60 protein-coding genes, 1 riboswitch and 1 other annotated feature (2 of these 62 only partly in view) are annotated in these 57,671 nt (G+C 40.7%); of the genes, 34 read left to right on the forward strand and 26 right to left on the reverse strand.

Going from position 1 to position 57,671, the window contains the following annotated elements:
- Window positions 1–249 carry the final stretch of an ABC transporter permease subunit gene (locus R2B72_RS00315; RefSeq protein ID WP_318614087.1) on the forward strand. The gene continues 549 nt to the left of window position 1, outside the view, so 249 of the gene's 798 nt are visible here — the last part of the coding sequence; the start codon falls outside the window, past its left edge; it ends in the stop codon at window positions 247–249.
- Window positions 250–264: 15 nt separating this feature from the next.
- Window positions 265–1,062 carry an ABC transporter permease subunit gene (locus R2B72_RS00320; RefSeq protein ID WP_318614088.1) on the forward strand — a complete coding sequence of 266 codons (798 nt, stop codon included), beginning with the start codon at window positions 265–267 and terminating at the stop codon, window positions 1,060–1,062.
- Between the two features lie 41 nt (window positions 1,063–1,103).
- Here R2B72_RS00320 and R2B72_RS00325 read toward each other — a convergent pair whose 3' ends face one another.
- Both R2B72_RS00325 and pepF read right to left on the reverse strand, forming a co-directional pair.
- Entirely contained in the window at window positions 1,104–2,267 is a 1,164-nt protein-coding gene (locus tag R2B72_RS00325; protein ID WP_318614089.1) for a pyridoxal phosphate-dependent aminotransferase, read from the reverse strand.
- A gap of 115 nt (window positions 2,268–2,382) precedes the next feature.
- Window positions 2,383–4,197: an oligoendopeptidase F gene (gene pepF / locus R2B72_RS00330; protein ID WP_318614090.1), complete on the reverse strand. Its 1,815-nt coding sequence runs from the start codon at window positions 4,195–4,197 to the stop codon at window positions 2,383–2,385.
- Window positions 4,198–4,322: 125 nt separating this feature from the next.
- On the opposite strand from pepF, the gene R2B72_RS00335 reads away from it, so the two are divergent.
- Window positions 4,323–4,847 carry an AAA family ATPase gene (locus tag R2B72_RS00335; RefSeq protein ID WP_318614091.1) on the forward strand — a complete coding sequence of 175 codons (525 nt, stop codon included), beginning with the start codon at window positions 4,323–4,325 and terminating at the stop codon, window positions 4,845–4,847.
- Between the two features lie 14 nt (window positions 4,848–4,861).
- On the opposite strand, the gene R2B72_RS00340 is transcribed toward R2B72_RS00335, so the two are convergent.
- The gene (locus tag R2B72_RS00340) at window positions 4,862–5,161 is read right to left on the reverse strand and encodes a hypothetical protein (protein ID WP_318614092.1); all 300 of its coding nucleotides are present in this window, start codon (window positions 5,159–5,161) and stop codon (window positions 4,862–4,864) included.
- A gap of 66 nt (window positions 5,162–5,227) precedes the next feature.
- On the reverse strand, window positions 5,228–5,671 hold the full coding sequence (locus R2B72_RS00345; RefSeq protein WP_318614093.1) for a hypothetical protein: 444 nt from the start codon (window positions 5,669–5,671) through the stop codon (window positions 5,228–5,230).
- Between the two features lie 123 nt (window positions 5,672–5,794).
- On the opposite strand from R2B72_RS00345, the gene R2B72_RS00350 reads away from it, so the two are divergent.
- A complete protein-coding gene (locus R2B72_RS00350; RefSeq protein WP_318614094.1) occupies window positions 5,795–6,514 on the forward strand; it encodes an AAA family ATPase in 720 nt (239 codons plus the stop codon).
- Between the two features lie 44 nt (window positions 6,515–6,558).
- Window positions 6,559–7,041 carry a PaaI family thioesterase gene (locus R2B72_RS00355; protein ID WP_318614095.1) on the forward strand — a complete coding sequence of 161 codons (483 nt, stop codon included), beginning with the start codon at window positions 6,559–6,561 and terminating at the stop codon, window positions 7,039–7,041.
- Window positions 7,042–7,318: 277 nt separating this feature from the next.
- On the opposite strand, the gene R2B72_RS00360 is transcribed toward R2B72_RS00355, so the two are convergent.
- Entirely contained in the window at window positions 7,319–8,593 is a 1,275-nt protein-coding gene (locus R2B72_RS00360) for an erythromycin esterase family protein (RefSeq protein WP_318614096.1), read from the reverse strand.
- A 145-nt stretch (window positions 8,594–8,738) separates the two neighbouring features.
- On the opposite strand from R2B72_RS00360, the gene R2B72_RS00365 reads away from it, so the two are divergent.
- The 6 genes from R2B72_RS00365 to R2B72_RS00390 all read left to right on the forward strand — a co-directional run bounded on the left by R2B72_RS00365 (window position 8,739) and on the right by R2B72_RS00390 (window position 13,012).
- Window positions 8,739–8,978, forward strand: coding sequence for a hypothetical protein (locus tag R2B72_RS00365; RefSeq protein ID WP_412177760.1), 240 nt, complete (start codon window positions 8,739–8,741; stop codon window positions 8,976–8,978).
- Window positions 8,979–8,991: 13 nt separating this feature from the next.
- A complete protein-coding gene (locus R2B72_RS00370) occupies window positions 8,992–9,372 on the forward strand; it encodes a DnaJ family domain-containing protein (RefSeq protein WP_318614099.1) in 381 nt (126 codons plus the stop codon).
- Window positions 9,373–9,390: 18 nt separating this feature from the next.
- Window positions 9,391–10,653, forward strand: coding sequence for a beta-N-acetylhexosaminidase (nagZ, locus tag R2B72_RS00375; protein WP_318614101.1), 1,263 nt, complete (start codon window positions 9,391–9,393; stop codon window positions 10,651–10,653).
- A gap of 60 nt (window positions 10,654–10,713) precedes the next feature.
- On the forward strand, window positions 10,714–11,040 hold the full coding sequence (locus R2B72_RS00380; protein WP_318614102.1) for a DUF4870 domain-containing protein: 327 nt from the start codon (window positions 10,714–10,716) through the stop codon (window positions 11,038–11,040).
- Window positions 11,041–11,162: 122 nt separating this feature from the next.
- Complete coding sequence (locus R2B72_RS00385) at window positions 11,163–12,386, forward strand: dicarboxylate/amino acid:cation symporter (protein WP_318614354.1); 1,224 nt, start codon at window positions 11,163–11,165, stop codon at window positions 12,384–12,386.
- A gap of 113 nt (window positions 12,387–12,499) precedes the next feature.
- On the forward strand, window positions 12,500–13,012 hold the full coding sequence (locus R2B72_RS00390) for an N-acetyltransferase (RefSeq protein ID WP_318614355.1): 513 nt from the start codon (window positions 12,500–12,502) through the stop codon (window positions 13,010–13,012).
- A 41-nt stretch (window positions 13,013–13,053) separates the two neighbouring features.
- Here R2B72_RS00390 and R2B72_RS00395 read toward each other — a convergent pair whose 3' ends face one another.
- A complete protein-coding gene (locus R2B72_RS00395) occupies window positions 13,054–13,428 on the reverse strand; it encodes a helix-turn-helix domain-containing protein (RefSeq protein WP_318614103.1) in 375 nt (124 codons plus the stop codon).
- A gap of 189 nt (window positions 13,429–13,617) precedes the next feature.
- Here R2B72_RS00395 and R2B72_RS00400 point away from each other — a divergent pair, with 189 nt between their 5' ends.
- The gene (locus tag R2B72_RS00400; RefSeq protein WP_318614105.1) at window positions 13,618–14,838 is read left to right on the forward strand and encodes an MFS transporter; all 1,221 of its coding nucleotides are present in this window, start codon (window positions 13,618–13,620) and stop codon (window positions 14,836–14,838) included.
- Entirely contained in the window at window positions 14,838–15,665 is an 828-nt protein-coding gene (locus R2B72_RS00405) for an aldo/keto reductase (protein ID WP_412177762.1), read from the forward strand. Before R2B72_RS00400 ends, R2B72_RS00405 begins: the two co-directional genes overlap by 1 nt.
- A gap of 107 nt (window positions 15,666–15,772) precedes the next feature.
- Here the strand turns inward: R2B72_RS00405 and R2B72_RS00410 are convergent, their stop codons facing one another.
- Both R2B72_RS00410 and R2B72_RS00415 read right to left on the reverse strand, forming a co-directional pair.
- On the reverse strand, window positions 15,773–16,789 hold the full coding sequence (locus R2B72_RS00410) for an HAAS signaling domain-containing protein (protein ID WP_318614106.1): 1,017 nt from the start codon (window positions 16,787–16,789) through the stop codon (window positions 15,773–15,775).
- Entirely contained in the window at window positions 16,776–17,123 is a 348-nt protein-coding gene (locus tag R2B72_RS00415) for a PadR family transcriptional regulator (protein ID WP_318614107.1), read from the reverse strand. Before R2B72_RS00415 ends, R2B72_RS00410 begins: the two co-directional genes overlap by 14 nt.
- Before the next feature lie 167 nt (window positions 17,124–17,290).
- Here R2B72_RS00415 and R2B72_RS00420 point away from each other — a divergent pair, with 167 nt between their 5' ends.
- Together R2B72_RS00420 and R2B72_RS00425 are read left to right on the forward strand one after the other, a co-directional pair.
- On the forward strand, window positions 17,291–17,884 hold the full coding sequence (locus R2B72_RS00420) for a YitT family protein (RefSeq protein ID WP_318614108.1): 594 nt from the start codon (window positions 17,291–17,293) through the stop codon (window positions 17,882–17,884).
- Between the two features lie 155 nt (window positions 17,885–18,039).
- Entirely contained in the window at window positions 18,040–20,289 is a 2,250-nt protein-coding gene (locus R2B72_RS00425) for an EAL domain-containing protein (protein WP_318614110.1), read from the forward strand.
- A gap of 70 nt (window positions 20,290–20,359) precedes the next feature.
- Here the strand turns inward: R2B72_RS00425 and R2B72_RS00430 are convergent, their stop codons facing one another.
- Complete coding sequence (locus R2B72_RS00430; RefSeq protein WP_318614112.1) at window positions 20,360–21,274, reverse strand: ketopantoate reductase family protein; 915 nt, start codon at window positions 21,272–21,274, stop codon at window positions 20,360–20,362.
- Between the two features lie 159 nt (window positions 21,275–21,433).
- On the opposite strand from R2B72_RS00430, the gene R2B72_RS00435 reads away from it, so the two are divergent.
- A complete protein-coding gene (locus R2B72_RS00435; RefSeq protein WP_318614113.1) occupies window positions 21,434–22,648 on the forward strand; it encodes an MFS transporter in 1,215 nt (404 codons plus the stop codon).
- A 113-nt stretch (window positions 22,649–22,761) separates the two neighbouring features.
- Window positions 22,762–23,940 (forward strand): MFS transporter, encoded by a 1,179-nt coding sequence (locus R2B72_RS00440; RefSeq protein ID WP_318614115.1) that lies wholly within the window; start codon window positions 22,762–22,764, stop codon window positions 23,938–23,940.
- A 57-nt stretch (window positions 23,941–23,997) separates the two neighbouring features.
- Here the strand turns inward: R2B72_RS00440 and R2B72_RS00445 are convergent, their stop codons facing one another.
- A complete protein-coding gene (locus R2B72_RS00445) occupies window positions 23,998–24,423 on the reverse strand; it encodes a dual specificity protein phosphatase family protein (protein ID WP_318614116.1) in 426 nt (141 codons plus the stop codon).
- Between the two features lie 25 nt (window positions 24,424–24,448).
- Window positions 24,449–25,159 carry a metallophosphoesterase family protein gene (locus R2B72_RS00450; protein ID WP_318614117.1) on the reverse strand — a complete coding sequence of 237 codons (711 nt, stop codon included), beginning with the start codon at window positions 25,157–25,159 and terminating at the stop codon, window positions 24,449–24,451.
- Between the two features lie 445 nt (window positions 25,160–25,604).
- Here R2B72_RS00450 and R2B72_RS00455 point away from each other — a divergent pair, with 445 nt between their 5' ends.
- Entirely contained in the window at window positions 25,605–26,156 is a 552-nt protein-coding gene (locus R2B72_RS00455) for a hypothetical protein (protein WP_318614118.1), read from the forward strand.
- Between the two features lie 50 nt (window positions 26,157–26,206).
- On the opposite strand, the gene R2B72_RS00460 is transcribed toward R2B72_RS00455, so the two are convergent.
- Window positions 26,207–26,821, reverse strand: a complete 615-nt coding sequence (locus tag R2B72_RS00460) for a DUF3298 and DUF4163 domain-containing protein (RefSeq protein WP_318614119.1) — start codon at window positions 26,819–26,821, stop codon at window positions 26,207–26,209.
- Between the two features lie 148 nt (window positions 26,822–26,969).
- Here R2B72_RS00460 and R2B72_RS00465 point away from each other — a divergent pair, with 148 nt between their 5' ends.
- The gene (locus R2B72_RS00465; RefSeq protein ID WP_318614120.1) at window positions 26,970–27,401 is read left to right on the forward strand and encodes a YkvA family protein; all 432 of its coding nucleotides are present in this window, start codon (window positions 26,970–26,972) and stop codon (window positions 27,399–27,401) included.
- A 52-nt stretch (window positions 27,402–27,453) separates the two neighbouring features.
- Here R2B72_RS00465 and R2B72_RS00470 read toward each other — a convergent pair whose 3' ends face one another.
- From R2B72_RS00470 to R2B72_RS00485, 4 genes are read right to left on the reverse strand one after another with little or no spacing between them, the layout of a single operon-like run.
- The gene (locus R2B72_RS00470) at window positions 27,454–28,284 is read right to left on the reverse strand and encodes an energy-coupling factor transporter transmembrane component T (protein WP_318614121.1); all 831 of its coding nucleotides are present in this window, start codon (window positions 28,282–28,284) and stop codon (window positions 27,454–27,456) included.
- The gene (locus tag R2B72_RS00475) at window positions 28,274–29,992 is read right to left on the reverse strand and encodes an ABC transporter ATP-binding protein (RefSeq protein ID WP_318614122.1); all 1,719 of its coding nucleotides are present in this window, start codon (window positions 29,990–29,992) and stop codon (window positions 28,274–28,276) included. Before R2B72_RS00475 ends, R2B72_RS00470 begins: the two co-directional genes overlap by 11 nt.
- A gap of 16 nt (window positions 29,993–30,008) precedes the next feature.
- On the reverse strand, window positions 30,009–30,566 hold the full coding sequence (locus tag R2B72_RS00480; RefSeq protein ID WP_318614125.1) for an ECF-type riboflavin transporter substrate-binding protein: 558 nt from the start codon (window positions 30,564–30,566) through the stop codon (window positions 30,009–30,011).
- Between the two features lie 53 nt (window positions 30,567–30,619).
- Complete coding sequence (locus R2B72_RS00485; RefSeq protein WP_318614126.1) at window positions 30,620–31,480, reverse strand: S-adenosyl-l-methionine hydroxide adenosyltransferase family protein; 861 nt, start codon at window positions 31,478–31,480, stop codon at window positions 30,620–30,622.
- Between the two features lie 79 nt (window positions 31,481–31,559).
- Window positions 31,560–31,837, reverse strand: a binding site (T-box leader).
- Window positions 31,838–32,095: 258 nt separating this feature from the next.
- Between R2B72_RS00485 and R2B72_RS00490 the strand changes: the two genes are divergently transcribed.
- From R2B72_RS00490 to R2B72_RS00510, 5 genes are all read left to right on the forward strand, one after another.
- Window positions 32,096–32,470, forward strand: coding sequence for a nucleotide excision repair endonuclease (locus tag R2B72_RS00490; RefSeq protein ID WP_318614127.1), 375 nt, complete (start codon window positions 32,096–32,098; stop codon window positions 32,468–32,470).
- 145 nt (window positions 32,471–32,615) lie between these two features.
- Window positions 32,616–33,878, forward strand: coding sequence for a hypothetical protein (locus tag R2B72_RS00495; protein WP_318614129.1), 1,263 nt, complete (start codon window positions 32,616–32,618; stop codon window positions 33,876–33,878).
- Window positions 33,879–34,150: 272 nt separating this feature from the next.
- Window positions 34,151–34,891, forward strand: coding sequence for a metal ABC transporter ATP-binding protein (locus tag R2B72_RS00500; RefSeq protein ID WP_318614131.1), 741 nt, complete (start codon window positions 34,151–34,153; stop codon window positions 34,889–34,891).
- The gene (locus R2B72_RS00505) at window positions 34,891–35,748 is read left to right on the forward strand and encodes a metal ABC transporter permease (protein ID WP_318614358.1); all 858 of its coding nucleotides are present in this window, start codon (window positions 34,891–34,893) and stop codon (window positions 35,746–35,748) included. Before R2B72_RS00500 ends, R2B72_RS00505 begins: the two co-directional genes overlap by 1 nt.
- A 33-nt stretch (window positions 35,749–35,781) precedes the next feature.
- Entirely contained in the window at window positions 35,782–36,714 is a 933-nt protein-coding gene (locus R2B72_RS00510) for a metal ABC transporter substrate-binding protein (RefSeq protein WP_318614132.1), read from the forward strand.
- A 46-nt stretch (window positions 36,715–36,760) separates the two neighbouring features.
- Here R2B72_RS00510 and R2B72_RS00515 read toward each other — a convergent pair whose 3' ends face one another.
- The 4 genes from R2B72_RS00515 to tenA are packed head-to-tail and all read right to left on the reverse strand — an operon-like array spanning window position 36,761 to window position 39,897.
- Window positions 36,761–37,750 carry an ABC transporter substrate-binding protein gene (locus tag R2B72_RS00515; RefSeq protein WP_318614134.1) on the reverse strand — a complete coding sequence of 330 codons (990 nt, stop codon included), beginning with the start codon at window positions 37,748–37,750 and terminating at the stop codon, window positions 36,761–36,763.
- Window positions 37,732–38,472, reverse strand: a complete 741-nt coding sequence (locus R2B72_RS00520) for an ABC transporter permease (protein WP_318614135.1) — start codon at window positions 38,470–38,472, stop codon at window positions 37,732–37,734. Before R2B72_RS00520 ends, R2B72_RS00515 begins: the two co-directional genes overlap by 19 nt.
- Entirely contained in the window at window positions 38,469–39,218 is a 750-nt protein-coding gene (locus tag R2B72_RS00525) for an ABC transporter ATP-binding protein (RefSeq protein WP_318614137.1), read from the reverse strand. The genes R2B72_RS00520 and R2B72_RS00525 overlap by 4 nt, the downstream gene beginning before the upstream one ends.
- A complete protein-coding gene (gene tenA, locus R2B72_RS00530) occupies window positions 39,205–39,897 on the reverse strand; it encodes a thiaminase II (RefSeq protein WP_318614138.1) in 693 nt (230 codons plus the stop codon). Before tenA ends, R2B72_RS00525 begins: the two co-directional genes overlap by 14 nt.
- 146 nt (window positions 39,898–40,043) lie before the next feature.
- Window positions 40,044–40,147: riboswitch (TPP riboswitch) on the reverse strand.
- A gap of 151 nt (window positions 40,148–40,298) precedes the next feature.
- Between tenA and R2B72_RS00535 the strand changes: the two genes are divergently transcribed.
- The 3 genes from R2B72_RS00535 (at window position 40,299) to brnQ (ending at window position 46,212) form a co-directional block, all read left to right on the forward strand.
- On the forward strand, window positions 40,299–41,456 hold the full coding sequence (locus R2B72_RS00535) for an exonuclease SbcCD subunit D (RefSeq protein WP_318614139.1): 1,158 nt from the start codon (window positions 40,299–40,301) through the stop codon (window positions 41,454–41,456).
- Complete coding sequence (locus R2B72_RS00540) at window positions 41,453–44,542, forward strand: AAA family ATPase (RefSeq protein WP_318614140.1); 3,090 nt, start codon at window positions 41,453–41,455, stop codon at window positions 44,540–44,542. The genes R2B72_RS00535 and R2B72_RS00540 overlap by 4 nt, the downstream gene beginning before the upstream one ends.
- A gap of 314 nt (window positions 44,543–44,856) precedes the next feature.
- Window positions 44,857–46,212: a branched-chain amino acid transport system II carrier protein gene (gene brnQ / locus R2B72_RS00545; RefSeq protein WP_318614141.1), complete on the forward strand. Its 1,356-nt coding sequence runs from the start codon at window positions 44,857–44,859 to the stop codon at window positions 46,210–46,212.
- 43 nt (window positions 46,213–46,255) lie between these two features.
- On the opposite strand, the gene R2B72_RS00550 is transcribed toward brnQ, so the two are convergent.
- From R2B72_RS00550 to R2B72_RS00560, 3 genes are all read right to left on the reverse strand, one after another.
- Window positions 46,256–46,918 (reverse strand): GntR family transcriptional regulator, encoded by a 663-nt coding sequence (locus tag R2B72_RS00550; RefSeq protein ID WP_318614143.1) that lies wholly within the window; start codon window positions 46,916–46,918, stop codon window positions 46,256–46,258.
- Window positions 46,919–47,009: 91 nt separating this feature from the next.
- A complete protein-coding gene (locus tag R2B72_RS00555; RefSeq protein WP_318614144.1) occupies window positions 47,010–47,582 on the reverse strand; it encodes a VanZ family protein in 573 nt (190 codons plus the stop codon).
- Between the two features lie 27 nt (window positions 47,583–47,609).
- Window positions 47,610–48,125 carry a GNAT family N-acetyltransferase gene (locus R2B72_RS00560; protein ID WP_318614145.1) on the reverse strand — a complete coding sequence of 172 codons (516 nt, stop codon included), beginning with the start codon at window positions 48,123–48,125 and terminating at the stop codon, window positions 47,610–47,612.
- A gap of 127 nt (window positions 48,126–48,252) precedes the next feature.
- On the opposite strand from R2B72_RS00560, the gene R2B72_RS00565 reads away from it, so the two are divergent.
- Together R2B72_RS00565 and R2B72_RS00570 are read left to right on the forward strand one after the other, a co-directional pair.
- Window positions 48,253–48,840, forward strand: coding sequence for a 3D domain-containing protein (locus R2B72_RS00565; protein WP_318614146.1), 588 nt, complete (start codon window positions 48,253–48,255; stop codon window positions 48,838–48,840).
- Window positions 48,841–48,998: 158 nt separating this feature from the next.
- Entirely contained in the window at window positions 48,999–49,721 is a 723-nt protein-coding gene (locus R2B72_RS00570; protein WP_318614147.1) for an SDR family NAD(P)-dependent oxidoreductase, read from the forward strand.
- 45 nt (window positions 49,722–49,766) lie between these two features.
- Here R2B72_RS00570 and R2B72_RS00575 read toward each other — a convergent pair whose 3' ends face one another.
- Both R2B72_RS00575 and R2B72_RS00580 read right to left on the reverse strand, forming a co-directional pair.
- Window positions 49,767–50,354, reverse strand: coding sequence for a class I SAM-dependent methyltransferase (locus R2B72_RS00575; RefSeq protein ID WP_318614148.1), 588 nt, complete (start codon window positions 50,352–50,354; stop codon window positions 49,767–49,769).
- 2 nt (window positions 50,355–50,356) lie between these two features.
- Complete coding sequence (locus R2B72_RS00580) at window positions 50,357–51,310, reverse strand: TIGR01212 family radical SAM protein (protein ID WP_412177765.1); 954 nt, start codon at window positions 51,308–51,310, stop codon at window positions 50,357–50,359.
- Between the two features lie 358 nt (window positions 51,311–51,668).
- On the opposite strand from R2B72_RS00580, the gene R2B72_RS00585 reads away from it, so the two are divergent.
- Window positions 51,669–52,853 (forward strand): MFS transporter, encoded by a 1,185-nt coding sequence (locus R2B72_RS00585; protein ID WP_318614150.1) that lies wholly within the window; start codon window positions 51,669–51,671, stop codon window positions 52,851–52,853.
- Between the two features lie 187 nt (window positions 52,854–53,040).
- On the opposite strand, the gene R2B72_RS00590 is transcribed toward R2B72_RS00585, so the two are convergent.
- Complete coding sequence (locus R2B72_RS00590) at window positions 53,041–53,646, reverse strand: TetR/AcrR family transcriptional regulator (protein WP_318614151.1); 606 nt, start codon at window positions 53,644–53,646, stop codon at window positions 53,041–53,043.
- Window positions 53,647–54,019: 373 nt separating this feature from the next.
- On the opposite strand from R2B72_RS00590, the gene R2B72_RS00595 reads away from it, so the two are divergent.
- The 4 genes from R2B72_RS00595 to R2B72_RS00610 form a co-directional block, all read left to right on the forward strand.
- Window positions 54,020–55,060, forward strand: a complete 1,041-nt coding sequence (locus tag R2B72_RS00595; protein ID WP_318614152.1) for a 2-dehydropantoate 2-reductase — start codon at window positions 54,020–54,022, stop codon at window positions 55,058–55,060.
- Between the two features lie 6 nt (window positions 55,061–55,066).
- Window positions 55,067–55,195: a hypothetical protein gene (locus tag R2B72_RS00600; protein ID WP_318614153.1), complete on the forward strand. Its 129-nt coding sequence runs from the start codon at window positions 55,067–55,069 to the stop codon at window positions 55,193–55,195.
- A gap of 12 nt (window positions 55,196–55,207) precedes the next feature.
- Complete coding sequence (locus tag R2B72_RS00605) at window positions 55,208–56,767, forward strand: sodium:solute symporter family protein (protein WP_318614154.1); 1,560 nt, start codon at window positions 55,208–55,210, stop codon at window positions 56,765–56,767.
- A gap of 157 nt (window positions 56,768–56,924) precedes the next feature.
- Window positions 56,925–57,671, forward strand: the 5' portion of a protein-coding gene (locus tag R2B72_RS00610) for a 3-keto-5-aminohexanoate cleavage protein (protein ID WP_318614155.1). Its footprint extends 72 nt past the window's final position; the window shows 747 of its 819 coding nt (coding positions 1–747); it begins with the start codon at window positions 56,925–56,927; the stop codon falls past the right edge of the window.

The raw sequence follows: 57,671 nt of genomic DNA on the forward strand, positions 1-57,671 counted from the left end.
AAAATTAAATCAGTGCTATCCGTGTCGCTGGGTACCGTATTTCTGCTGTTCTTCATTAGCTTATTCGGTTCTGCCACAGGTGATGGTTTACTACGCTATTTGACGCCATTTCAATACGTGGAACCGGCGTATATCTTGAGGAATCAGACGTATGAATGGGGATTTCTATTGCTTGGCTCGCTTATTTTGATTGTATCCATTGCGGTAAGTTATATCGTCTATAGAAAAAAGGATATTCCATCTGTCTGAGGGGAGGTTTTGCTGATGAATATCGTTCGACGAGAATGGAAAGCGAATACTAAATCGCTGCTAATGTGGTGTATAGGTGTAGTTGCGATGGTAGGGGGCGGAATGGGCAAGTATGCGGGATTAGGCAATACAGGTGATTCCCTTAATGAATTGATGGCACAAATGCCAGCATCTTTACAGGCGATTATGGGAACGGGTTCATTGGATTTAACGACGATAGATGGCTATTACGGTGTGTTGTATTTGTATTTGCTAGTGATGATGTCGATTCATGCGGCCATACTGGGTGCGACGATTGTGTCAAAAGAAGAACGTGATAAAACCGCGGAATTTTTATTTGTCAAACCTGTTTCAAGAGCAAGAGTGATTTCGGCTAAATTAGCTACGTCTGTCGTAATTGTATTTATTTTAAATGGCGTCACACTGCTTTCATCTATCTTATTTGTAAATCTTTTTAATGAAGGCAAGTCTATCACGACAATAATTGTGCTGTTGATGGGCGGCATGTGGGTGTTGCAACTGTTATTTTTATTTCTGGGGACTGCTGCTGCAGCGGTGATGAAAAATCCAAAGTTGTCCATAGCGACGTCAACGGGGATTTTATTGTTAACATTTATTTTATCAGTAGCCATTGATTTGACAGATAGTTTGGAAGGATTCAAGTACGTCACGCCGTTTAAATATTTTGAAGCAAAAAATATCCTAAGTGATGGTGGCTATGATATAGCTTTTGTTGGTTTGTCGGTTCTGTTGATGGTTGTATTCATCACTATCACGTATATGTATTATCGTAAAAGAGACTTATATGTGTAAATTAGGAACTGACGGACTGTATCAAATCCGTCAGTTCTTATTCATGAAAATAGATCCAATTTTTCAATGCGCGCAATGGCTTCTTTCAAGCGATCCTCGGTTTCTAATAATCCGACGCGCACATAGCCTTCGCCATGCGGACCAAAGGCATGCCCTGGTGTAACGGCTACGTCAGCTTTGTTCAACAAAATGTCTGTAAACGTTGCACTTGTATAGCCTGTCGGAACGGGTAGCCATGCGAAGAATGTAGCACTTGGGGCGACTACGTTCCAGCCAATTCGATTGCACTCCGTAATTAAAACGTTGCGTCGGCTTTCATACAGAGCAACTAGCTCATCCACGCAATCCTGACTGCCTGATAAGGCGACAGCGGCAGCACGTTGAACAGCTGGGAAGATGTCGATGAATAAATAATCTTGCAAGGTGCCAATTGCTTGAATCATATCAGCGTTGCCAACAGCAAAGCCGACGCGCCAGCCGGCCATATTATACGTTTTGGACAAGGTGTACATTTCAATGCCGACCTCTTTGGCACCATCTGCTTGTAAGAAGCTGATCGGCTTTTGACCATCGAAACCGATGCCGCCATAAGCAAAATCATGCATAATGGCGATGTCGTTGGCTTTGGCTAAAGCGACGGTTTCTTCAAAAAATGGCAGCGTGGCAGTGGCGCTTGTCGGGTTGTTTGGATAGTTGATATACAATACCTTCGCCTTTTTTTGTTCGTCGGATAGAGTGCTATAATCCGGTAAAAAGTTATTTTCCGCTAGCAAGGGAAGCGTGTCGTAGCGAATATTGGCCAAGCTGACGCCGGATAAATAATCGGGATAGCCTGGGTCAGGCAGCAATAGTAATTCTCCTTCATTCATCAAAGCGAGTGGCAGCTCGACGACTCCGGGCTTTGTACCAAATAGCACGGCGACTTCAGTTTTTGGGTCGATATCGACATTGTATTCGCGTTTGTAAAAGTCGGCAGCAGCTTGTTTGAATTCGGTAATACCTCTAAAAGGGGAGTACTTATGCATTGCTGGATCCTCGACAGCATTTTGTAATGCTTTGACGATGTGGGGCGGCGTGGGTTGGTCGGGATTGCCACGTCCTAAGTTAATAACATCGCGCCCCTCCGCAAGAGCTTGTTCAATGTTTCGGACGAGAGATGAAAAGAAGTGTGGCGGTAAATTTTTTAAGCGATTTGACAGATCCATACAATTACCTCTTTCGTATTATTAGTCCATTATTTATATGCTAGTACAAAGGGGATTACTATACATAGAAAAAGCGATTCCAGTATGATGGAATCACTTTTTCTCATGAAATGCATTAGTTAGCTGCTTCGATTTCTTCCGTCAACACAACCAATTGATCAATCAACTCACCAATATAAGCGATTGTGTCACGTAGCGGTTGGTCGGTTGTAATGTCAACACCGGCCATTTTTGCAAGATCAGCAGGTGACTTTGTGCCTCCAGCTTTTAGGACCTCCAACCATTCATCGACAGCTGGTGGACCTTCTGCTAATACGCGCTTCGAAACTTGTGTGGAAATCGTTAGTCCTGCACTGTATGTGTATGGGTACAAGCCCATATAGTAATGTGGCTGGCGCATCCATGTCAATTCAGCGCCTTCTGAAATCTCAACGTCATCTCCCCAGAATTCTTCTAGGACACCGCGTTTCAAGTTATTCAACACAGCTGCATTGACGCTACCGCCTGCATCAATACGCTCATAAACTTTACGCTGATAAGCAGCTTCGAGTAGATGCGTAACGAAATTATGGTAGTAAGTACGTGCTACGATAGAAGAAATAACCCAGCGTTTGAATTTTGGATCATCCGAGCTTTTCAATAGATGATTGGCGACGAGCATTTCATTCATCGTCGATGGTGCTTCGATGAAATAAAGAGATGGACGTGCGTTGAAAATATTTTGTTCACGGTTGGCGTTATAGAAATGCCCCGCATGTCCAAGCTCATGTGCAAGAACAAAGACGTCTTCCATGCTACCTGTCCATGAAATAAGGATATATGGGTGATTACCGTAAGGGCTCGAACAGAATGCTCCCGTTGACTTGCCTTTATTTTGCGCAAAATCAATCCAGCGTTCGTCGTAAGAACGTTGCACCATGTTCAAGTAATCATCACCCATAATCGCAAGTGAATCGTCGATATACTTTTTCGATTCCTCCACTGTAATTGTCGGCTCATACGTTGGATCCAGTGGAATTTTCAAATCAGCGAACGTCATTTTATCCAAACCATGTACTTTTTGAAGCAGTTTGGCATATTTACGCATATGCGGTGCCAGCTCTGTTGTGATCAAATCGATTTGGCGGTCATACATGGATTTATCGACTTCTTGATTAAACAATAAGTAATCGAAAATCGTGTTGTAGCCACGTAAATCAGAAGTAGTTTTTTCGATTTGCAGGTGCATGTCGTACGTTTTTGCCGTTGTATGTTGATAGTCTTTCAATTTGGCAGAGAAGGCTTCAAATGCTGCTCGACGTTTGGCGGTATTTGCTTCAGATTCCCAGTCACCTTCAAAGGACACATAGCTTAATGGATATTTTTCACCGTCTGCTTCAAAATCATCGAATGACATATCGACCATTTTTGTTGTGTTGTACAAGCCATAAGGAGCGCTGAATGTTGAAGAAAATGCAGCTAGCGTTTTCTCGACTTCGGGGTGCAATTGATGGTCTTTTTTACGGATTAATTTTTCCAAGTAGTTTTCAAAGTCGTGAGATTGTTGCATGGCTTCTTTCAATGTGGCAACAGGTAACTCGGAAAGTTCACTGTTGATGAAAGACAATTTACTATTGAGTTTTGCCGCAATGGAACCATATTTACTTGAACGCATTTGAGCCGTATCATCTGTTTGATCTGTACTGGATGCGAGACTTGTGTACGTACCGATAGGAACAATTTGCTCATAAATAGCTGCATAGCCTTGTAATGCTTCATTGACAGCTGTCGCATTAGATATGTTGCCAGCGAATTTCTCAGCAAACCCATCGACTGCTATTTCAAGAGCTGCGATTGCTGCATTATAGTCTTCCTCAGTTTTAAATAAATCCTGTAAATTCCACGTTTCTTCTATCTTTACTTCTGAACGTAGTGGCAAACTTTTAACCAAATCTCATCTCTCCCCTGTATTACGGTTATCGAACTAAATAATAGTATATAGTATAATAGATGGAAAGTAAAAATGAATCAATTTATTGTGATTATTATAGTATCGGGGCGAAGGATGTGCTTAGTATGTTTTTTCTACAAATGTCTGGATTCCCTGGTTCGGGAAAGTCAACGCTAGCTAGAAGGATAGCAAAAGCGGCGGATGCAATTATCATCGATCATGATATTGTCAAATCGACATTATTGAAGTCGTTAGAAACAACTACGTTGGATGCAAATGTTGTTGGTAAAGTAGCGTATGATATCGAATGGGCATTAATTGACTTTCATTTATCACAAGGTCATAGCGTTATATTGGATAGTCCTTGCTTCTATTCGGAAATGGTTGAAAAGGGGGTTAAACTCTCTGAGAAACATCATGCCAAGTACAAATATGTTGAATGTTATTTGAATGACTTAGAGGAGATCCAGAAGAGGTTGAAGAATCGAACGAGAATGATTAGTCAAATTCAGCAAGTTTCTTCAGAAGAGGCGTTTGTAGAATGGGTGGACAACAGTAAAAGGCCCCCAGATCTCGAATGTCTCAGAGTTGATCCTGGGAAGCCTTTAGATAGTTACATAGATCAGGTGATGTCATATATTGGTGAATGAACGATGTGAGTATCTTATTTTTGAGTGAGCCGTTCAATTTCGTCAGCTAAGATAAAGGCCAGGTCTTCGTTGCCGAAAAGTTGGAGTACATCGAGCATTGTTTCGTTATCAATGTTGATATTATCTTCAGCATCAGCTTGTTCGATAATGTTCTTCATGGCGACATTTTCCGGTTGGTGAGGATACGCGCGCTTATACAACTCATGGGGATCTAGCTGATGATTGGTACACCATTGCACAAACAAACGAATCATTAGTTGTTCGTCTTCTTGATATTTTTGAATGACTTGTTCTTCGATGTTATTAAAATCCATTATTATAGGCTCCTTTTTCTATACGCTTATGATTAGTATATAGGATGGAGCCCATTTAGGAGAAAATCAAATCTGATTACTAATAAAAAAATGCACCAACCACTTCACATCAAGTGGGCCATCAACAATCTCGTAGTATAGTGAAGAGTTTTGGATAATCAAATTTTCATTGACGAGAATGCTTAAGGTATTTCCATCTTCATCTTGCAATTGAATACTGAATTGCTTGGTTTCGTCATTCATATTTATTTCCTCGGGCTTTAATTTCCGGACGTGGTAATCTTGAAGGAAATCCAATAAGCTGTCAATTTTGGAATGCTCATCGACATGCCATGTTTCAATGCTGTTGCCTTCAGTAGCCGGTTTTGTGAAGAGTAATGTGGTGGATGTTGAATTCATCGTGCTAAAAAGTTCCGTAAACTGTTTTTCATCGTATTCATGAAAAGATAGCATCATCATATAACTGCCTCCAATGAGAATGGCAATGAGTAAAAGTGCCCTCATTTTCATCGTTAATCCCCCCTACATTTCGTTTCTTTAGTATACGCAGATGCGGGTGGTTAGTAGTGTGCTTATGATAATAAAGGGTATGATTGTTCACACGAGGAAATTAATAGTGGGGGGGATGAAAAATTGGTTTTAAGAAGAATAACACTTCTTCATGAGGAGAAATCAGCGAAAGAGGAATACCCTTTCTCGATACCTTCTATTCAATCCATGACAGAATTGGATTTGACAAAGCGAGTGACTTTTTTTGTTGGAGAAAATGGTTCTGGGAAGTCGACCTTGCTAGAGGGGATTGCAGATGTCTGTGGGTTTAACCCGGCAGGTGGCGGAAGAAATAATACGTATGATGTAGATGCGTCAGAAAGTGCATTGAGTGAACATCTACGATTGTCATGGATGCCGAAAGTAACGAATGGTTTCTTTTTACGAGCTGAATCATTTTATCATTTTGCTTCCCATATCGATCAATTAGGAGCAGAATCCCTTAAGAGTTATGGTGGGAAATCACTGCATCAGCAATCACATGGTGAATCATTTTTGTCGTTATTTTTAAATCGTTTTCAAGGAAAAGCCATTTACTTACTCGATGAGCCAGAGGCAGCCCTATCTCCCCAACGACAATTGACTTTTTTGCGTGTCATGCATGAACTTGTCCAGGAGGAAGATTGTCAATTCATCATCGCGACACACTCACCGATTATTTTTGGCTATCCAGATGCGACGATTTTGAGTTTTGATGATGGAGAAATTAAAGAGACAGATTATGAATCAACGGAACACTATCAGATTACGAAATACTTTTTGGATCACCGAAAGAAGTTTTTGAAAGATATTTTGGACGATTGAAAGAATGTTATAATAACTTTAAGGAAAATGGGATGGTGATGACGATGACGAAAGTTGTAATGCATGCGATTCAAGATGAATACGCAGATGATTTTGCTTGGTGTTTTGGCTGTGGACGATTGAATGAAGAGGGCTATCGTTTTCGGACAGGATGGCAAGGGGAGGAGACGGTGACGTTTTATGAACCATCGTCGAAGCATATCGCGATTCCAGGCTTTGTTTATGGTGGGCTGATTGCCTCGCTTGTCGATTGTCATGGGACGGGTTCATGTGCGCTGGCACTTCATCGGAAGAACGGATATGAGCCGGGTAGTGGGGAAGTGCCGCCGCGATTTGTTACGGCATCGTTGAATGTCAATTATATGAAACCAACACCACATGGAGCTTTGTTGAAAGCGGTTGGAAAAGTGGAAGAAGTTCATCCGAAGAAATTTAAAGTGTTGGTAGAAGTATTTGCAGATGACACGCTTTGTGCAACTGGGGAAGTTGTGGGTGTCGTGATGCCCGCGACATTTGTGAGTAAATAATAGTGCTATAGAAAAAAGAAAGGGCTGTCTAGATAGTCAGTTTTCACTAACTTTTTGGACAGCCCCAGCTTTCTCTATTGCCAAAAGACTACTTTCCATTCCCCGACAAACACTAGTGGAAACTTATCGATCAATTGCCGAAGGTTATCGATCAATTGCCAAGGGTTATCGATCATTTCCGCAAAGTTATCGATCAATTGGGCAGGGTTATCGTCATTTTGGGACCTTTGACTCAATGCGTGGACACGATCAAATTATTTCCAGCTCCTTTCCTTTGCTAAGTGATCATAGTTTCTTCCACCTCAAGCGGTTTCAACGCCTTGGTTTTATCAATATAAATAAATGCATCATAACGATTTCCGATTTGGGTAGGTACGTAATTACCATAGGCTTCAAATTCGGGATTGTAGACAACACCAATCGCCCGGTGACCAATCCATGGAGAAAAGTATTGTCGGTTATCTTCATTGAAAATGAATAATTTGTCGGCAGCACTTGTGTTGTGTAAAAGATCTTCCCATGAATGTTGGCGGGCAGGAGGTACCGCTATTTTTTCGAATGGAACTCCCCATTTATTAGCTGCAATGACTGTGCCCCGATGCGTACCGAACCCTACCGCATAAACCTCGCCTTGTTGGTAGTGTTCACGGAGTAGTTGCCCGACGTTTAGCATACCATCCTCTTGCATTGTCGTAGCCCGGGCATCGCCAATATGCGTATTATGTTCCCAAACGATGATTTTCGAACCGTCCCCGTAATGGTTCCGCACTTCATGAATGGCTTCAGCCATATGTTCGTCTCGAATATTCCAGGAACGCGCATTGTCTTGGAGCATAGCTCGATAATATTCTTCTGCATGTTTAGCAACTAATGCATTCATTTTTAAATTAAGATTTGCCTCTCGCTCGTCCTTATAATGGTCTTTATGCGAACGGATGGATGACAGTAAATTGCTCACTTCATCAATGCATGCTTGCGGAAAATGTGCTGTGGAAATGGCATAATGTTCCGGTAAACCATTGAAAGGTTCAAAACAGGAGAATGCCTTATGTGCTAATTCAAGATCCACGCCCGTGGGATTGCTTTCGGTTAAATACCGAATAATTTCTTCAATTGATTCCCATAGACTATACATATCAATTCCGTAAAATCCTACCTTTTGGTTTGTGGTTTTATTGCCGTTATGCATTTTCAACCAGTCCACAAAATCCGCTATTTCTTCATTGGCCCACATCCATGTTGGCCATCTGTTAAAAGCTTTTAACACTTCCGTGGTAGTTTTTTGTGCTTCTTCATACCCTTTTATATGTCGATTGACACGCTGGGCGGCGGGCCAATCGCCTTCGACTGCGAGGGCAGAAAATCCTTTTTGTTCGATTAACATTTTAGACAGCTTTGCACGAACGGTATAAAATTCAGATGTACCGTGGCTAGCTTCTCCTAGTAGGACGATTTTTGCATCACCGATGGCATCGAGTAGAGGTGTAAAATCAGTATCTGATTCAAAAGGAAGTGCATATTTTTTAACAGCTTCTTCAAGTGTGTAATTCAATAGGAGCCCCCATTTCTTTCAGCTATTGTGCAAGTATGTCCATCTATTCATTTAATAGCCGTTCGAAGTGATTGAAAATCCTATGACAGACAATTGTGGTAATATATAATTGGAATAGTATGAAACATGTAGAGGAGTGGTTCCATTGTTAGAAGGGGTAATAATCGTTGGAATGGTCATGGCTGTTCCGATTACTGCAATTATTACAGATCATAATCGCAGAGTTGTAAAGCTAAAGGCAGAATTTATTCGTGATGAGATTGAGTTGGAAAAATTGAAACAGCAAAACTTCATTGTAGAAACGGAGAAAATGAAGCTCGAATTAGAAAGAATGAAATTGGATTACACAGTTGAACAGAAGCATATTTTAGAATTGAAAAAATAAGGGGTGCTATCAGATGAAGGACGATTATTTCATTCCACCGTACAATGACCTTATGGGAGATATTCTAAAAAAGCACACGGCAGAGGGCGGCATGGATAACTTGAAGGGACAAGGGAAGCCACTATCGCAGGAGTATTTTTCTGGTGATACGTTTCAGCATTTTCAACGAATCGCGAAAGATGCAGGGTACAAACCGCATTGGCTGAAGCTGCAGCATGATATCCGCGATGAAGTGATGGCCATTGCAGCAAGTCCTTTGTCGGCAGAGCTGGAAACTCGAATTGATCAGCTAAATAGCAAAATTTTCGCATACAATCAATCATGTCCACCCCCTATGCAAAAAGGGTCTGTGTCGCTTGCGACGATTCAATCTGCAATTGAGCGGTGGCAATAAAATCGAGGGGGAGTGAGGATGAATCGTCATGGACCATTCCTTTTTGGGATTATCTGTTGTCTTATGGTACTATCAGGATGTTTTCAATCAATACTGCAAGGTAACAGTAAGGACGAAAGTGACACAGCCCCCGCGATGACTACACCTCTAAAAATAGAGCCAGTTATCGTCGAGCCACCGAAAATTGTCATATCGCCGATAGATGAAATGATTGACGAAATGACTTTAGCAGAAAAGATTGGACAGCTTCTCGTGATAGGAGTAGACGGAACGTCGTTTTCAGACGAGATGGACAATCTAATCCGAAATTATCATGTCGGTGGCGTTATTATGATGGGACGAAATGTCTCGACGATGCAGGTAATGTTGCAATTGATGAATGACATGAAAAAAGCAAATGAGCCGAACAAAATCCCTTTATTTATGTCTGTTGATGAAGAAGGGGGAAGGGTTTCGAGGTTGCCAGCTGGAATTGCTAAACTACCCGCAAGTGCAAAGATTGGTAAACAAAATGATGAAACACTAAGTTACAGTGCCGGCATTTATTTAGCTGAAGTACTTCATGAATTTGGCTACAATATGAATTTTGCCCCCGTGTTAGATATCAATAGTAATCCAAAAAATCCGGTCATTGGAGATCGGTCATTGGGAGCAGATCCTGAGTTAGTTGCTAGGTTAGGCGTTGCGACGATGCATGGCATGATGGACAATGGCATCATTTCTGTCGTTAAACATTTTCCGGGGCACGGAGATTCGGTTGTTGATTCGCATAAAGCATTGCCGAAGGTGGAAACGACGTTGGAGAGACTGCGCAATGTGGAGCTTGTACCTTTTCAAAGAGCGATTGATGAAGGTGCTGATGCTGTTATGGTCGCCCATATCTTATACCCAGCACTAGATCGAGATTATCCATCATCTATGTCGAAGGCGATTATCACAGGCTTACTACGTGACGATATGCAATTTGATGGGGTTGTTATTACGGATGATTTGACGATGGGTGCCATCATGAATGACTATACCATTCCGGAAGCGGCAGTACAGTCCTTCATCGCAGGCAGTGATTTGTTGTTAATTGTGAACGGTTATGATAATCAAATCAATACGGTCAAAGCGCTCATGACGGCAATTGAGGCAGGGGACATCACGGAACAGCGATTGAATGAAAGTGTCAAACGGATTTTGACACTCAAAGAGAAATATGATGTATCAAATGACACCGAAGAGCAAGTTGATGTCGATAAAATCAATGAAAAGTACAGCGAGTTTATAGTGAAATAAATGAAACTTCTTTTTATCTCATCCGTATAATAAGATACTAGAGAGTAGGAGGTTTTTTTTATGGAAAGTAAGGATAATTCTTTGGATAATAAAGGATTGAAAATATTGGTGCATGCGAGTGCTTTTTTCATGCCCTTCTTAGTACCGTTTATTATTTATTTGGTCGTTGCGGATTCAGCAGTGAAAAGAGTATCGATTCAAGCGATCTTGTTTCAACTTGTGATGTGGGCATTGATTGTTTTATCAACATTGCTGAGCTTCATCCTCATTGGTATTCCGTTCCTTATTATCTTTGGTTTGATGACGATTATTATTCCAATCTTGGCGATTATCAAGACGCTAAATGGCGAAACGTATAATTACCCGTTTGTCGGTAAATGGTTTTAAGTGAATAAAAAGACGCATTCCGTGATGTGATTCATGCGGAGTGCGTTTTTTGTTTAGGCATGTTCCAGTCCTGACTTGTATAAGATGAACTAAGTAAAATAAGAAGGGAGAGGAACATGAAAATTAAGTTCAATCTTGTGACGCAAATTATTATCGCATTTGTCTTAGCAATTATTTTAGGGAGTGCTTTCGGTAGTTCGATTGATTTCTTGAAACCGTTTGGGGATTTGTTTTTACGGTTAATTAAATTCATCATTGCCCCACTTATTTTATCGACATTGGTCGTTGGGGTTGCAGGAAGCTCTAATCCAAAACAGCTTGGAAGAATTGGCATTAAAACAGTTGCTTACTATTTGGTAACAACTGCGGTAGCTATCGTTATCGGTCTTGCGGTTGCATTTATGATATCTCCAGGTAAGGGCGTCACGATTTCAACAGAAGGATTGGCTATTCCTGAAGCAGCTGCAAAAGAGCCACAAAGTACGATTACAACAGTCTTGAATATTATTCCTGAAAACCCGTTCACTGCATTGGCAGCGGGAAATGTATTGCAAATCATTTTTTTCGCATTATTCATCGGTTTGGCCATCACGTTGGTTGGAGAAAAAGCGCAGCCTGTCTATCGATTCTTTGAAGGTTTTGCAGAAGTCATGTACAAAATCACGGGTATCGTTATGAAAGTGGCACCCATCGGTGTTTTGGGATTACTCGCGCCAGTTGTTGGCCAGTATGGTCTTTCCGTATTATTACCTCTCGTTAAAGTGATACTAGCCGTTTACATTGCATGTATCCTCCACGCTGCTATTGTCTACTCAGCGGCTGTGAAAACATGGGGGAAAATGAGTCCACTTAGGTTCTTCAAAGGAATTTCACCTGCAGCCCTTGTCGCATTTAGTACAGCAAGCAGTTCAGGTACATTGCCCGTAACCATTAAAAATACGAACGAAAACCTTGGCGTACCCAATAAAATCTCAAGTTTTGTTCTTCCGCTTGGTGCAACCGTTAACATGGACGGAACAGCGATTTATCAAGGGGTAGCAGTTGTTTTTATCGCACAATTTTATAACTTGAATTTGTCCTTTACTCAACTGTTGACGGTTGTTTTAATCACGATTTTGGCGTCAATTGGGACGGCAGGGGTTCCTGGAGCGGGCATGATCATGTTGGCAATGGTATTAACGTCTGTCAATATACCACTTGAGGGAATCGCACTGATTGCCGGAATCGACCGAGTTTTGGATATGATGCGTACATGTGTGAACGTTTTAGGGGATGCATCTGCTGCGGTTGTTGTGGCGGGTACGGAGAAAAAACGAAATGAAGTAGAAGTAGTTCCTGTAGATTAACTTACTTGAAAGCGGCTTATGCTAATAAAAGCGTAGGTCGTTTTTATTTATTCAAGGATGCTATACTACTTATGTAGAAAATAGAACGAAGTGAAAGGATGGATATTGTGACGATGATTCGAGTGGAACAACCGCAAGATTTTACAGCTATTAAGCAAGTGAATGATCTCGCTTTTGAGCAAGAAGGTGAGTCGAATTTAATTGCAAAACTTCGAACAACAGATACATTTATTCCTGAACTTTCATTGGTATTTGAAAACGAACAGCGCGACATAGTTGGTCATATTCTTTTTAGTTTAATTACCATTGAAACTGCACAGGGCTCAGTTGAGTCATTGGCACTAGCACCTGTGGCAGTGAAACCAGGCTCCCAAAATAAGGGGATTGGTTCGGCATTAATAAAAGAGGGATTAAAGCGTAGCCAAGGGTTGGGCTATGATTCTGTCGTCGTGCTAGGACATAGTAGCTACTATCCGAAATTTGGTTTCCAACTCGCTAGTTCTAAAGGAATTACAGCCCCGTTTGATGTGACAGATGAAGCTTTCATGGTGATTGAATTACGAACAGGTGCATTGGACGATGTACAGGGAACAGTGAACTATCCCCCAGCATTTTCAGACGTTTAAAAACGAGATTCCGCTGTCATGGAATCTCGTTTTTATGTGGTTCATGATTTCAGCTTATCATTTAAAATGCTATCCTCTAAAACCGAAAATTTATCTCCATAGATTTTCGTGATATGAACCTCTCCCCATGCACAAAGTGACTCCAATATACTTTCTAGACTTAATCCGTATTCGCTCAGTTCATACTCTACTTTTGGAGGCACCTGATTGTAAGCGATTCGGTTGATGACACCATCAGCTTCTAGCTCTCGTAATTGTTGTGTAAGCATTTTTTGTGTGATGGTAGGCATGAGACGCTTCAATTCACTTGTTCGTTTTTTACCATGTGTTAAGTGGCATAGAATGACACATTTCCACTTACCCCCGATTACTTCTAATGTTGCTTCAACAGATATATTGTACTTCTTTTTTGTCATATTTTATCCTCCTCGACTATAGGAACCTGGGAGTACCTATAACACTTTTGGGTACCTATCGTACTTTAAAGTGCGTACTTTTCTTTTGAAACCCTATGACTCATACTAACATTTGTTGATGAATGACACGATATTTTATACTTCGTGTATTCAAACATTGAACTGTAGGAAAGTGGAGGAGGAGAAAAAATGACTTTAGATAAAAAGAGAAGTATGTTTGCGCTACTTGCATTAGCCGTCAGTGCATTTGCAATTGGAACGACAGAGTTTGTTAGTGTAGGTCTACTGCCATTGATAGCCGAAGACCTAGATATATCAGTGACAACAGCAGGGTTAACGGTTTCACTGTATGCATTAGGCGTAATGGTAGGTGCACCGATTTTAACATCTCTAACTTCAACAATGCCACGAAAATCATTGTTGTTATGGATTATGGTAATCTTTATAATAGGGAACGGCATTGCGGCGAGTGCAACAAGCGTTACCGTTTTACTAGTCGCTCGCGTTATTGCTGCCTTTGCCCATGGTGTATTTATGTCGATCGGCTCGACAATTGCGGCTGATTTAGTTCCTGAAAATCGCAGAGCAAGTGCGATTTCGATTATGTTTACAGGGCTTACAGTTGCAACAATAACTGGAGTTCCATTTGGTACGTTCATTGGCCAACAGTTTGGCTGGCGCTTTGCCTTTGTGGCAATCGTAGTCATAGGGATTGTCGGACTGGTTGCGAATAGGATGCTTATCCCATCTGATTTACGACAAAGCGCTCCGACGAGCATGCGGGACCAAGTTAAGCTTGTAACAAATGGCCGGATATTGCTGGTCTTGGGCATTACAGCACTAGGGTATGGGGGAACCTTCGTCGTATTCACCTACCTTTCCCCATTACTACAGACAATCACGGGATTTACGCAAGGAACAATTGTGATGATCTTATTAGCTTATGGAGTCGCTATTGCCATCGGTAATATGATTGGCGGTAAGCTGTCGAACAAAAATCCGATTCAAGCACTGTTTTATATGTTTATTGCACAAGCAATTGTGCTAGTCATTTTGACGTTTACAGCACCGTTTAAAGTCGCTGGTTTAGTGACGATAATTTTCATGGGCTTGTTTGCATTCATGAACGTGCCGGGACTGCAAGTGTATGTCGTTATGTTAGCGGAACGCTTTGTCCCAAGCGCGGTAGATGTCGCTTCAGCAATGAACATCGCTGCATTTAATGCAGGGATTGCCATCGGCGCGTATGTAGGCGGGGTAGTAACAGATTCGATAGGACTCATTCATACCGCTTGGATTGGCGGGGGAATGGTCATGGTTGCGGCACTATTAACAGGTGTTAGTCGAATGTTGGAACGAAAAGATCAGCAGGGGTTGAAGCTGTCTAAAAAAATGGAGGTCATTCAATAATGAGAAACTTACAATCTACAACTTCATTGCATAATGGTGTGAAAATGCCTTGGTTAGGACTCGGTGTATTTAAAGTAGAAGAGGGAAAAGAGCTTGTGAATGCAGTAAAAACTGCGATTGCACATGGCTATCGTAGTATCGATACAGCAGCTATTTATGGAAATGAAGCAGGAGTTGGGCAAGGTATACGTGAAGCGAATGTTGCGAGGAAAGATCTATTTGTTACATCAAAAGTTTGGAATTCCGAGTTAGGCTATGAAGCGACAATTGCGGCATACGAAGAGAGTTTAAGGAAGCTGGAACTAGATTATTTGGATCTCTACCTCATTCATTGGCCAGTTGCTGGTAAATATAAAGAAGCATGGCAAGCATTAGAGACACTTTATAAGGAAGGAAGAGTCAAAGCAATCGGGGTTAGTAACTTCCAAATCCACCATCTTGAAGATTTGATGACAGATGCGAACATTAAGCCTATGGTTAATCAAGTGGAATATCATCCACGTTTGACGCAAAAAGAACTACAAGCATTTTGTCGGCAGCATGCTATTCAATTGGAAGCATGGGCTCCACTGATGCAAGGCCAGTTGCTCGATAATGCAGAGCTTCAGGATATTGCAAGTAAACATGGAAAATCCGTTGCCCAAATCATCTTACGCTGGGATTTACAAAATGGCGTCGTGACAATTCCAAAATCGACGAAAGCACATCGTATTGCCGAAAACGCTACTGTGTTTGATTTTGAATTAACGACAGAAGAAATGAATCGTATGGATAGCTTAAATGAGAATCACCGCGTGGGTCCAGATCCGGATCATTTTGATTTTTAATAGCTAGGATTTGAGATGTCGGTCATATATTGAATGGCTGGGGCCATACATTAATAATTTATAAAAGCAGGGTAATCTTCCATAGAAGATCACCCTGCTTTTATAAATTATTTCATCTTTGCCTTACGAAAACCTGAATAGCAGTCTAGTACACTCGTCACAATGACGGATAGCACAATAATCCCATAAATCCAGCTAATTGCGGATGGAAGATTTTCTTGGGAGTCTTCTAGAATGTTGGAAAAGTAAGTGACGAATTCAGGATTTATTAAATTGGGATTGCTGATAATGATGACGAAGGCAATAACGCTGATCAAATGGACAATTGTATTACTCATCGCAAGTTTGAACGTCCATTGACGTAGCTTGGCTTTATAGGTTAGTAAGAGTAGCTCCAGTAAGATGAGCAATGACACAAGTGGCCAGTAGGAAAGGAGAACGTCATGTTGGAAAACAGTCATGACAAACTCTAACCCACTTTGATCTTCTCTTGATTCGTAAACGCCAATGAGATGTGTAGCCTTGAAATAAACAACGGCCCAAATGATTGTCCAGAAAAAGCCAGCGCCAGCTTCACTTATTTTGATTGCTTTTTTCAGGGGAATGTTAGGAATCTTTTTCAAATCATCCGGTTTCCAGGGGGTACCTGAAAGCGTTAAAGGAACATGAACGTTTGGTGATATCGTGCGATCTAAGATGATAAATACAATGGTTACCCAAAATGCATTTTGGATAGCGGCTTCAATTACAATCCGTATTGCTTCAACGATAAAACCCGTGACATTGAGCATGGATAGTGTGTCAACATTCGAAAGTGAGGCGAATTTTTCGATGATGAATAACGAGAGAACAACAATCGATACAATAGTTAAAGTCAATTTAAGTATCGAAATATAAATATCGTAAAACTTAGGCCCGATTAGATGCATTGGCAGTTCTCGATATTGAGCGGCAAGTGTTGCGGGATTGCCAAGTTTCTCGAGTGCCTGTGTCACATTGTCCTCCGTATAATCGTCTGGTAGCATGTCTTCGATTGTCGAGCGTAATTCTAGTGCAATATCATTACGCATTTTTTCAGGTAATCTACGCGTTACCTCTCGTACATAGATTTCAATCATTTCCATCTGTTTCAGCCCCTTTTAGTACAATTCTTAATTCACTCGTCATTTTTTCCCACTCTGCTTGTAGCAGTTCAAAAACCTCGATGCCTAAATCGCTAATCAAGTAATATTTACGCGGTCTGCTTTCTGTCGTATCCCAACTACTGGATAGTAGTTCTTGTTTTTCAAGGCGTCGCAGTAAGGGATATAACGTGCTTTGATCAATTTCGATTCCAGATTTCTCAAGTAGTTGGACAAGCGAATAGCCGTATTGTGGCGTTTTTAACATACTGAGTACAGCTAATATCAATGTTCCTCTTCGTAATTCTGTCGTCAAGGAATTCAATAGATCACTCATTGGATCACCTCTCTATATAGTGTATGTCATACACTGTTATTCAGTGCGTATCAATTGAAACTAAAATTAATGGGACATGTAGTCATCACTACCCAAAAAAAGAGGGAAGTATTGCTTTGGATAAGCATATACATCATATAAAGTAATTGAAATAGGTGGGGTCATGTGTGTATTTCTTAAAAAAAGCTGTGACAATTGTTTTTGGAAGTTTGTTAGTTGCGATGGGGCTGAATGTATTTCTTATGCCTTTTGGATTATTAGATGGCGGTGCACTGGGAATTAGTCTGATTTTTCATTATGTCATGGGGGTTAAAGTGGGATTCACATTCATGTTAGTGAGTATCCCGATTTTCATACTGGCCTGGATTTTTTATCGATCATTCTTTTTTAATGGCGTCCATGGCATGCTGTTGTCATCTTTGATCATTGATGTGCTGTCTCCGTTGCAAACTATTGGAAAGGAGTTTGTAACATCGCCTCTACTAGCTGCTATTGGTGGCGGGATCATGATTGGGATAGGTATTGGTCTTATGCTACGTTTGGATACGAGTATTGGAGGAATGGATTTATTTGCGCAAATGATTGCGAATAAAATGGGAATGAACCCCGGATGGATGATTTTTTACATTGATTTACTAATTGTTACGGCAGGAAGTTTTGTCATTCCTTCAGTCCAATTGCTATTATCTATGGTGACCGTTCTATGTGTTGGAATGACAACAAGTTTAATTGTATCTAACGTAAATAAAGCGACTAACTAGTTAGGTCTAATGGATTTCTCTTAGAAGTGACTTAAAGTGCTTAAGTCTTACAGTTATGTGCAGGAAGTGTCGAACTATGTACTGCGTTTTGAAATCTTCCGTGGTATGATGGAAGAAAAGAATTGGTAATTTTTATAGGGAAAGGGGGAATGGAATTGAAAACAATCGCTGCATTCATTGCCGAAGCGAACGAATATTGCCGAAATGCAGGAATGAATCCAGATGAACTGCCTCCTACGACAATTATTACTTCCAATCAAAAACGTTTAGATAAGTCAGGCTTATACGAAGAAATTATCTCGGTCACCCGCTTTTTTAGCAAAAAAATTACCGAATTGTTAAAGGATATTCCATTACTTATTACTGTCTCTGACCAAGATGGCATTATTTTAGACATGGTGGGAGACAATCAGATAAAAAAGAAGTTGAGTGATTTGGGCATAAACCTAGGCGTTCAATGTTCAATCAGTACGATGGGGACGAATGTCATTAACCTATCACTTAATCACCATTGGGGACCTGTGGAGATTATAGGTGAGTCACATTATCACCATTACCTTGAAAAAACAGCCTGTTATGGCGTGGCATTTAAAAATACAACTACGGGTGAAGTGCTTGGTTCATTGACCATTATGACTGATTTAACACATCAAAATCCAATGGTACTGATGATATTGGCTACAATAGTGGACTCAATTGAAAGAGAACTGGTATTACGGAAACAAAACAGGCAGCTGAATATGCTGCATCAAGTGATGATGGATAATAGTCAATATGGCGTCATTACGACGGATTTAGATGGTGTCATTTTAGAATTCAATATTCGGGCCGAAATTCTCCTTCGTCAAAAAATCCGTGATATGGTCGGTAACCATGTACAAAATTTGAATGACATTGGAAAGTACATAGAAGCTGTTCTTAATGAAAAGAAACGATATGATGATGTGTATATTACGATTGGAGAAGAGGGAGATCCGTCGCGACGGTTCTGTTTATTCGATGCATTCCCAATTTACGATGATAGTTATCAAACGATTGGTGTATTTGCACAACTGCGAGATATTACAGAAGTGTACAATGTCCAACAACGTTTCAATTTCTTGGCCAATCATGATGAGCAGACAGGATTACCGAATCGTAGATTTTTGACAGCTAACTTAACGAGTCTTATTGAAGAAATGGATGGTATCGAAGTAAACGATCAACTTGCAGTTATCCATTTAGATTTGGATCGTTTTAAGATTGTAAACGATACGCTAGGGCAAAAAGATGGAGATCTCGTTCTAAAAAGAATTGCTAATCGACTGGCGAGTCATTTGGAAGAAAATGATTTTATAGCAAGAGTAGGCGGGGATGATTTCATCTTGATTGTTCCCTTAAAACAGCAGGATGAAGTTCAGCAATTTGGCGATCGACTCGTTATGCTATTTAATGAACCGTTTATTATGAAGGGCTATGATTTTCATATTACAGCCAGTATAGGGATTGCTGTTTTCCCGAACGATGGACGGACATCGGAAGAACTACTGGTCAAGGCTGATACAGCCATGTTCCAAGCTAAAAAGCAGGGGAAAAATCAGTTTGTCCTTTATTCTGATGAATTAGATCCGAAATCACATGATAAGATTTTATTAGAAGCTTCTTTGCGAAAAGCCATTGATTCTGATGAACTTGTCCTTTATTATCAACCGAAAATCAATGTCAAAACAAAAAAGATGATTGGCGTAGAAGCTTTGGTCAGATGGCAGCATCCGACATTAGGCATGCTTCCACCAAGTGAGTTTGTTCCACTTGCCGAAGAAACGGGTCTTATTAAACAAATGGATGAGTGGGTGCTACGGACCGCCTGTAATCAAAATAAGAAATGGCAGGACATGGGGATTTCTCCCTTTAGTGTAGCGATTAATCTATCTTCCAATCAATTTGCGAGTGATTTGTTACCAGACTTGGTTCAATCAGTTTTATGCGAAACTGGATTAAAACCTGAATACATAGAACTTGAAATAACTGAAACGATGACAATGGATGTAGAACATGCCATTCCAACACTGAAGAAATTGAATGAACTTGGCGTTAAAATTAGTATTGATGACTTCGGCACAGGATATAGTTCCATGAACTACTTGACCAAATTTCCGATTGATCGGTTGAAGATTGATCGATCGTTCATTTGGAATATTGAAAAGAACGTGAGTGACTCGAATATTGTTATTACCATTATCCGAATGGCTCATAATCTTGGTCTAAAAGTGATTGCAGAGGGAGTGGAGAATAAAGAGCAACTGCAATTTTTACAGGATCATGGCTGTGATGAAGTACAGGGATTCTACTTTAGTAAACCTTTAACAGTAGAAAATATTGAAGCGGGCTTTTTAGGTATGAAAGAAATAATAGTTGGGAAATGAAGAGGTTATTGTATAAACTAAAATGGAAAAACAAGACCGAGTGTGTAAGAAACTCAGTCTTGTTTTTTAGTTATCTATTCTTTTCATAAATCTTTAGTTTTGTATAGATGGTCCCTAGTATCGGGACTGGAATACTGTGTGTATGTGCATGTTGGTATAAGAATCCTTGTAGATGGTCTGCTTCTAATGGAAGGGACTTTTCCAAGTCACGTTGCATAGATGATTTCATCTCATAAGGCATCGCATTTATTTTATCGAGTAGGGTAGCGGTAATGGTTTCCTGTATAGGTACCCCCATTTTACGCATGATTGCTGCGAGTTCTTCTAATAAGGCGGCAATGGTATGGCGACCTGTCTCCAATTCTATAATCGGACCAATGGGTGATTCCATGAGTGAAGTAATTCCAGACATTGTCGTGATAAATAAATATTTATGCCACATTTCTTGAGTAATTTGCGTGCTAAGCTCGAATGAAGCATTGGCTCCTTTGAAAATGGCTTGTAGTTTTTCAATTCGTGGTGTAATTTCACCGGATCTCTCGCCGTATATCAATTGATGACTTGGGCTTTTTTGCAAAATCGCTCCATGTTCGTCAAGCGTGGTTTCGATAAAACATAGGCCTCCAATGACAGCATCTTCTCCAAAAGCTTCGATTAATTGACTGAGATGAGCAACGCCGTTTAATAGAGGTAAAATAATGGTGTCGTCCTTTACGAAAGGGCGTATATCTTCGATGGCTTGTGCGAGATGATAAGATTTTATGGAAATGATGACCAAATCAAAAACCTCGTTACTATCATGGGTGGTAATGAGACGAGGTTCAATTTCCACATTGCCATGTATACTTTCAATTTTCAATCCAGTCTTTGTTAGCAGTTCTTTCCTGCGTTCCCTAACTAGAAAGGTGACATCCTGCCCTTTTTCTAATAGCCTACCACCAAAGTACCCCCCAATTGCGCCTGCTCCGACAACTAGAATTTTCACGATTTATTCCTCCTAATCAATTACGTTTTGTCAATTCTAGTATACATGAGTTAGACTTATAAGAATATTCTTGGATGGATGTTCATCAATCGGGGTCGCCAGTTTTTTGAAAATTGGGCTATACTAATTCTAGTGCTTGATGAAAGAAAGGAAGATTAGATGACGACGATAAAAGAATCAATAACACTTGGAAATCCTGTTTATCCCATTATGTTTGCTATCGCGGGTTGTCATTTGCTGAATGATACGCTGCAAGCAGTGATTCCAGCCATTTTTCCAGTCCTTGCAGAGGAGAAGGGACTCACCTTTACTCAACTTGGTTTTATAGCCTTTGCACTGAATATGGTGGCATCTGTTTTACAACCAGTTGTCGGCTATCTTAGTGATAAAAAACCGATGCCTTATGCGTTGCCAACCGGTATGCTCTTTTCACTTGTCGGCATAGGGGGGCTTGCTTTTGCCCCGGACTACTGGATGATTGTTGTGTCAGTTATGTTACTTGGTTTTGGCTCTGCTGTTTTTCATCCGGAAGGATCACGTGTTTCGTTTATGGCTGCGGGTTCAAAACGAGGGCTTTCTCAATCTATTTACCAAGTGGGAGGAAATTCAGGACAAGCACTTGCACCATTGATAGGTGCATACATATTAGTTCCTAATGGGCAAAAAAGTGCCGCCATATTTATGATTGTTGCGGCGCTTGGTATTTTTATGTTGATGAAGATTTCGGCTTGGTATAAGGAACAGTTGGAAGAGGAAAAACTGAATAAGCGTAGAAAAGTACTGTTATCATCTATCGGGGATTTAACGAAAAAGCAAGTAGGGGTTGCGCTATCATTACTTCTTGTTATTATTTTCGCTCGCTCATTTTATGTCACAAGCATTACAAGCTTTTTCATCTTTCATTTGATGGAGAAATATAGTTTGCAAAGTGGAGAAGGACTATTATACATCTTTCTCTTTCTAGCATTTGGAGCAGTTGGCACATTTTTCGGTGGCCCAATGGCGGATAAAATCGGTCGCAAGAATGTTATTGTCTTGTCACTTGCTGTGCCAATTCCGCTTTGTATTCTTTTGCCTTACGCTCCATTATGGGCAGTGATTGTCTTGCTCATAGTGATTGGCTTTTTTATTATGCTTAGTTTTTCGGTGACGGTCGTTTATGCGCAGGAGCTTGTACCAAGTAAAATTGGCACAATGGCAGGGCTGACAGTTGGTCTTGCATTCGGCATGGGGGCGATCGGAGCTGTTGTCATCGGGATAATGATGGACCATCTCGGCATTTATACGACAATGATTATTGTGTCATTCCTGCCGATTATGGGGCTTGTTGGGCTGGGACTACCGCGTGATGGGAAAATTACGGCTGCTGGCTAATCAAGGAGAAAAAAGATGGTTTTCGTGAAATAAATAAGTAGCTTATTCTTTCGACTCTCATTATAATGGATAGTCGACGCATTTTGTGGCGTCTAGAAAGAAGGGTGAATAAATTGTCACAAGATCAAAAAAAGAAAATGCTTATATTAATGATTAATATGTTTATTGCGATAGGAAGTTTCGGTATTATTATTCCGATTTTACCCGCATATCTAGTATCAATTGGCCAAGCTGGAAAAGCAGCTGGCTTAATGATTGCCATATTTGCCGGCGCGCAGCTTATCGTGTCACCTATTGCAGGGAAGTGGGCAGATAAGTACGGACGAAGAATTATGATCATTTCAGGGCTAAGTGGATTAGCTTTGTCGATGTTTGTCTTTTACTTTTCGGACTCCATTTGGGTTCTCTATTCGTCACGTGTGATTGGTGGAGTAGGGGCAGCGTTATTAATACCCGCGATATTTGCTTATGTTGCTGATATTACAACGATGGATCAGCGGGCAAAAGGCAATAGTTATATTTCAGCAGCTATGTCACTCGGTATTGTCATTGGACCGGGGATAGGTGGATTTTTAGCAGACTTCGGTTTAAAAATGCCACTCCTTATCTCGGCAATTGTCGGCGTTGGTGCGGTCATATTTTCCGCGGTAATGCTGAAAGAAAGTAAGGATTACACTGTTGAAGCTCCTGATGTGAAATCGGAGCCGATGGTAAAAGAAATTGCACAATCATTCAGCAAGCCGTATTTTATCCCTTTAGTCATCACGCTTGTTATGAGTTTTGGTTTAATGGCTTATGAATCGGTCTTAGGCTTGTTTGTGGATAATCAATTCCAGGCGTCTCCAAAGGATATTGCAATTATGGTCACGTCAACGGGGATTATCAGTGTCATCATTCAGTTATTTGCTGTCGATAAGGTTGTACGCCGATTTGGTGAGGCGGCTGTACTCAATATTTTCCTTGGTGTCGCAGCAGTTGGCTTTTTACTGTCGATTCTTGCACCGAGCTATATTATGTTTTTCGGTGTCACGATGATTATTTTCCTAGCCACTTCTATTTTAAGACCTGTTCTGACCACGCTTATTTCTAAGTTGGCGGGGAACGAACAAGGATTTGCAATGGGCATGAACAATGCCTATATGAGTATCGGAAACGTACTTGGACCGCTTCTCGCAGGATTTTTATATGATGTGCATATTTTGTATCCATTCATCCTTGGATTAGTTGTTTTAGTTTTGACCATGTTTGTTTCGATGAGATGGAAAGGGCCAGGGAGCGCGTTATCGAAGTAATGTAAGAACAATAAATAAAATGCCAGTCTCCGTTATATTTCGGATACTGGCATTTTTTTAGTTTTTATAAATTCGTTTTAGTGCTTCTTTAAATTGTAGTTTTACATTTATTGTCGGTCGGATTGCTGTAGCTTGTTGTTCCGCTTCTTCTACGGAGTTTGCTAGCCCTAGTTCCAACAGTGTAGCTGTTGCGACAGTTCCAGCTCGTCCACGTCCTGTATTGCAGTGGAAGTAGACATTTTTACCGGATTTATAGGCATTGACGACTTCTGAAACCGCAGCTTGTATCGATTGATCTTGGTGTTCCGCATCGTCAACGATAGGTTGATGGATGCTGATTTCACTTGAAAGTGGACCTTTTACTTCTGCGCGTAGATCATAGATGACATCAATTTTTTCATTGGCAAGAAGATTTTCAATCGCATCGACCCCGCCGATGAAAATACGATTGGCAACTAGTTCTTCATAGTTTTTGTTTGTCATAGCTCATCACCTCATATGTAGTATATCATTTCTTTACATAGTGCATGACTTTAGCAGGCAGCTCTAGACAGTTTAATTGACCACCATAAACCGCTGCACCGTCAATGCCGATAATATGGTTTTCACCAAAGAAAATCGAATGGTTATTTTTGTCATTATGTAAGATGGTTGTTGGCGTATGCCCAAAAATGACAGTCTTGTCCCCCTTATAGCCATTGTAGAATTCCTCACGAATCCACATCAGGACATAGGGATCTGTTTCACCAATTGGCGTAGTCGGATGTACACCAGCATGGACAAAAATATAGTCATCATGTTCGATGATAGGGTCCAGGCTTTGAATGAATGCAATATGCCCGGCTAGTTTTTCAGAATGGAGCACAGGCTTGACGAAGGCCTCATCTTCAGGGACAATAAATTCATTTTCACTGAACCCATAGCTTTGCAAGGTGTTGCTACCCCCATTGCGATAAGCCCAATGCTTCCAAGAACGTTCATCGTCCGTTGTTAGTGCTTTGATCATCATGTCCTCATGATTACCTTTTAGGACGATGGCTCCCTGTGCTTGTAGTTCAATCACCATATCGAGTACTTTCCTCGCATCGGGACCACGATCTACATAATCCCCTAACAAAATAAGCTGATCTTGAAGTGAATTGTACTGCACATTGGATAAGAGCTGTTCAAGTAGCTCTAATTCCCCGTGGATATCACTTATAACGAGTGTTCGCTTCATCAATTTTCATCCCTTCGACAATACTTCTTATGCATTAAACGTACATTAATGGTAGAGTATTGTAAATAATTTAAAACTATTGTGTAGATATTTGATGCTAGCGAATTATTAAATTATTAAATATTTGATAGTGAATGTTCTGGTAGCAGTGCTGCATATAAAATCACTTATTTCCTGGGGAATACTGTAGATTAATTATCCAAAGAGAGAATTTTTAGTGGAAATATATTTTTTGCGATGGAGTTAATGTTGAAATGGGGGAATAGTTATTGAAAGAATGGAAGTAAGAGATTCAATTATTATTAAAAAATTAAGATATTACATTATTTATACAGATTAGGAAAGTAGCTAATAAGATTTTAGCTTTGAAAAATAGATGGGAATTATGTAACTTAGTTACGCGCAAAACGATCTACTAGGAAATTGAAGGAAGAGGTGCGTTGTCGTGAGTCGAAAACGTTTTTTATTGTCGCTCTGCTTAGTCATTGTTCTTATGTTATTACAAAAACCTATTCCGGTAGCGGCTTGTTCTTGTGCAATGATACCATCCCCCGCAGAGGGATTTTCAAATGCTCAAGCGGTATTTAGTGGCGAAGTGATTGACATAAAAGAGAATAGTGGTTATGGCAAGACTGTCCTTTTTGCTGTGAAGGAAACATGGAAAGGGACGAATGAGACGAAAGTGGCAATAAAGACAGGTTATCGCGAAATGGATTGTGGTATCGAATTTGTAGTAGGACAAGAATATTTGATATATGCCAATCTATCCGATATGTATGAGGAGCAATCATTAACTACTACCATTTGCAGTCCAACAAAAGAACTGGGAGTTGCTACTAAAGATTTAGCAGTCTTTGGTCCAGGGCAAGCTCCGAAGGATGATGTGATTTCTCTAGATAGTGGGACAACAACTTACTTAATTATCGGAGGAGTCGTATTCATCGCTGGATTGTTTGCGATTTTTGGATGGATGAGGTTTAAAAAAGCTGAATCATAATAGAAAAATCAGTTACCGAAACGATGTTAACGTTTCGATAACTGGCTTATTTAAGTAAACGCCATCATTCGATCGAGTGGGCCATTTGGTTGGATAATATCTGCAAGGTCTAAAATCGGGATTGGGAAATATGGGAATCCCCAGACGCCCGCTGTAATTTCGTATTGCTGAAAGTAGATGACGAGCGTCGTATCTCCGATATAGAAATCTTGGTCACTGCGAATTTCTTTGAATGGTGGATCTAGCAGATCGATATTCCAGTCTTTGATGCGTTGTCGAATGATATCTGATAGCTGTTTTACATAATCACTCCCTGGTTTGAATAAATCTTTCAACTCGTACTGTTTTCCAGTCTTTGTATCGAACGTCAGTGATTTAATAACAGTCGTACCATGCGCGCCACCAGTGAATGAATAGACAATCAGATTCAAACTGAGGAGACCACGCTGGTTGGTTTTGAGTTCAAAGTAGGCCACTAATTCCACAAGACTGGGTTCATAGTAACTTTGCTCAACGAGTAGTTTGTTTAAAGTTGTAACAATGGCATGGTTGATGGTGCTTTGGACATTGATATTAGGTAAGTGGACAACAACAGGGTAATAGACAGTCACTTTTGGTGAGGCATGGGGTAATTTCTTCGATACAATTGACACAGGAAGCTCCATAACAGATACCCTCTCTTTTCACTAGAATAGTTCATCGTATGAGGGAAGGGGTTAAAAAAGAAGAAGACTAGCATTGGGCTAACAAATGACTTTACGGCATGTTACATGTAGAATTAATGTATTAAGTGCTTATGCGGGAGGCTGTACAATGTTAACGAATAAACAGAACTACGAAGAGAAATTGAAGAATTTTGATCCGGAATCTGCAATAGCAACAACTGACAACCATTATTCTGATAAAAAGTTTTGGGACAAGGTCAAGGGCTATGGTAAACAGGCAGGGAAGCAGACTGTCTATTACAGCTTGCTACTATTTTATACAGCAAAAAGTCCAAAAGTGCCAAAGTCGTCTAAGATGATTGTTGTGGGTGCACTAAGTTATCTAATCTTCCCTGTGGATCTAATCCCAGATTTTATCCCGGCGGTGGGTCTTGTAGATGATGCCAGTGTGATTGTAGCGGCTGTCATGAAAATCATTCAGCATATTGATGATGATGTGAAAAATAAAGCGAAGCAGCAATTGGTCAAGTTTTTTGGCGATGACGGGAATTATGAAGATATTGATGGGCAGTTATTGTAATGAAAAAAGGTGAGTGTCTGCTGTTACATGCAGACACTCACCTTTTAAAAATTCATAAGAACGGATTATAAAATCGTCCTTGATTGATAAACATAAAAGCAATCATGAGTAAAAAAATAACAAGTGAAATCACAATGGCGATGATGTCTCTTTTAGTAATCGGCTGAAAACTGTACCAAGTCCGTTTTTTATGTTTCCCAAATCCACGCAATTCCATCACGTTACTAATGGTTTCGATTCTATCTAGACTCGATAGAATCAGAGGCAATAAAATCGAACTGGCATTTTTAATGCGTGTTGGGATAGTTGCTTTTCTAGACATATCGATACCACGAGCTTGCTGTGACAGTGCAATGGTTTTGAAGTCTCGTTGAACATCGGGAATATAACGCAGTGCGATTGAAACAGAATAGGCTAAACGATAGCTGACACCAACTCGATTTAAGGATGCCGCAAATTCACTCGGTTGTGTTGTGACGATAAACAATAGAGCAGGAGGAATAACCGCTATGTACTTGAGTGAAATATTAATTTGGTAAAAAAGTTGTTCAAGTGTAAGTGAATAGCGTCCAATCGAGCCCGTAATGGGATGGGATGTTCCGTAAATAAGTGTTCCTTGGTGTGGTGAAAAAAGAAATATAGCGATATTATTCAGTACGAGAAAAAACAGGATGAAGGCAAGAATAAACCCGATTTCTCTGATTTTCACTTTGGATATTTTGAAAATAATGATACTGATTAAGACGATGCTCAGAAGAACCCGTGTATCATACGTGAGCATGGCGGCACTAGACAATAACAAAAAACAAATGAGTTTCGCTGAGCCTGTCAATCGATGAATGACCGAGTCGCGTTCGATATAGCTTAACAACTCACCGCTCATTGAAACGCACCCCCCGGTCATACTGAATGAATTTTTCGATGAATTGAGCTGGATCTGTTATGTCTAATACATTCGCTAATGCAAAAAGAGACGATTGCTTTAAATGTGCTTGGTCAATTAACTGATGGTCAGCAAGAATACAAGCAGGAGAGCTGTCCGCAATAATTGTACCGTTAGACAGGACGACTGCACGTTTTGTATATTCCATCATGATATGCATGTCATGGGTGATTAAAATAATGGTTACGCCACGCTGTTGTAAACTTTCCAGAAACGTCATTAATTCAGTTGTATGTTTATAATCTTGACCAGCTGTTGGTTCATCTAACAAAATTACAGAAGGTTCCAATACAAGAATGGATGCAATCGACAGCCGTTTCTTCTGTCCGTAGCTAAGCGCGGAAATCGGCCAGTTTCTAAATGGATAGAGACCACAAATTTTCAGTGTCTCTTCCACGCGTTCTTTTATTTCAGGGGCGGATAAGTTTTGTTGTTGTAAACCAAATGCTACTTCATCAAAAATAAGCTGTTTGGAGAACATATGATTAGGATTTTGTAAGACAAAGCCCACACGTTGCCCGCGTTCTTTTATGGAGTCATTTGCACCATCCATGCCATTAAATTCGATTGATCCGGCTGTCGGCTTTTCAAAACCACACAATAGTTTGCCAAATGTAGATTTACCTGTTCCATTTGCACCCACAATGCTAATCATTTCGCCTTGATGAATGGCCAAGTTAATGTTTTTGAGAATCGGATTATTTTCTTGGTAATGAAATGATAAGTCTTTCAGTTGGAGCAGTGGTGAGGATTGTACTTGGTCTTTTTCTTCGATTTGAATAGTCTTTAGCCATTGCTGTATTTTCGGAGCAAACGATTTTACGTCCAACTGATTGATGTCCGTGACGTCCATAGTCTCGCCTACTAGACAGCCGGCGTATTTTAATGCTTTTATGTACAGCGGCTCGCGTATGGAATGTTCGGGAAGTAATGTGCCTGTCAATATATCATTAGGTGTTGTATTGGCAATGATTCTGCCTTGATCCATCAAAATAATACGGTCAACCGATTTGGATAGAACATCTTCCAAGCGATGCTCAACAATTAAAACGGTTTTCTGTTCCTTTTTTTGAAGCTCATCCATTAATGCAATGGCGGATAAACCAGAGGCGGGGTCAAGATTTGCTAACGGCTCATCGAACAATACAATGTCAATATCATTGACGAGTACGCCTGCTAACGCAACGCGTTGCTTTTGTCCACCTGATAATTCATGAATTCGAGCGTGTAAGAAAGAAGCCATGTCTACAATGGTGGCTGCATGAGCGACTCTTTCCCTCATTTCTTCCAGTGCAATCGTATTATTTTCAAGAGCGAATGCAATGTCTTCTCCAACGGTTATCCCGATAAATTGACCATCTGTATCTTGTAATACGGTTCCGACAAGAAGTGAAATGGAGAAAATATCAAGTTCTCTCGTTTCTTTTCCTCGAATCTTCAAGCTCCCCGTAAGCTCGCCATCATAAGCAAAAGGAGCAAGCCCATTCAATAAATGAACGAGCGTGCTCTTTCCTGAACCAGAAGGGCCGACGATACAAACTTTCTCACCTTCATAAATGGTTAAATTGATATCTAGTAAAGTAGCTTCAGCTTGACTATTATAGTGGAAATTGACATTTTGAAATTCGATTAGTGGTTGTTTTGTCATATTCGTCATCCTTTTTTTATTCCTCGTAACTCAGGCTCCCTTTTTTAGTTCTTGTTTTAGCATAGGCGATTAACAGGAATGTTCCAAGTACGCCAACCGTTAAAATATTACTAATTGCTGCGATGGCCCCTTGTGTGAATACTTTATTGGCAGGTTCTGCATAAATGACAATATCGAGTATCGGTGCGATGATAACCCACCCGATAGCTTGTACGGATGCTTGCACAATATTAAATGTAATTATTTTCTTGCGACCGAACTCGCCATCCTGAACGTCGAACTTATTTTTAAACAATCCGATCCCTAATCCCACAAAGGCAGAAACAATGACCCAGCTCCACCAAACAGAACCGTAGGAAATAGCATCTTTTAGTGCATGGCCGATTAAACCGATAAAGAGACCTGCAATAGGCCCGAAAATGGATGAAATAAGTGCAAGAAATGCATAATTTGTTTCAATCGATGTATTTGGAATACCAGTAGGGATAGAAGCAAAACGACCTAAAATAACGAATAAGGCCGTTCCAATCCCAATAGCAACAATGGTTTTTGTCGTGAAAATGGATTTACTCATCTGTCAACACTCCAATCTAGTTTTTGGGGATGATGCTTATTCATAAACAATCCTTATTCATAAACAATCCTTGGTGCTTTACGAATTGTGACTTGCCAGGTTGTTCCTGTGCCAATGCGGTAGGCATCTGCAAATGAGCCTTGGTTGATGGCGATGCCGATATTGTCGAGTGAATTGACATAGACAAGTGGTTCACCGATGTGTAAATCTGCAAAGGATCGACCGAATGTCATGATGTTGTTGTAAATCGTACGGCCATCTGTTGTAATGGCAACTTCAAATGAGTCACCATGCTGTTGCGCAATTTCCTTAAATTGTAGTCTACTAATATTGGTCCATAGATTTCCGAAAGGTCTATCAATAATATCGACATTTCCAGTAATCACTTCTTCTTTTATTTCCGATATTTTCAGTGGTAAAGCAATTACTTTTGTAGTCTCAAGAATTGGCCCGATATCTTTAAATTGAATGACATCGGTAGCAAGCCGTGCACCTGTATATGCGAAAATATCTCGTCCGTGGAATGTATGAGATTCGCCAGAGTTTGGAAGACGATTGATTGTTTCGTCAATTTCCCGGACTTCGGTAATGCCAATGAATTGTGCTACATGTGTTAATGTTCCGTTATCAGGTGTCACAATATAGTGGTTGTTGACGGTTTTGGCAACAATTCCACGTCGCTCTGAACCTACACCAGGGTCAACAATCGATACGAAAACCGTGTTGTCTGGCCAATAGCTAATCGCTTGTAATAATCGGTACGACGCCTCCCAAATATTATATTGGGGAATCTGATGTGTAATTTCATAAATAGGAATGCCGCGTTGAACAGCGTTTGCTACACCATGCATCGCACTAACAGCACCATCACTTTTGCCGAAATCTGATTGAAAAACTAATAAACCTGTTGTCATAACCAAACACTCTCCTCGTCTTAAAAGTATATGAAACTAGAAAACAAAAAATCCCGCCCCATCCAATCATTAATTGATTGAAAAGGACGAGATGAATGCTCGTGTTACCACCTTTTTTCGTTGCCTACTCACATAGACAACCTCAGCAAGTACAAAATCCTATTGTGATGGATTTTAGACTGTGATATAGATAACGGGTACCAACTCCCGCTGCTAATCTACTGATGCAAGCAAGTTGCACGTTCAACGCAGAGCTCAGAGGCCATTGTTCAAGTGGAGTTTTTCTGCTTCTTTTCAGCTACCGAAGCTTTCTGTAAGAAATCCTATGCACTTTACTTTTCTCTTCAACGCTTATAAGTTATTAAAATGTACTTTACACGAAGATGAAAGAAAGGTCAATGTATTTCGAGTATTCTTTTTAAGGCGGTTTATTAACCACGATTTTTTTCCACCTTCAACTTGTTAAATGTCAAGTGATGTCCGATAATTAAGTGTCGAAGTAAACGACAGAGAACAACGAGCAAAATAATAACAAGTGCCTGCCGTCCTGCTTCGCTTTTTAAGTGGATTTATGGTAAGATTTAAGTTCAGATTAGAAGAGGACGTGAAGTTGAATTGATTACAATTACAGTACCACAACCAGATATTACAATTGTGCAGCGTAAACAAGAAATGGCTCCAGGAGTTGCGCCGATTAAACCAATTTATGGCTTTATTGATTTCCACGAAATTCCTCGCGATAAGGGCGGCATCATTTTATTTTATAACAATAAAGATGAATTGTTGTTTGCTGGGAAAGCGCGTAAACTTCGCCAACGTGTCAAGAAGCATTTTGAAGACATGGTATCACCGATCAAAGACCATCGCAATGAAGTGAAAGAAATTGCTGTCATTATCGTAGAAGATCCAATGGAACGAGAAATCTATGAAACGTATATTATTAATACGCAACGTGCGAAATATAACGTCGATAAAGTATTTTTTGAGTGAACTTGAATCAGCGTAGACCCTGCTGATTCAACATTTGGACGCAATTACGCCGAGGGTAATTGATTAAGTTCGATGAATCGAAAGCTGACTGCCATGTGCAATCAGCTTTTCTTTTTGACTACATACATATGAAAAGGGTGGAAGCATGGACGAAAGATTGCAACAGATTATTGACGAGGCAAGAGTGAACTTTGGATTGGATGCATATGAGTTGGAGAGGCATTCGATTAATAAAGAAAGAGATAGCATGGGTGAGGCTTATTATATTGTCAATATGGAGTGGTTTCCAAAAGAATTGACTGAACCCGTGGAAGACGACATGAATCCGGCGGGCACTGCGTGTATGGACTATAATATTCAAGAACAGCGCTTTGATAGGATTATTTTCACTCAGGAGCAATCATTTTCAACGATATCACCATTTGTAGGAAAAACACTTGAAGAAGTGGCGACTTGGCTCGAAAAGCAAACAGGATTGACGTACGGCATTGATTTTAAACTTACACAAGCTTGCGGCGATGAGTTCCATTTTGAAATGGATATAGAAGGCGTTCGTATGTCACCAGGTTGTATGATGATTGTGGAATTTGATGAAATGGGCAAACTTACTTCCTATTCAAGATATGGTACTGCTCCCCGTGAAGAGGACATCAAGAAATCTGCATTCACGCTAACACTGGAAGAAATCGAGCCTCTCGTTAAAAAGCAGTTACAACTCGTTAACTTTCCGTCTGAATCAGAAAATCGATTCATTCCGGCCTACGCGATGGAGGAAGTATTTGTGACAGTGGACGGCCAACGGATTATTCCATTTTTTGAGCATGAACGTACAATCGTAAAAGTGGATGCAGTATTGGAATGGGATCATCCGCTTGTGCAAACATTTAAGCGTGAAGAACTACACTTCGTTTCTGAATCAACTGTCGAAGTGGCGTTTGGTCAAGTCGCCGCTGATGATAAATTACTATTGACAGACCATCAAATTGAGCGCAGCAAAGGGGTAGTACGTGATGTCTTACGTTCAGAATACCCACATGAATCGGGAAAATGGCGGCTTGCGGAACTTCGTCGTCAAGAGAATTTCATTGAAGCGCATTGTAGGTGTATGACAGAAAACTCGACAGTATTTAATCGTAAAGTTGTTGTGTTTATCAAACCAGAAACTATGTCTGTTTTGAATTTTGTAGATAATGGAGCGATGGTGGAGATATTTGATACGTTTGCTCCAGCCGAACAAGCAGTTGTTACACATGACGAAGCTTTTGAGAAAATGGTGCCGTATATTACGCTTGATCCGACATATGTTTATGATGAACTGACGGGGAAATATATATTGTGTGGACTGCTTGATGCTGCGGAAGCGGTGGATGCAGTGACAGGAGAAGTTATTTCGTTGAATGATCTTTAAAATGGGAAGTGAGGATACTGTAACAGTGGTGTCCTCATTTTTTTTTGTAGTCGAGTTTCGCGTCTATCACTATAATTTTCTGACATGAAAAAACTTTTGCTTTACATTTCATCATGAATCTTTTACTATGAAGATAGAAAGTTTCCTAAGGGAAAGAACTATCACATTCATTTTTTTTGCCTATAAAGTTTCCCGAGGGCAAAAAAATTTACAATATAAGTTGCCTTGAGGAAACTTATTGCATATCAATAACTATATGGAGGTGTCGTGCAATGAAAAATGCAATGACTGTGTCAAATTTACATGTGTCGTATTACGGAAAAGAAGTGTTACAAGATATCGGATTTACAATTTCAGAAGGGACATCAGTTGGGATTATTGGACCGAATGGGGCGGGGAAGTCGACTTTGCTCAAGTCATTACTCAATTTGATTCCGAAAGACAAGGGCGATATAACCATCCTGGGCTCTACGCTGAAAGAGGTGCGTAAACGAATCGCTTATGTCCCGCAGCGTAGCACAATCGATTGGGATTTCCCGATTACAGTAAAAGATACCGTACTGATTGGCACGTATCCGACACTTGGCATCTTTAAAAGACCAGGTCGGAAAGAGAAGGAATTGGCGTTGAAATGCTTGGAAAAGGTAGATATGGTCGCGTTTCAGAATCGGCAAATTGGCGAGTTATCAGGCGGCCAGCAGCAGCGAGTTTTCTTGGCCAGAGCCCTTGCGCAACAAGCAGACCTGTTCTTACTCGATGAACCATTTGTCGGAATTGATGCAACGAGTGAAGAAATGATTGTCAATATTTTAAAAGAGTTGCGTGATGACGGGAAAACAATCATTGTTGTTCACCATGATTTGAATAAAGCAGAAAAGTATTTTGATGAACTGCTGTTGTTAAACAAAGAGTTAATTGCGAAGGGCCGCGTGAAAGAAGTGTTTACACCTAAAAATATAGTCAGTGCGTACGGTGGACAATTGTCCTTTTTAGATGAGGTGATGGCGAAATGATGCAATTTATCGAAGCGGTTATGCAATATGGTTTTCTTCAAAAAGCACTGATTACATCTGTAATGGTTGGTATCATTAGTGGCGTTGTCGGTTGTTTTATCATTTTAAGAGGGATGGCGTTAATGGGGGATGCGATTTCTCACGCGGTTTTACCAGGTGTCGCAATCTCCTTCATGCTGGGTATTAATATCTTCTTCGGGGCTGTAACAACGGGTATTTTAACAGCTATTGGAATCGGCTTTATCAATCAAAATAGCCGTATAAAAAATGATTCTTCAATTGGTATCATGTTTACAGCTGCATTTGCTGTTGGGATTATTCTCATTACAGTCTTGAAAAGCAGTACAGATTTGTATCATATTTTGTTTGGTAATGTGTTGGCTGTTAGACCTTCGGATATGTGGATTACACTTATCGTCGGCATCATTGTCTTGGTCAGCGTGTTTCTGTTTTATAAAGAATTGCTCGTCAGTTCGTTTGATCCAATTATGTCGCAGGCGTACGGTCTTCCGAACAAGCTGATTCACTATTTTCTAATGGTGTTGTTGACGCTTGTGACAGTCGCATCGCTACAGACTGTAGGAATTATTTTAGTAGTGGCAATGCTCATTACACCAGCATCGACAGCTTATTTACTGACAGATCGATTGTCCACGATGATCTTCCTGTCGGCATTATGCGGCACGATTTCAGCGGTCATCGGCTTGTACTTGAGTTTTACGTATAATCTTGCGTCGGGTGCAACGATTGTTCTTGTTGCCACGGCTTTGTTTTTCGCAGCCTTTATTTTCTCGCCAAAACAAGGATTATTGTTGCGAGCTATTCGAGTAAATAGACAAAAGTCAGCCGTCTTATAAGCGGTATTCTAAATGAAGAGGGGAAGTTATTGAATGAAAAAGAGTATGTTACTGATTGCAATGCTGGCTATTGCAGCCATTGTATCGGCATGTGGCCAGGGCACATCTGCACCGAAAGAGAAAAGCGATAAATTGCAAGTCGTTGCTACGTATTCGATTGTGTACGATATTGTAAACAATGTGGGGGGGGATTTGGTCCAGGTACATAGTCTTGCACCGATCGGATCGAACCCTCACCAATATGATCCACTTCCAGCAGATGTCGCGTTGACGACAGATGCGGATGCTGTATTTTACAACGGGTTAAATTTAGAAGAAGGTAATGCCTGGTTTACGAAATTGATGGAAACGGCAGGCAAGTCGGGGGAAGATGCACCCGTATTCCGTGTAAGTGAAGGGGTTGTGCCGATGCTCCTGAATTCAAAGGAACATAAAGGGGAAGAAGATCCTCACGCATGGCTTGATGCGCGTAACGGTATTAAATATGCAGAAAATGTTCGGGATGCCTTAATAAAGGTAGATCCTAAAAATGCGGATAGCTATACTAAGAATGCAGATGCTTATATAGCCCAACTTGAGGTTGTTCATGAGGAAATTATGGATAAGATGAGCCAGATTCCGGAAGAACGGCGTATCCTCGTAACGAGTGAAGGGGCTTTCAAATATTTCACTGCAGCGTATGATGTTCGTGCGGCCTTCATTTGGGAAATTAATTCACATAATGAAGGAACGCCTGAACAGCTAACAAGCATCATCTCGATCATTAATGAGGAAGATGTTCCGGCGCTATTTTTAGAAACAAGCGTTGATCCGCGAAGCATGGAGATGGTATCAAGAGAAACGAAAGTACCGATTCATGGCAAGATATTTACAGACTCTCTTGGAGCACCAGGGGAAGATGGCGACACGTATATCAAATTGCTACAATGGAATACGGATATGATTTATAGTGGTTTGAAGAAATAAAAAGTAGCTAGGATCTCACATTTAATTGAGGTCCTAGCTGCTTTTTTTAGTTCATATTCACAAAAATCTCTTCAAGATTCGCTTCCTTTTTCAATAAACCCGTTGCCTTCATCCAATCGGCAGTTACTCTCCATGTCTCTTCGTCTTGTTCACCAAATGTACTAGGAGACTTCATTTTCGGCAGAAGAATTGAGAGGGACTCTTTTTCTACTTCTTTAACGAGTGGGAAGTTGGCTTCGTCTTGGTGTTTTAGCAAAATAGATAGCGCTTCTTCCGGGTCCTTTTCCATATCATCAAAAGCTTTTCCAGCTGCGCGCCAAAATGCTGCGATATTTTTCTGTTCTTTCTTCCAAGTATCATCACTTGTCACGACGACTAGCTCGTAAAAGGAAGGTACACCGAAGTCTGTCGGGTCGATATAGCCCGTAGGAAATCCTTCATATTCTAGTAAGGGTACTTCGTGATTAATATATGCGCCGATGACAGCGTTCGTTTTCTTTGAAATCAATGAAGAATTCAGCTCGAAACCAACATCTACCATATTAACTTTACTGTAGTCAGCATCGTCAGCAACCATCATCGTCTCAAGCATTGCTTCATTCAAAGGAATGCCAGTATAGCCGACTGTTTTCCCTTCCAAATCTTTCGGTCGCTCAATGCCACTCTCTTTTAGAAAAGCAACATGATTCAATGGTGAGCGGACGAGGACGCCGACGGACTTTACGCCGATGTCCTGTTCAGAGCGTGCGATAATGACATCCGGCTGATATGTGATACCCATTGTTACTTTTCCTGCAGCGGCAAGATTGATTGGGTCGGTCGGATTTGCTGGAAATTGAATATCCAGTTCGATACCTTCATCAGCAAAATAACCTTTTTCTTCGGCGACGTAGAGGAAGCTATGTACTGCATTTGGATACCAATCGAGCATAATACTTACTTTTTCGGTTTCTTCTTTATTGCACGCGCTAACCAATAAAATAAGCGCAATGCCGGTTAACAATAAGGTGATCTTCTTCAATTTTTTATCCTCCATTTTAACATGCGATTTTCAATAATGGTAACGCCTATGAATAAAGTAATGCCGACGATCGTGAGTACAAGAATCGGCGCGAACACTGCCGCGCCATCGAATTGTGTCATCATGCGACGGCTAAAGTAACCGAGCCCGGCCTGCGCACCGAGCCATTCTCCAATAGCTGCCCCAATTACACTTAAAGTCACCGCGACTTTCAACCCGGAAAAGAAATGAGGAAGAGCAGTTGGGACAGAATATTTCAAGAAAATATCTTTTTTTGTAGCACCCATTGTTAACAATAATTCCTGCATGTCTTTTTTTCCGGATGCCAGTCCATCAAATGTATTCACTGTAATCGGGAAAAAGGTGATGAGTACAGTGACAGCGACCTTGCTCCAAATTGTATAGCCGAACCATAGAACGAAAATAGGTGCAAGTGCGATAATGGGAATCATTTGGGATGCGATGAGAATCGGATAGAATGCCTTTCGTACGCCCGGACTGGCAGACATCCACACTGCTATTATGGACCCTGCAACGATTGAAATGATAAGCCCGATGATGATCGTTAGCAAAGTCGCTGGCAAATGATTCAGTAATAATACTTCCTTTAGCTCCCAAAACCGACCTAAGATTTGAATGGGAGAAGGCAGGATGAACGGTTTGTCGTAAAGGCGTGCACCTAGCTCCCAAAAACAGACGAACAGTATGAAAATCATAAGGGAAGAAGTATTTTTCATACGTGTACCTCGCTCCGCAGATTACTAAGCAACCGCTCTTTCAGTTCGAGCATTTCGGGATGATGTAAATCAATACGTGTTCGTCGTCTTGCAAGAGGTACTTCGATCTCTTCGATTGAATTGACCGGTTTATTTTTCAATAGAAAAATACGATCGGATAGAAATAAGGCTTCTTCGACATCATGGGTTATGAATAAAACCGTAACTTGTCGCTTTTTCCATTGGTCGATCAACCATTCCTGCATGGAGAGCCGTGTGATGGCATCGAGTGCTGAAAAAGGTTCATCCAACAGTAGTAAGGGATTGCCAGACAAGACTGCGCGTAGAAAAGCTACACGCTGTTTCATACCACCTGATAATTCGGCTGGATAACGGTCTTCTGTTCCGGCAAGCCCAAATTCATGCAATAGTGGCTGGACCAGTTCACGTGCGGGCTGCTTATCCATCCCTGAGATTTCAAGTGGGAGGCAGGCATTTTCTAAAATGGTTCGCCACGGTAGAAGTAGATCTTGTTGTGGCATATAGCCTACTTTTCCAAGGCGATTGCCGTCTGGATTGTCCGCAAGTGAAATGGTCCCTGCTGTAGGTTCATCCAACCCGGTAACAAGGCGGAAAATCGTACTTTTTCCCGAGCCACTCACACCGACAATCGAAATGAATTCGCCAGGATGGATGGTAAATGACAGTCCATCGAGTATGTTGCTAGCGGATGGATAATTAAATGAAATACGGTCAAACGCCAACATGAAAACTTTTTTCTCCAGGCCACATCTGTTTGTCGTTTGCCATATCCCAGAACATGTATTCAAAACGTGTCGTATTAAGGAAAATTTCTTCGAGTTTCAACAGTTCATGTTCAGGTTTACCAGCCGCAGCTTTATCCATCAATTCGATGCACCAACTAGCGAGTTCACCGAATTCGTCTGATGAATACATGCGGACCCAATCTCCGTATAACGGATGATCTTTGGCACCTGGAATAGCATTCAGCTCCTTGCCAATTTCCCAATAACTCCACGCACAAGGAAGCAATGCCGCAATGACTTCTGCAACTGTCCCATTTTGGCAAACATGCAACATATAATGCGTGTACGCAAGCACAATAGGGGACGGCTTTGCGGCTTCAAGTTCTTGTACCGAAATACCAAATCGTTGTGCATAGCTTCGGTGTAGGGCCATTTCGGTGTTCAACGTACCATCAAGTAGCGTTGCAAACTTGCCCATCGTTTCCAAATCGTCCGCTTTAACAGCGCCAATCGCAAACACTTTTGCGTAGTCAATTAAATACAAGTAATCTTGCACCATATAAAATCTAAATTTATCCGGATCGAGCGTCCCATCACCAATACCTTGCACAAATGGATGGCTATGATTCTGTCTCCAGATTGGTAAGGTCTTTTCAAGCAAGCGGTCAGTAAATTTCATAACTAAAACACTCCCTTTTTATTTTTATCCAATCAATCCGCCGGAGGCTTTAACTTTACTTGGAAGAATAAAGTTAAAAACCCACTCCTTGAAGAAGAAGTGGGTTGTGGACAGTCAAAAATATCCGGAAGATAGACCGGCAGAATTTCTTGTCAGCACCTCTTCCTTACGCTGGTATTAACCAGTTCAAGTTATAAGGGTCAAGGCACATGCCTCTCTCAGCTCTGTTAGAGCACCCCTAGCGGTGGATCTTATGCAATTGGACTTGCCCCCATTATAGGCATATGTAAATCACAAGGTCAACCATTAGTATGGAAATAGGAGGAAAAGTGGCAATGGATTCATTTTTTCGGCCTAGTCCTGTAAAGTAGTAGCAAAGAGGGTCGAAAGGGGACAAGACATTGAAATTTTTCCATACGGCGGATTGGCATTTAGGCAAACTAGTTCAAGGAGTTTATATGACAGATGGGCAGCGCTATGTGCTGGATCAGTTTATTGAAGCGATAAAAGAAGAGAAGCCAGATGCGGTTATTATCGCAGGAGATTTGTATGACCGGGCAGTACCGCCAACTGAGGCAGTTGCGTTGCTCGATGAGGTACTTGAAAAAATAATACTAGAATTGAAGACGCCTGTTCTTGCAATCGGCGGCAATCATGATAGCCCGGGGAGGCTGAACTTCGGTAGCGGTTTGATGCGGGCTAACGGTTATCATATTGCTGGTCAAATGGCGAAGGACATTGAGCCAGTCGTTCTGTCGGATGAATTCGGTGAAGTTCATTTCCACCTAGTGCCGTTTGCAGACCCTTCCGTTGTGAAACATCTTCACGATGATGCCACAATTTCCAATCATAATGATGCAATGAAAAAAGTAACAGAAAGTATTTGTGCAAACTTGCAGGAAAACGCGCGTCATGTTTTTGTTGGACATGCATTCGTGACTTCTCACGGAGAAAGTGAAGCGAACACGAGCGATTCGGAACGTCCGCTAGCTATTGGGGGCGCTGAATATGTATCAGCACATCTATTCGAGCCATTCCATTATACAGCACTCGGTCACTTACATCAGGCGCATTATGTGTTGAATGAAACTGTTCGCTATGCAGGTTCGCCCATGAAATATTCCATTTCAGAACAACATCACAACAAAGGATTTTTTGTTGTTGAACTTGATGCTGAAGGACAAGTGGTTGTTGAAAAACGGGAACTGATACCCCAGCATGATATGCGGACAGTGGAAGGCACAATGGAGGACATTTTATTGCATGCCATTAGTGAAGATTATGTATTCGTTAAGTTGCTAGATGACACGCCGGTTTTATTCCCAATGGAAAAGGTTCGGTCGGTCTATCCGAATGCAATGCATGTTGAACGGAAAATGTTTATGCCGTTAAGGAATGAAGAGAATGAACAGCGGATTGACCATGGAAAACAGGATGATGTGGCACTTTTTAAAGCATTTTACGAGGAAATGAAGGGTGAAGCGGCGGATGCGGAAACAGAAGAACTGTTTGCACAAGTGCTTCACGAAGTTATGCACAAGGAGGGGCTTGCGCAATGAAACCTATCCAATTAACAATGACAGCATTTGGACCGTATAAAGGGACGGAAGTCGTTGATTTTAGAGAGCTAGAAGACAATCGGCTGTTTGTGATTTCTGGTGCAACGGGTGCCGGAAAAACGACGATTTTTGATGGGATTTGTTTTGCGTTATATGGACAAGCGAGTGGCGAAGACCGAGTGGATAGTGGAGCGATGCGCAGTGATTTTGCGGATGATGCTGTACCGACAACGGTTGAATTGTTGTTTGCTATACATAACCGAACGTATCGTATACTGCGGCAAATTCCGTATATCAAACAAGGTAATAAAACGAAATCGGCTGCCCGTTATGAGTTTTATGAAGTGACAGCTGATGGAGAAGTACCAATTGTTGATCGGCAAATTGTGTCTGAAATTGATAGAAAAGCTGAGGAGCTAATTGGTTTTACACAGGCCCAATTCAGCCAAATTGTCATGCTACCCCAAGGGGAATTCCGCAAGTTTCTAACATCTGATACAGAAAATAAAGAAGCAATTATGCGGAAAATATTCAAGACAGAACCTTACCGTGAAATTGTAGACAAGTTGAAAGGCAAGAAGGATGCAGCGCAAACGGCACTTCTCGGCGAAAAACAACAAAAAGACGGACTCGTTAAGCAAATACCATCACTATTACCGCAGCGCGAATCGGCTATTTTTGCCTTATTGGCAAATGATAATGTTAATGACCATCAAGTGATGAGCGCGTTGGAGACGGAACAGGTATTTTATAATGAAAAAGTAACGGTTGATAAACAGCGTTATGAAACGGCTGTTCAACAACATGCGGAAATGCTTGAAAAGTACCATGCAGCCAAAGGATTAAATGAGCGATTCGATGAGTTAGCACAAAGAAAAGCAGTCTATGAAGAGCTATCGAATAAGGTCCCATTTTTGGAAAAAGAGGCGAAACGGCTTGGGGATGCAGAACGTGCAGTGGCGATTGAACAATTGGACATGCAGTTTGTAGAGCTTAAGAAAGAAGTGGGCATTAAACAAGAGCATCTTGAAAAAGCTGTTCGTACCGTTCAAGTCATCGCAAAAGAAGTAGAAGAGATTGAAGCACAGTATAGTATTGAAGAAGGAAAGAAGCCTGAACGTGAAGAATTAGCAGAGAGCTTGATTCGATTACATGACGCATTGCCACAGGTTGCAGCGTTGGCTTCTAAAAAAGAGACGCTCGCCATGCTGAAAAAAGAGTTGCATACACGACAAATAGCATTACAAGCAACCACCGAAAAGTCAGCCATTGAAATCGAAAAAGTGAATGCCATCAAAAATCAGATAGAGCAATTAGAAAAGAAACTAAGCATATTCGATGATCAAGTTGAATTGCTGGCAGCAACGACTGAAAAAAGCCGTAGTGTTGATGAATTTATTGCTTTGGCGGCACAAACAGCTATATTTGCCAATGAGCGTAATAACCAAGAAATAGTATATATGGAAAGTAAAAAACAATACGAAACGTTAGCGCAACATTGGCTCATGAATGAAGCGGCAACATTAGCAGCGACGCTTCACGACGGGGAAGCTTGCCCTGTTTGTGGTAGTAGTAATCATCCAGAGAAGGCGCATCGTGGAGAGGTCGAGGTTACCAAGGAACAACTTGAAAAGGCGAATGCTGAGCTTGCACGTATTGAAAGCAGTTACCGTACAGCGGTAGCGAATTATGACAGTGCTTTCAAGCAAACAGCATTAAAAGAGAGTGGACTTGTTCAAATTGATGTTGATGTGGAGCATGTAGAAACAGAAAGTAGTAGCCTGCAAGTCATGAAGAAGCAGTTGGAACAAGAGGTGAAGGTACTTCGTGCAACGCGGCAAGAACTGAGTCAATTAAAGGACCAGCTAATGCAGCAAAGCAAAATTGCTGAAGAATTGGTGCAACATAAGGCCGTTATCGAACGTGCTGTTTTTGACTGTCAGGCATCGTATGAAAAAGAACAAGCCCTTTTTGAACAAACGTTGAACGCTATCCCTGAAGATGTGCGGGAGCTGAACGTACTAGAGCAACGCATTGCTGCATTGACACAACAAAAAAGAGCATTGGATATTGCATGGGAATCAATTCAAAAGCGACGTGAAGAAAGCAAAGAGCGTCTAACTGCTAGTAAATCGGCTGAAATGCATATGAAACAGGCGCTTGTAGAGGCGGAAGGAAAGCAACGTACTGCAAAGCAACGATTTGTAGAGGCATTACAAAAATCGGAGTTTGCCACGGAGCAAGCTTATCACGAAGCAAAAATGGACGAAGCTTCACGTACGAAATTGAAATCAGATATTGAGAACTTCAAACAACAGTTTTATGCTGTACGTGAAGCAGTGAAAGAGCTTGCGGCATTGCTTGAAGGGAAAGAGAAGATTGAAATAAGTGGGCTGAATCAGGCATTAGTCGAATTGAAAGCCACTTATGAAGCAGCTTTAACAGCGTATAATAGCTCAGTGGAATTTGCCAAGCTGGCTACACAATTGCAAGAGAAAATAGGGAAATCTATGACAATCGTTGCGACGCTTGAAAAAGAATTCGGCAAAGTGACCGATTTATATGATGTTGTCAGAGGGCATAATGGATTACGTTTGTCATTTGAACGTTTTATTCAAATCGAATATTTGGAGCGAATTATTCAGTCCGCGAACCTACGACTTAAAGAAATGTCGGGTGGTCAGTTCGAATTGATACGCAGTGATCGTCAGGAAGTTCGGGGTAGGCAAAGTGGGTTAGGCCTTGATGTCTATGATGCTTATACGGGGCAAACACGCGATGTGAAAACATTGTCAGGTGGCGAGAAATTCAATGCATCTCTTTGCCTAGCACTTGGTATGGCAGATGTTATTCAAAGCTTCCAAGGTTCGGTGTCGATTGATACGATGTTTATTGACGAGGGCTTCGGTTCATTGGATGAAGAGTCATTAAATAAGGCGATTGATACGCTCATTGACTTACAGAAGTCGGGGCGGATGATTGGTGTTATTTCACATGTTGAAGAACTGAAAGTGGCATTTCCTGCTATACTCGAAGTGAAGAAGTCGAGGGAAGGGCATAGTCACACTCGCTTTTTAATCAAATAAATTGCTAGATACACCCGTATGACAAAAAGTCTTTGTCGTAGGGGTGTTTTTTAACAAAAGTAAATCAAACAATGTCATCCTTCAAGTGCCCAATTATTATTCTAATTGCAACCTCACGATTCTAATTGCAACTCCGCGCTTTTAACTGTAACTCCACGATTCTAATTGCAAAATCGACTACCCAATTAAACTCCCAAATAAGTATTTTCAAAAAATTTTCAGTAATATATTGCATTTCGCTGATGAAAGAGGTATTATTACCTCAGTGATATATTGCATATAAGCGAGTTAGACATCTAAGGGGGAACTAAATTATGCAGAAGAAATTACCGTTTACATCGTATCTTGTTATTGGTGTCATGTTATTCGCTTTATTTTTTGGAGCTGGAAATCTAATATTTCCCGCACAACTTGGACAGAATGCGGGCACAAATCTTTGGCCAGCTGTTTTCGGATTTTTAATTACAGGCGTAGGATTACCGTTTCTCGGAATTTTAGCTATTGGATTTTCAGGGAGTAGCAACTTGCAGGACCTTGCAAGTAGAATCCATCCCACGTATGCAGTGATTTTTACATCGCTTCTTTATTTAACAATCGGACCATTTTTCGCAGCACCACGTACAGGGGCAGTTGCGTTTGATATTGGCATTGCGCCTTTTATTAGTGAAGGCAATATGCAGATTGCGTCTATTATTTTTACGTTGATTTTCTTCGGTATTACATTGTGGTTGTCGTTGAATCCAGCTAAAATTGTTGACCGCGTTGGGAAAATACTGTCACCAGCAATTATTATTTTACTGCTAATCTTGCTTGTCATGGTAATTGTAAAACCAATGGGAGCGATTGGGTCTCCGCAGGATGCCTATGCAAGTGGGGCATTTATGAAAGGATTCACGGAAGGCTATAATACAATGGATGCATTGGCATCACTTGTGTTTGGAATTATCGTCATCAATGTCATTCGTTCAATGGGCGTCACAAGTAAGCGTGGTATTTTAGCTGCGACGGCTAAGACAGGTGCGGTTGCAACAGCGTTCCTTGCGATTATTTATGTAGGTATTGCATATTTGGGCGCTACAAGCACAGGATTGCTAGGCTTTTTTGATACTGGAGGACCTGTGTTAAGTGGAGCTTCGACGCATTATCTTGGCACATTTGGACTGGTCATGTTGGCGGTTGTTATTCTTCTTGCCTGCTTGACGACAAGTATCGGACTGATGACAGCTTGCGGGGAGTATTTCCATACGTTGATGCCGAATATTAGTTATAAATGGTTCGTCACGATATTTACAACATTCTGTTTTGTGGTGGCGAACTTCGGGCTGTCGAATATCATTACTTACTCGATTCCTGTCTTGATGTTCTTGTATCCGTTGGCTGTTTCCTTAATGCTACTAACGTTTGCCTCACCATTGTTCCACCATTCACGTCTGGTGTATGTAACAGCAACAGCTGTGACGTTTATGATCAGTGCCATCGACGGCCTGAAAACACTTTGTGACTCATTGACAATTGATTATTTCGGATGGATGGCACCGATTGTTTCGTTCTATGAAGAGGCATTGCCATTTTACAGTCAAGGTCTTGGGTGGTTGCTGCCCGTCCTTGTCATCATCTTTATAACAGGTATTGTTGCTCGTATGCTAAAAACTTCCTCTGTGGAGGCATAATAAAAGCCGGCTCCCTCATCGTGAGGGAGCCGGCTTTTATTCTTTAATTTGACGGTAATGAATGAAATTCATCAATCGCGCGTAACCAGTTATTACGCATTATTGCAGCAACTGTTAGGGCATCGCGCTCTTGTAGTAATTGGATAATTTGACGGTGCTCTTCAATTGATTGTTCAGTTAAGACGATAGAGTTATGGAAAAATAATCGTCTAACATGTGCCTGAAGTGACTCAACCATCGACAAAATATAGGAATTATTGGCGATATCCACAACGATTCTATGGAATTCTTCATCGATTTTTAACGCAGAAAAGTAATCTTTTGTATAGACTGCTTCCGCAAATCTTTCATTCGTACTATCAAGCAATGCAATGGCCTCGTCGGTAAGATGTGGGATTGCAAGCTCCGCTGATAAAGCTTGAAGGGCAGCAAGTGGGGGAAGGAGTTCCGTAATCGAATTCCTGTCTACCTCAGTTACTTGTGTAGCTTTCCCAGGGAACATTTTGACGAAGCCCTGTACTTCAAGCAATTGCAAGGATTCCCGGATTGGCGTCCTGCTTACGCCTAGTGCGATCGCAAGTTCCGTATCGTTAAGCTTTTCACCTGCTTGAAGTGTACCATCGATAATCCATTGCTGGAGCTGGTTGAATGCATTTTCCTTCGCAGTCACACGAATCGTTTTTGCGTGATTCGTAGGTATCGGCATTGTGAATCACCATCCTGAATATGATATTATCTATTAAGTATACAGTAAAATGCTTACAATTGATATATGCAATATATTGCGGCGAAAGTTATTATTTTGCAAGTCTTGCAACGACTCGTGGATAAAATTTTCTTGTCAGGGCATACGCTCCGTATCCAAGCATAGCCCCCAAAGTGTTTAGCCATAAATCATCGATATCCGTACTTCTCGCTTGTGTCAATTGCGTTGTTTCAATAAATAAGGAGATGCCAAATCCAACTAGGGTAACCTTCCAAAATCGATTGAATCTTCTCCATAAAAGTGGAACCATAAAACCAATCGGAATAAAGATACAAATGTTACCCAAAAAATTAATGATTAAGGGTTGCCAATAATTCAATTCGGTGATGGCATAATAGTTATCTCGAAAAACTCTGAAAGGGATGAGATTGATATTGGCGAATGAGCGTGTGACGGTAGGTCCCGTATATAAAAAGGTTAATATCGTTTGTGAAAATAATGCCGTCATAAATAATAGGAAACCGACCACTCCGATTTCACGAAACAGACGAGGCTTGCCGAATCCGCGCAATCTATTATAAATGAGGCGAAAGAAGAGAATAAAGGGTAAAACGATGATCATATAAGGAATCATTTCACTAATATAGCCTATAATTGCGCGCATGGAAGTCACCTTTCTTTGCTAGACACCTTAAATGTCACGTCTATATTTTAAGGATATGTCCTGATCCTCTTCTATTGTTCCGTATGCCAATTCCTCATGCTGAAAGATGAACCCACGAGCCTCGTAGAAAGGGATGCCATAGTCGTTTCCTTTGGCAACAGACACCCATTGTTGTTGTGCACCGTATGTATATTTTTGGATTTTCGTAAAGAAGTCAAGCAGTCGAGTACCGATGCCTTGTCCCCGTAACGTAGGATCTAAATAGAGCACATACACCTCGCCCGACGTATCATTATTCATCCCACCCCCAATAGCTCCGACAATCTTTCCATCCATTTCCGCAATAAAATAGCCATGCCATTCATCGCTAATGAAGACGATTTCTTGCTCAATACGTTGCACATTGTAATATTGGTCAATCAGTTTTTGAATATAAACTTCACTGTAAAGTTTGGTATATGTAAACCATTGGCTCTTTGCGAGCACGTCTGCAATGCCTTTTGCATCGTTTTTGTTTGCCTTGCGAATGGATGCTGTTTTCATTATACACCACTCCAATCATGTAATATTGCATCGCTTTTTTGTAACGGGAAAGGTAAAGAACTGTAATGTTGCTGTAATATAAGCCTGCTAAGATAAGTATAGACTAAAAAAGCAGGGAGTAGAGTACTTGAGAAAAATTCTTGGAACACTCATCATTACGATTGCGTTATTGGTCACCGGGGCAAATGAAAGCTGGGCAGCACCTTCAACTTATACAGTGAAGAGTGGGGATACGTTATCCGAAATTGCAAAGAAGCATCATGTATCCGTATCTAAATTAAAAGCATGGAATAACTTAAAATCGACAATAATTCATCCTAAACAGAAACTAACAGTCGTCTCTAAAGGGAATACAGTTAAAAAGACAGCTACATCGAAGAAAGTTGTTGCAAAAACACCTTCGCGCTCGGATGAAGACAAAGTTGTCAAAGAATTCACTGTGTCCGCAAGTGCATTTACTGCAAATTGTAACGGTTGCTCGGGCGTGACTGCAACGGGCATTAATTTAAAAAGTAATCCAGATATGAAGATTATCGCTGTTGATCCAGATGTCATTAAACTTGGAACGAAAGTCCATGTAGAAGGCTACGGTTACGCCATCGCGGGAGATACAGGGGGATCCATCAAAGGCAATAAGATTGATGTGTTTTTCTCAACAAAAACCGAAGCGTATAAATGGGGCCGTAAAGAAGTTAAGATAAAAATACTTGAATAATTGAATAAGCACCAACTTTCCTTTGGGAGAGTTGGTTTTTTATGTTGAATAATCAAAACGGTACTTATCTGATTTAATAGCCGTTTGTGGAGTGATACACTTAGAGAAATGAATCGTTCTAACAAACAATCATGAGAGCTTACGGAGGGGAACAACAAATGGATGTGTTTATCGTCACAGGTGCTTCGAAAGGGATTGGGCTGGAACTGGCAACACAGCTTCGCTCAAAAGGGAATAAAGTGATTGGGATTGCGAGGACAGTGCCTGCGGACGTAGAGGATTTTGTTTGTGCTGATTTAGCACAAACAGGTAGTCTAACTGAGCTGATTGTTTCATTGATTGATGAAAATCGTAAGATGGCGACTAGTTTTACGCTTATGAATAACGCTGGTATGGTTGACCCGATTGGATTAATAGGATCCATAAGTGCTGAGGATATGACAACAGCGATGGCTGTCAATTTGACTGCGCCGATGATTTTATCGAATGCTTTTATTGCGAAGCTGAAGGATTTTACCGGCACTAAACGAATCGTCAATATTTCATCTGGGGCAGGGCGTAATGCGTATGAAGGATGGGGAACGTACTGTACAACAAAAGCGGGACTTGATCATTTTTCACGAGTTGTTGCGCTTGAACAGACAAATATAGCGTATCCTGTTGATATTGTTTCTATCGCACCGGGCATCATTGACACGGGAATGCAGGAAACAATTCGAGCGAGTCAGGAAGAGGTATTTCCATTACTTAAGCGGTTTATTGACTATAAAGAGCAAGGTTTGTTAAGTACGGCAGAACAGACGGCGAAGAAATTGATTGCATTTATGGAACATGAAGATTTCAAAGTGGTTGGTCCGATTGCAGATATTCGTAATTTTTGAATAGAAAAAGGTTGCCATAGATAAATGTGGCAACCTTTTTCTAATTCAATCCACTTGCCTAACTGTCTCAAATTCCTTCATCTTTTGAAGGGCGATAAGGAATGGTGGATTATTACGCTGATTGAGGATTTCGTATCGAGCAACGTGGACATCCGCTTGGTGTAAATTTTTTACATAGGCGAGAAGGGCGTCACGTTCTTCTTGACCACCTTCATGCCCATCGTAGACCGAAATCGCAATAATTCCTCCTTTTTTCAGCATGCCAAGCATTGTATGGATGGCTTTTATCGTTGAGTTAGGCGTTGTGACGATGGACAAATCTTCACTATGTGGCAAGTAGCCAAGGTTGAAAATGGCACCGCCGATTTTCCCGTTGATATATTGTTCAACATTGTCATGGCTGTCTAGCACAAGAGTGACACGCTCATTTAAGTCGCCAAGGCGATTAGCAGTGGCGTCGAGTGCGGCTTGTTGGATATCGAATGCGATGACATGTCCGTCTTCACCAACAAATTGGGCTAAAAATTCCGTGTCGTTACCATTACCTGCCGTCGCGTCGATGACGGTTTCTCCAGGAACGACTGTATCGTGGAGTAACTGTCTTGCGAAAGGCAGGATACGTAGTAGTTTCATATTTATTCATCCGTCCTTGCAAAATGTTTTCCTTGCCAGCTGCCACGGCGCTCGAGTTCTTTGTCAATACCGTTTAACACTTCCCATTTTGTGACACTCCACATCGGGCCAATCATCAACTCAATCGGACCATCGCCTGTGATGCGGTGGACAATCATTTCAGGCGGTAGGATTTCCAGTTGATCTGCGACAAGATTAATGTATTCCTCTTTTTCTAGAAATTCCAATTGGCCTTTTTCATATTGCTTGACCATCGGTGTTCCTTTTAATAAATGCAACAGATGGATTTTGATGCCCTGAACGTCTAGTTTTGCCACTTCACGAGCTGTCTCCATCATCATATCGTAATCTTCAAGTGGTAGGCCGTTAATGATATGCGTACAAACACGAATGCCCCGCTTACGTAGTTTTTCAACTCCTTCGACATAAGAAGCAAAATCATGCGCACGGTTAACGAGATTGGCTGTCTTTTCATGAACCGTTTGTAGACCGAGTTCTACCCATAAATACGTCCGTTCATGTAATTCTGCTAAGTAATCGACGACATCATCAGGTAAACAATCGGGGCGTGTGGCAATCGACATAGCAACGACACCTTCTTGTGCGAGTGCCGCCTCAAATTTTTCTTTTAGCTTTGGCAGTGGTGCATGTGTATTTGTATACGCTTGGAAATAGGCCATGTATTTGCCGTCTTTCCATTTTTTATGCATTCTTTCACTGATTTCCGCGAATTGGACATCAATCGGATCGACGCGATCGCCAGCAAAGTCTCCAGACCCCGCTACACTGCAAAACGTACAACCACCGAATGCAACAGTACCATCCCGATTTGGGCAATCAAACCCAGCATCCAGTGCAACTTTCATCACCTTAAAGCCAAATTCATCTTTCAAGTGACGTGACCATGTATGATATCGTTTTCCTTCAGACGGAAACGGGAATAGATTATTTTCCAAAGAATTCATCTCCTCTAATAGTACATTGTATCATGTTTTTAACTTAATGCAGCGGAAATTCACCCCCGCTGCATTAAGGAGGAATGAAGTTCAATTCCTCCCTGTTAAAGCCTCCGGCGGATGTCACAGATTTTGTATGGAGTTAGAAGGCAACCAAAGAGCGCCGCGTCCTGCGTCAATGGTTGCATACCTGCATCCTGCAGGCACAAGCGCAATTCAAAATCTGGACGCAATTCCGCCTTGGCGTAATTGATACAGGTGTATCATCTGAATTATGGAACATCTTGTGTACGTATTGTTGAATTGCAAAAAAAAGAATACACTCAATATTGTAACTTTAAATGAACGGAGGCAGATTATGCCTAAAAAAGTATGGCTTCTTGTAATTGGAATGTTTATCAATGTCATGGGAAACTCATTTCTATGGCCGTTGAATACAATCTATATGCATGATTATTTAGGGAAATCGTTATCGGTCGCAGGGCTTGTTCTCATGGCAAACGCTGGCGCGGGGGTTGTAGGAAATTTGCTGGGCGGTTATTTATTTGACCGTTTTGGTGGCTATCGAACGATAATAGGAGGGATTCTTCTTTCTATGATTGCGTTGGCTGGTCTAGTATTTCGACATGACTGGTACCCTTACGTCACTTTTTTGACGCTACTAGGGTTTAGTGGAGGAATCGTTTTCCCTAGTATGTACGCAATGGTAGGGACAGTTTGGCCAGAAGGCGGACGAAAAGCGTTTAACTCCATCTATCTTGCACAAAATGTTGGGGTGGCCATTGGACCTGCTCTTGCTGGTTTTGTTGCAGTTGCCAGCATTGACTATATTTTTTCAGCGAATTTATTCTTTTACGTACTGTTTTTCCTTATCGCATTCTTTGGTTATAAAAAACTCGAAATTGCGCCAGATAGACATACTAATGTGATTCGGGAGAAGAAGAAAATCAAGCATAAGGCGCCTTTCTATGCGCTGCTCATTGTGACGTCGGGTTATTTGCTGACATGGCTGATTTATTCACAATGGTCGACAACGATTTCGACGCACGCCCTATCACTCGGTGTGACATTAACAGAGTATAGTTTCCTTTGGACGTTGAATGGGTTATTAATTGTTGCTGGGCAACCTCTCATTAATCCGATTATTAAGCGATTGGAGCACAAGTTGAAGGCTCAGGTTGTCATAGGGATTGTCATCTTCCTTATTTCATTTATTGTCGTTAGCTTTGCTGGGTCGTTTAAAATGTTTGTCGTGTCGATGATGATCGTGACGTTTGGGGAAATGTTTGCGTGGCCAGCCATACCGACGCTTGCTAGTAAGCTTGCGCCGAAGGGGAGGGACGGCTTTTATCAAGGAATTGTCAATTCTGCGGCAACCATTGGTCGGATGATTGGTCCATTTGCAGGCGGTGTACTAGTCGATTTATACGGCATGCAAGTAATGCTGTTCATATTGACAGCATTAGTCAGTATTGCTATTATTCCTACACTTCTATATGATCGGCCGTTGAAAAAAGCGGGATATGAACCGGGGGGGAGTTAATTTTTATCTTTTCCATGGGGGTCCAACCTTAACATTTTTGGGAGAATCATGCAGATGGAAAATGAAAAAGTAGACCAAACAGTATTGTTGTGTGGTTATATTGGAAAGCAAGAATCTGAGGAGGTAATCTCCGATATAGACTCTTGCTTTTTCTTTTGGTTGTAAAAAGGCTTAAAAGTAAATAATTCTAGTTTAGCCCCTTCAGTCCTCTAATCATCGTATCTGTAATGTAGTGAGCTGAATCAGGCAAACTGCGATCGTCTTGGCTTATGCTCCAATAGTATATAGCACCCATCATAGTTTGATTCATCATCATTAATAGATTCTCAATTTGAGAAGTAGAATCAATTGGTTGTGTTCTCTGGATTTCTTCGGCAAAAGATATAAAAATGCGAGTTAGTTCACGATCCTTGTTTAAGAAATAAGTATGTTCTTTTGAAAGTGGCGCAGAGCTATAGATGATTTTCATTAGATCCTTACCCATATGGTCATTAATAAAGCACATGGCCTCGTGAAAAAATATTGTTATCTTTTCATACACGTCGATACCTTCGGGCATAGTTTCTATTACCTGTGTATAATAGTCATCCACTTCAAAGAATTTTACTAAAAATATAGTTGATTTAGATGTGAAATGCTGATAAAAAGAACCTTTTGATGATCCGCTTTTTTCACAAATATCTTCGACGGTTACTTTATCATAGCCTTTTTCCGTAAATAATTTCAAAGCAGTTTCCAAAATTCTCTTTTGTGTTTTCTTTCCTCTAGTTTGTTTGTTTTTTTGTGTAATCAAAAAAATCACTCCAAATTTATAGTTGACAGAATATTATCACTTGAAATACAATCGAACTACAGTCTAATTATAACTAGACTACGGTCTGAATATATTTTATAGTAAGTGAATCGTTTTTGCAATTAATGTTCAATCGAAGGAGAGCGTTTACATCTGAAGGGGATGATGATGAGGGTTTGGATAAATTATTCATACAAGAAAAAGTTGAGAAATCCATTGGCTTATTTTTTAATGTATACCATAATTCACTGGTTAAGTTAAAAGAGAATTAGCTTCATTGCCCCTAGGTTATTGTAGTAGACAAAGTGTCAAATGCTTGTCTAATCTTTTATCTTAGTTGGGTAAAGCAATTTATACGTGGGGGGACTACATGATGAAGATTGGAATAATGGGTGTGGGATCATTGGGTACTATAATTGGAGCTTTACTAACGGAGGGAGGAGAAAATGTTGATTTAATAGATATTAATAAGGCTCATGTTGAGGAGTTGAATAGCTCAGGTGCGAAGTTAACTGGTTTTGTTAATAAGACGGTAAAAGTGAAAGCGTTTACACCTGATAATTTGACAGATAGTTATGATTTGGTTTTTTTATTAACAAAACAAGTTTATAACAAGGAATCGCTTGAGCAATTATCTCCACATTTACATGCAAAGAGTATTGTTTGTACATTACAAAATGGTGTACCAGAAGATTTGGTTTCATCTATTATCGGAGCTGAGCGCACAATAGGCGGAGTTGTTGGTTTTGGTGCGACTTGGAAGGGGCCTGGTGTATCTGAGCTTACGACTGAGTGGGAAGCTGTTAGAAAGTATGCATTTGATATTGGAGAAATAAATGGTGAGTTGACACCGCGTCTAGAGAAAGTTAAGGCAGTATTAGAACATGTTGGACAGTGTAATATAGATTCAGATATTTTAGGAGTCAAGTGGTCTAAGCTATTAATGAATGCGACGTTTAGTGGAATGTCTGCGGCTCTTGGTTGTACATTTGGCGATGTTATGGAAAATAAAATTGCGATGACTAGCCTTGCATATATTGCCGATGAAACGATTAAGGTCGCACACGCTAAAGAAATTAGGCTTGCACTGATGCAGGGGAAAGACATGGAGTTTTTGGAGCTTAAGAATCATAATGTCAATGAGAAAATGGCTTTTTATGAGGAAGTATGGGCGCCTCATAAAAGTTTGAAAGCTAGTATGTTACAAGATTTAGAGAAAAAAATAAAAACAGAAATTAATTTCATTAATGGATATGTGTCTGCAATGGGAGAGGATAGTGGGGTATCTACTCCTTTCAATGATTTGGTTGTCAAGCTTGTATTAGCTGCTGAAAAAGAAAAGATAGTTCCTAAAATGTCTGATAATCTGATTCATTTCGAACGACTGAATAAAGAAATACACATAGGAGTGTGATGTGGGATGGCTGTTACATTATGGATATGGGTGATCGTTGTTATATTGGGGTTAAGCATAGGTACTTTTCTATTATATAAAATAGAGAAGTCAGGCGTTGAGCGTTGGGGTGCTTCTGGAAAGTTATTTAAATAAGGGGGTTTTGGTATGTGGTATATTGCTGTTTTTGCCTTGTATCTTTTATTTATCGTGTATACGAGCTTAGCGAGTTTAAGGAAAGTGGAATCATTGTCTGATTTCACCACAGGCGGTCATCGGATGGGATTAATGATTGGTGTAGGTACATCGGTAGCGACTTGGGTAAGCGTTGCATCTGTAATGGGAGTCCCAGGTTATTTATATAGTTCAGGGGTAGCGGCAATTATTGGTTGGGTTGCGGGCTGGTTTTTTGGTACAGCGCTAATTCCAATCGTAGCATACAAAGTTCGGAGACCAAAGTCGCCTGCACGAACTTTTCCGGAGTTTATTCAATTTCGATATGAACCACTCAAGAAAAAAAGTCATTTAAGAACTCTGGTTGCTGCATTAATGGTTGTTGGATATTTCATATTTACACATTTGCAAGTTGTAGGTTTTGGAATTGTCTTTTCTTCAATTACGGGTATTAAATATGAAATAGCTATCTTTGCCTTTTTGATTTTCCTTATTTTCACAAGTATTGGTGGTTTTTGGTCAGTAGCAGTGACGGATTCGGTTAATACTGTATTGATCATTATTGGAGTTGTTTTAGGTGCGTTTGCCGTATTAAGTGCAACGGGTGGTTTCGCTAATATTTTTGATACACTAGCCACGACTACGGCTCCAACTATTGAAGGTGGAGAAAGTCTTTCAAAAGGTATTCTACTTACTCCGGCAGGGACATTTGGTTTGGGAGCTTTATTTTCAATCTTTATTTCGAACTCCCTTGGTGCTGCGGTTTCACCTCACTGGGTTTCTAGAATGTTAGCACCGAAATCAGTGAAAGTAGCGATAATGCAAATGATGATTTCAATGGTTTTGTTAGTCGCGATCTTTGTCCCACTAATTATTATTGGATTAGGAGCGAAAACGTTAATCCCTAGTATGCCAATTGGACAAACTACGGATTATATTATGCCGATGGTCATTATGAATTTTGCGCATCCATTAGTAGGGGCAATGACATTAGTTGCTTTATGTGCGGCAGCAGTATCAACGGCGAATTCAATGTTACTACATGCTGGAACATCTTTGTATTACGATATATATCAAAACATTTTTAAGAATAAGAAAAAATCTGAAAAAAATTCAAGAAATAACTTACGATTAACGGTTTATATACTTGGAGTACTTGCTGTATTAAGTGCGGTCAAGCCACCGGTATTATTGGCTATGGGTTTCACTTATGTCTATGCTGGATTCGGAGCTGCATTTTTCTTCGTGGTTTATCTCGGCTTATATTGGAAGCGAATGAACGCGTTAGCTGCATATACGAACATAATTGTTGGGACCTCAGTATTTATTATTGCAAAAATGATGGGAGCAACTAATCCATTTGTGATTGCGCTTTGTATTTCATTCGTTGGAGTTCTCATCGCTATTTATGTTGGGAAGAAGCCACCTGTAGAAGCGTATGAGCCGTACTTTGAAGTTGAAGTAAGTGAGAACACTGAAGCTGCAATTAGGGAAGTAAGAAATGAGGAAATAATAGTAGAAAAAATGAAACCAGCTAAGATTGGAAATGGCTAAAAAATCTACTGAAATTTAAATATGTTGTTGTTTCAAGTGACTAAACATAGGCTCATAAAACAGTGAATTATAGGGTATTACCAAAGAAAAGTATGAAAGAATATCAAGGCGTAATTGATTTTAGTTAGGATAAAACTATGAACTGGGGGATTTTATGATGAAAAAACTAATTATTACATCTGCGACAACAGGAGCGGCAACAACTCGTGAAATTACACCTTATGTACCCTTTACACCGAAGGAAATTGCGGATTCGGTTATTGAATCTTGGGAAGCGGGAGCTGCGATTGGACATATTCACGTAAAGGATACAAATGGGGAGAATACTCTTGATGTAAACGTCTATAAAGAAGTCATCGATCGAGTTACAGATAAATGTGACATTATTTTAAATTTAACGACAGCAGGTGGTTTGAAATCGAATGATGAGGAACGTCTTCGAGTATGTGAACTAAACCCTGAAATGGCTTCGTTTGATGCGGGAACAATGAACTTTGGCAAAGAGGTTTTTTATAATACACCTACCTTTTTAGAGAATTTAGCTATAATCATGCAGAAAAGGAAAATCAGACCGGAAATCGAGATTTTTGATGTTGGCATGATTCACAATGCGATGCGTCTTGTGAAAAAAGGTTTAATTGAAGAGCCACTTCACTTTCAATTTGTATTAGGTGTACATGGTGGAATGGCAGCCACTCCAAAAAATTTAATGTTCTTGGTAGATAGTATTCCTCCAGGTGCTACTTGGTCAGCGATTGGTGCATCTAAAGATCAGCTTGCGATCAATACAATGAGCATTTTACTAGGTGGTCATGTGCGTGTAGGGATGGAAGACAGTGTATATTACCGAAAAGGTGAACTGGCAACAACAAACGCACAATTTGTTAATCGGATTGTCGATTTA

It is taken from the genome of Sporosarcina sp. YIM B06819 (genome assembly GCF_033485175.1).
In the GTDB taxonomy this organism is placed as follows: domain Bacteria; phylum Bacillota; class Bacilli; order Bacillales_A; family Planococcaceae; genus Sporosarcina.

Bases quoted from the DNA above. Each gene is read 5' to 3' on its own strand.
- R2B72_RS00475 (WP_318614122.1), bottom strand. From the start codon at position 29,992: ATGACAAAACAACCACTAATCGAATTTCAAAATGTCAATTTCCACTAT.
- R2B72_RS00480 (WP_318614125.1), bottom strand. From the start codon at position 30,566: ATGAGTAAATCCATTTTCACGACAAAAACCATTGTTGCTATTGGGATT.
- R2B72_RS00570 (WP_318614147.1), top strand. From the start codon at position 48,999: ATGGATGTGTTTATCGTCACAGGTGCTTCGAAAGGGATTGGGCTGGAA.
- R2B72_RS00540 (WP_318614140.1), top strand. From the start codon at position 41,453: ATGAAACCTATCCAATTAACAATGACAGCATTTGGACCGTATAAAGGG.
- R2B72_RS00470 (WP_318614121.1), bottom strand. From the start codon at position 28,284: ATGAGCGGTGAGTTGTTAAGCTATATCGAACGCGACTCGGTCATTCAT.
- R2B72_RS00400 (WP_318614105.1), top strand. From the start codon at position 13,618: ATGACTTTAGATAAAAAGAGAAGTATGTTTGCGCTACTTGCATTAGCC.
- R2B72_RS00320 (WP_318614088.1), top strand. From the start codon at position 265: ATGAATATCGTTCGACGAGAATGGAAAGCGAATACTAAATCGCTGCTA.
- R2B72_RS00340 (WP_318614092.1), bottom strand. From the start codon at position 5,161: ATGGATTTTAATAACATCGAAGAACAAGTCATTCAAAAATATCAAGAA.
- tenA (WP_318614138.1), bottom strand. From the start codon at position 39,897: ATGAAATTTACTGACCGCTTGCTTGAAAAGACCTTACCAATCTGGAGA.
- nagZ (WP_318614101.1), top strand. From the start codon at position 9,391: ATGAATCGTCATGGACCATTCCTTTTTGGGATTATCTGTTGTCTTATG.
- R2B72_RS00485 (WP_318614126.1), bottom strand. From the start codon at position 31,480: ATGACAACAGGTTTATTAGTTTTTCAATCAGATTTCGGCAAAAGTGAT.
- R2B72_RS00345 (WP_318614093.1), bottom strand. From the start codon at position 5,671: ATGAAAATGAGGGCACTTTTACTCATTGCCATTCTCATTGGAGGCAGT.
- R2B72_RS00370 (WP_318614099.1), top strand. From the start codon at position 8,992: ATGAAGGACGATTATTTCATTCCACCGTACAATGACCTTATGGGAGAT.
- R2B72_RS00585 (WP_318614150.1), top strand. From the start codon at position 51,669: ATGCCTAAAAAAGTATGGCTTCTTGTAATTGGAATGTTTATCAATGTC.
- R2B72_RS00380 (WP_318614102.1), top strand. From the start codon at position 10,714: ATGGAAAGTAAGGATAATTCTTTGGATAATAAAGGATTGAAAATATTG.
- R2B72_RS00495 (WP_318614129.1), top strand. From the start codon at position 32,616: ATGGACGAAAGATTGCAACAGATTATTGACGAGGCAAGAGTGAACTTT.
- R2B72_RS00410 (WP_318614106.1), bottom strand. From the start codon at position 16,789: ATGGAAATGATTGAAATCTATGTACGAGAGGTAACGCGTAGATTACCT.
- R2B72_RS00335 (WP_318614091.1), top strand. From the start codon at position 4,323: ATGTTTTTTCTACAAATGTCTGGATTCCCTGGTTCGGGAAAGTCAACG.
- R2B72_RS00555 (WP_318614144.1), bottom strand. From the start codon at position 47,582: ATGCGCGCAATTATAGGCTATATTAGTGAAATGATTCCTTATATGATC.
- R2B72_RS00325 (WP_318614089.1), bottom strand. From the start codon at position 2,267: ATGGATCTGTCAAATCGCTTAAAAAATTTACCGCCACACTTCTTTTCA.
- R2B72_RS00605 (WP_318614154.1), top strand. From the start codon at position 55,208: ATGTGGTATATTGCTGTTTTTGCCTTGTATCTTTTATTTATCGTGTAT.
- R2B72_RS00595 (WP_318614152.1), top strand. From the start codon at position 54,020: ATGAAGATTGGAATAATGGGTGTGGGATCATTGGGTACTATAATTGGA.
- R2B72_RS00395 (WP_318614103.1), bottom strand. From the start codon at position 13,428: ATGACAAAAAAGAAGTACAATATATCTGTTGAAGCAACATTAGAAGTA.
- R2B72_RS00405 (WP_412177762.1), top strand. From the start codon at position 14,838: ATGAGAAACTTACAATCTACAACTTCATTGCATAATGGTGTGAAAATG.
- R2B72_RS00355 (WP_318614095.1), top strand. From the start codon at position 6,559: ATGACGAAAGTTGTAATGCATGCGATTCAAGATGAATACGCAGATGAT.
- R2B72_RS00505 (WP_318614358.1), top strand. From the start codon at position 34,891: ATGCAATTTATCGAAGCGGTTATGCAATATGGTTTTCTTCAAAAAGCA.
- R2B72_RS00575 (WP_318614148.1), bottom strand. From the start codon at position 50,354: ATGAAACTACTACGTATCCTGCCTTTCGCAAGACAGTTACTCCACGAT.
- R2B72_RS00500 (WP_318614131.1), top strand. From the start codon at position 34,151: ATGAAAAATGCAATGACTGTGTCAAATTTACATGTGTCGTATTACGGA.
- R2B72_RS00460 (WP_318614119.1), bottom strand. From the start codon at position 26,821: ATGGAGCTTCCTGTGTCAATTGTATCGAAGAAATTACCCCATGCCTCA.
- R2B72_RS00560 (WP_318614145.1), bottom strand. From the start codon at position 48,125: ATGAAAACAGCATCCATTCGCAAGGCAAACAAAAACGATGCAAAAGGC.
- R2B72_RS00390 (WP_318614355.1), top strand. From the start codon at position 12,500: ATGATTCGAGTGGAACAACCGCAAGATTTTACAGCTATTAAGCAAGTG.
- R2B72_RS00435 (WP_318614113.1), top strand. From the start codon at position 21,434: ATGACGACGATAAAAGAATCAATAACACTTGGAAATCCTGTTTATCCC.
- R2B72_RS00525 (WP_318614137.1), bottom strand. From the start codon at position 39,218: ATGTTGGCGTTTGACCGTATTTCATTTAATTATCCATCCGCTAGCAAC.
- R2B72_RS00450 (WP_318614117.1), bottom strand. From the start codon at position 25,159: ATGAAGCGAACACTCGTTATAAGTGATATCCACGGGGAATTAGAGCTA.
- brnQ (WP_318614141.1), top strand. From the start codon at position 44,857: ATGCAGAAGAAATTACCGTTTACATCGTATCTTGTTATTGGTGTCATG.
- R2B72_RS00465 (WP_318614120.1), top strand. From the start codon at position 26,970: ATGTTAACGAATAAACAGAACTACGAAGAGAAATTGAAGAATTTTGAT.
- R2B72_RS00520 (WP_318614135.1), bottom strand. From the start codon at position 38,472: ATGAAAAATACTTCTTCCCTTATGATTTTCATACTGTTCGTCTGTTTT.
- R2B72_RS00445 (WP_318614116.1), bottom strand. From the start codon at position 24,423: ATGACAAACAAAAACTATGAAGAACTAGTTGCCAATCGTATTTTCATC.
- R2B72_RS00510 (WP_318614132.1), top strand. From the start codon at position 35,782: ATGAAAAAGAGTATGTTACTGATTGCAATGCTGGCTATTGCAGCCATT.
- R2B72_RS00600 (WP_318614153.1), top strand. From the start codon at position 55,067: ATGGCTGTTACATTATGGATATGGGTGATCGTTGTTATATTGGGGTTA.
- R2B72_RS00515 (WP_318614134.1), bottom strand. From the start codon at position 37,750: ATGGAGGATAAAAAATTGAAGAAGATCACCTTATTGTTAACCGGCATT.
- R2B72_RS00415 (WP_318614107.1), bottom strand. From the start codon at position 17,123: ATGAGTGATCTATTGAATTCCTTGACGACAGAATTACGAAGAGGAACA.
- R2B72_RS00550 (WP_318614143.1), bottom strand. From the start codon at position 46,918: ATGCCGATACCTACGAATCACGCAAAAACGATTCGTGTGACTGCGAAG.